Source organism: Blautia hansenii, from assembly GCF_013304445.1.
Classification (GTDB): Bacteria; Bacillota; Clostridia; order Lachnospirales; family Lachnospiraceae; genus Blautia.
In genome coordinates this window covers 57,672-114,068 of record NZ_JAAITA010000009.1, presented here as the reverse complement: position 1 = coordinate 114,068, position 56,397 = coordinate 57,672, and the positions used below count along the sequence as shown (strand labels likewise).

General features: G+C 42.5%; 55 protein-coding genes, 1 tRNA gene, 4 pseudogenes and 1 CRISPR repeat array (1 of these 61 cut by a window edge). Of the genes and pseudogenes, 5 read left to right on the top strand and 55 right to left on the bottom strand.

Going from position 1 to position 56,397, the window contains the following annotated elements; translation table 11 throughout:
* Positions 1-52: 52 nt before the first annotated feature.
* A CRISPR array of direct repeats spans positions 53-347; the repeat unit is 30 nt; unit sequence ATTTAAATACATCTCATGTTCTTATTAATC.
* Between the two features lie 101 nt (positions 348-448).
* The 43 genes and pseudogenes from G5A70_RS08860 to G5A70_RS08660 form a co-directional block, all read right to left on the bottom strand.
* Positions 449-1,819 carry an MATE family efflux transporter gene (locus G5A70_RS08860; protein WP_173749283.1) on the bottom strand — a complete coding sequence of 457 codons (1,371 nt, stop codon included), beginning with the start codon at positions 1,817-1,819 and terminating at the stop codon, positions 449-451.
* 75 nt (positions 1,820-1,894) lie between these two features.
* On the bottom strand, positions 1,895-3,112 hold the full coding sequence (locus G5A70_RS08855; RefSeq protein ID WP_173749282.1) for an ABC transporter permease: 1,218 nt from the start codon (positions 3,110-3,112) through the stop codon (positions 1,895-1,897).
* 1 nt (position 3,113) lies between these two features.
* On the bottom strand, positions 3,114-5,513 hold the full coding sequence (locus tag G5A70_RS08850) for a biotin/lipoyl-binding protein (protein WP_173749281.1): 2,400 nt from the start codon (positions 5,511-5,513) through the stop codon (positions 3,114-3,116).
* Between the two features lie 12 nt (positions 5,514-5,525).
* Complete coding sequence (locus G5A70_RS08845; RefSeq protein WP_173749280.1) at positions 5,526-7,520, bottom strand: hypothetical protein; 1,995 nt, start codon at positions 7,518-7,520, stop codon at positions 5,526-5,528.
* Between the two features lie 173 nt (positions 7,521-7,693).
* A complete protein-coding gene (locus tag G5A70_RS08840) occupies positions 7,694-10,156 on the bottom strand; it encodes a glycogen/starch/alpha-glucan phosphorylase (protein WP_173749279.1) in 2,463 nt (820 codons plus the stop codon).
* 23 nt (positions 10,157-10,179) lie between these two features.
* Positions 10,180-13,323, bottom strand: coding sequence for an isoleucine--tRNA ligase (gene ileS / locus G5A70_RS08835; protein WP_173749278.1), 3,144 nt, complete (start codon positions 13,321-13,323; stop codon positions 10,180-10,182).
* A gap of 465 nt (positions 13,324-13,788) precedes the next feature.
* Positions 13,789-13,956: a hypothetical protein gene (locus G5A70_RS16010; RefSeq protein ID WP_330489637.1), complete on the bottom strand. Its 168-nt coding sequence runs from the start codon at positions 13,954-13,956 to the stop codon at positions 13,789-13,791.
* Positions 13,953-14,339, bottom strand: coding sequence for a BRO family protein (locus G5A70_RS08830; protein WP_330489638.1), 387 nt, complete (start codon positions 14,337-14,339; stop codon positions 13,953-13,955). The genes G5A70_RS16010 and G5A70_RS08830 overlap by 4 nt, the downstream gene beginning before the upstream one ends.
* 25 nt (positions 14,340-14,364) lie before the next feature.
* Positions 14,365-14,517 carry a helix-turn-helix domain-containing protein gene (locus tag G5A70_RS08825; protein WP_180211128.1) on the bottom strand — a complete coding sequence of 51 codons (153 nt, stop codon included), beginning with the start codon at positions 14,515-14,517 and terminating at the stop codon, positions 14,365-14,367.
* Between the two features lie 291 nt (positions 14,518-14,808).
* Positions 14,809-15,144 carry a hypothetical protein gene (locus tag G5A70_RS08820; protein WP_330605589.1) on the bottom strand — a complete coding sequence of 112 codons (336 nt, stop codon included), beginning with the start codon at positions 15,142-15,144 and terminating at the stop codon, positions 14,809-14,811.
* A 6-nt stretch (positions 15,145-15,150) separates the two neighbouring features.
* A pseudogene (locus tag G5A70_RS16220) lies at positions 15,151-15,213 on the bottom strand (hypothetical protein); the annotation flags it as partial.
* Between the two features lie 92 nt (positions 15,214-15,305).
* Positions 15,306-15,593 (bottom strand): annotated as a pseudogene (locus G5A70_RS16125) (IS110 family transposase); the annotation flags it as partial.
* Positions 15,594-15,796: 203 nt separating this feature from the next.
* Positions 15,797-16,294: pseudogene (locus G5A70_RS08810) on the bottom strand (lysine--tRNA ligase); the annotation flags it as partial.
* A gap of 170 nt (positions 16,295-16,464) precedes the next feature.
* Positions 16,465-17,700, bottom strand: a complete 1,236-nt coding sequence (locus G5A70_RS08805; protein ID WP_173749275.1) for a tyrosine-type recombinase/integrase — start codon at positions 17,698-17,700, stop codon at positions 16,465-16,467.
* Positions 17,701-17,736: 36 nt separating this feature from the next.
* A complete protein-coding gene (locus G5A70_RS08800) occupies positions 17,737-17,907 on the bottom strand; it encodes a hypothetical protein (RefSeq protein WP_165853800.1) in 171 nt (56 codons plus the stop codon).
* 93 nt (positions 17,908-18,000) lie between these two features.
* Positions 18,001-18,210 carry a DUF6462 family protein gene (locus G5A70_RS08795; RefSeq protein ID WP_118640798.1) on the bottom strand — a complete coding sequence of 70 codons (210 nt, stop codon included), beginning with the start codon at positions 18,208-18,210 and terminating at the stop codon, positions 18,001-18,003.
* Positions 18,211-18,360: 150 nt separating this feature from the next.
* Positions 18,361-20,445, bottom strand: coding sequence for an ATP-binding protein (locus G5A70_RS08790; protein WP_226853579.1), 2,085 nt, complete (start codon positions 20,443-20,445; stop codon positions 18,361-18,363).
* 132 nt (positions 20,446-20,577) lie between these two features.
* Positions 20,578-22,452 (bottom strand): AAA family ATPase, encoded by a 1,875-nt coding sequence (locus tag G5A70_RS08785; RefSeq protein WP_173749289.1) that lies wholly within the window; start codon positions 22,450-22,452, stop codon positions 20,578-20,580.
* A 38-nt stretch (positions 22,453-22,490) separates the two neighbouring features.
* On the bottom strand, positions 22,491-24,218 hold the full coding sequence (gene mobQ, locus G5A70_RS08780) for a MobQ family relaxase (protein ID WP_173749274.1): 1,728 nt from the start codon (positions 24,216-24,218) through the stop codon (positions 22,491-22,493).
* Positions 24,218-24,583 carry a DUF3847 domain-containing protein gene (locus G5A70_RS08775; protein ID WP_173749273.1) on the bottom strand — a complete coding sequence of 122 codons (366 nt, stop codon included), beginning with the start codon at positions 24,581-24,583 and terminating at the stop codon, positions 24,218-24,220. The genes mobQ and G5A70_RS08775 overlap by 1 nt, the downstream gene beginning before the upstream one ends.
* A gap of 336 nt (positions 24,584-24,919) precedes the next feature.
* Positions 24,920-25,120, bottom strand: coding sequence for a helix-turn-helix domain-containing protein (locus G5A70_RS08770; protein WP_173749272.1), 201 nt, complete (start codon positions 25,118-25,120; stop codon positions 24,920-24,922).
* 42 nt (positions 25,121-25,162) lie between these two features.
* The gene (locus G5A70_RS08765) at positions 25,163-25,573 is read right to left on the bottom strand and encodes a single-stranded DNA-binding protein (protein WP_173749271.1); all 411 of its coding nucleotides are present in this window, start codon (positions 25,571-25,573) and stop codon (positions 25,163-25,165) included.
* Between the two features lie 841 nt (positions 25,574-26,414).
* Positions 26,415-27,146 carry a hypothetical protein gene (locus tag G5A70_RS08760; RefSeq protein WP_173749270.1) on the bottom strand — a complete coding sequence of 244 codons (732 nt, stop codon included), beginning with the start codon at positions 27,144-27,146 and terminating at the stop codon, positions 26,415-26,417.
* Positions 27,128-27,616, bottom strand: a complete 489-nt coding sequence (locus tag G5A70_RS08755; RefSeq protein WP_117557467.1) for a very short patch repair endonuclease — start codon at positions 27,614-27,616, stop codon at positions 27,128-27,130. Before G5A70_RS08755 ends, G5A70_RS08760 begins: the two co-directional genes overlap by 19 nt.
* Before the next feature lie 15 nt (positions 27,617-27,631).
* Entirely contained in the window at positions 27,632-28,606 is a 975-nt protein-coding gene (locus G5A70_RS08750; protein WP_117557469.1) for a DNA cytosine methyltransferase, read from the bottom strand.
* A gap of 105 nt (positions 28,607-28,711) precedes the next feature.
* On the bottom strand, positions 28,712-29,281 hold the full coding sequence (locus tag G5A70_RS08745; RefSeq protein ID WP_117557471.1) for a Bsp6I family type II restriction endonuclease: 570 nt from the start codon (positions 29,279-29,281) through the stop codon (positions 28,712-28,714).
* 78 nt (positions 29,282-29,359) lie between these two features.
* The gene (locus G5A70_RS08740; protein WP_226853577.1) at positions 29,360-29,659 is read right to left on the bottom strand and encodes a hypothetical protein; all 300 of its coding nucleotides are present in this window, start codon (positions 29,657-29,659) and stop codon (positions 29,360-29,362) included.
* Positions 29,660-29,688: 29 nt separating this feature from the next.
* Positions 29,689-29,988: a hypothetical protein gene (locus G5A70_RS08735; protein WP_117557473.1), complete on the bottom strand. Its 300-nt coding sequence runs from the start codon at positions 29,986-29,988 to the stop codon at positions 29,689-29,691.
* Positions 29,951-30,283, bottom strand: coding sequence for a hypothetical protein (locus G5A70_RS08730; RefSeq protein WP_117557474.1), 333 nt, complete (start codon positions 30,281-30,283; stop codon positions 29,951-29,953). The genes G5A70_RS08735 and G5A70_RS08730 overlap by 38 nt, the downstream gene beginning before the upstream one ends.
* 15 nt (positions 30,284-30,298) lie before the next feature.
* Entirely contained in the window at positions 30,299-30,478 is a 180-nt protein-coding gene (locus G5A70_RS08725) for a hypothetical protein (RefSeq protein ID WP_138376715.1), read from the bottom strand.
* A 9-nt stretch (positions 30,479-30,487) separates the two neighbouring features.
* On the bottom strand, positions 30,488-30,871 hold the full coding sequence (locus tag G5A70_RS08720; RefSeq protein ID WP_173749269.1) for a TnpV protein: 384 nt from the start codon (positions 30,869-30,871) through the stop codon (positions 30,488-30,490).
* A gap of 14 nt (positions 30,872-30,885) precedes the next feature.
* Entirely contained in the window at positions 30,886-31,113 is a 228-nt protein-coding gene (locus G5A70_RS08715) for an excisionase (protein WP_117557480.1), read from the bottom strand.
* Positions 31,103-31,372, bottom strand: coding sequence for a DUF6462 family protein (locus G5A70_RS08710; RefSeq protein WP_173749268.1), 270 nt, complete (start codon positions 31,370-31,372; stop codon positions 31,103-31,105). The genes G5A70_RS08715 and G5A70_RS08710 overlap by 11 nt, the downstream gene beginning before the upstream one ends.
* A 248-nt stretch (positions 31,373-31,620) precedes the next feature.
* Positions 31,621-33,540, bottom strand: a complete 1,920-nt coding sequence (gene lysS, locus G5A70_RS08705; protein ID WP_173749267.1) for a lysine--tRNA ligase — start codon at positions 33,538-33,540, stop codon at positions 31,621-31,623.
* Positions 33,541-33,577: 37 nt separating this feature from the next.
* On the bottom strand, positions 33,578-34,060 hold the full coding sequence (greA, locus tag G5A70_RS08700) for a transcription elongation factor GreA (RefSeq protein WP_173749266.1): 483 nt from the start codon (positions 34,058-34,060) through the stop codon (positions 33,578-33,580).
* A 192-nt stretch (positions 34,061-34,252) separates the two neighbouring features.
* Positions 34,253-35,209 (bottom strand): tRNA dihydrouridine synthase DusB, encoded by a 957-nt coding sequence (gene dusB / locus G5A70_RS08695; protein WP_173749265.1) that lies wholly within the window; start codon positions 35,207-35,209, stop codon positions 34,253-34,255.
* A 1-nt stretch (position 35,210) separates the two neighbouring features.
* Positions 35,211-35,990, bottom strand: a complete 780-nt coding sequence (locus tag G5A70_RS08690) for a type III pantothenate kinase (RefSeq protein WP_173749264.1) — start codon at positions 35,988-35,990, stop codon at positions 35,211-35,213.
* A gap of 3 nt (positions 35,991-35,993) precedes the next feature.
* A complete protein-coding gene (locus G5A70_RS08685) occupies positions 35,994-36,329 on the bottom strand; it encodes a DUF6145 family protein (protein WP_173749263.1) in 336 nt (111 codons plus the stop codon).
* Positions 36,330-36,341: 12 nt separating this feature from the next.
* A complete protein-coding gene (locus G5A70_RS08680; protein WP_226853575.1) occupies positions 36,342-37,148 on the bottom strand; it encodes a biotin--[acetyl-CoA-carboxylase] ligase in 807 nt (268 codons plus the stop codon).
* 5 nt (positions 37,149-37,153) lie between these two features.
* A complete protein-coding gene (gene argF, locus G5A70_RS08675) occupies positions 37,154-38,143 on the bottom strand; it encodes an ornithine carbamoyltransferase (RefSeq protein WP_173749262.1) in 990 nt (329 codons plus the stop codon).
* A 43-nt stretch (positions 38,144-38,186) separates the two neighbouring features.
* A complete protein-coding gene (locus G5A70_RS08670; RefSeq protein WP_173749261.1) occupies positions 38,187-39,359 on the bottom strand; it encodes a patatin-like phospholipase family protein in 1,173 nt (390 codons plus the stop codon).
* 76 nt (positions 39,360-39,435) lie between these two features.
* On the bottom strand, positions 39,436-40,371 hold the full coding sequence (locus G5A70_RS08665) for an SPFH domain-containing protein (RefSeq protein WP_173749260.1): 936 nt from the start codon (positions 40,369-40,371) through the stop codon (positions 39,436-39,438).
* Position 40,372: 1 nt separating this feature from the next.
* Positions 40,373-40,813: an NfeD family protein gene (locus G5A70_RS08660; RefSeq protein ID WP_173749259.1), complete on the bottom strand. Its 441-nt coding sequence runs from the start codon at positions 40,811-40,813 to the stop codon at positions 40,373-40,375.
* Between the two features lie 369 nt (positions 40,814-41,182).
* On the opposite strand from G5A70_RS08660, the gene G5A70_RS08655 reads away from it, so the two are divergent.
* Entirely contained in the window at positions 41,183-41,563 is a 381-nt protein-coding gene (locus tag G5A70_RS08655; protein ID WP_173749258.1) for a helix-turn-helix domain-containing protein, read from the top strand.
* Between the two features lie 23 nt (positions 41,564-41,586).
* Here G5A70_RS08655 and G5A70_RS08650 read toward each other — a convergent pair whose 3' ends face one another.
* The 8 genes from G5A70_RS08650 to G5A70_RS08615 all read right to left on the bottom strand — a co-directional run bounded on the left by G5A70_RS08650 (position 41,587) and on the right by G5A70_RS08615 (position 50,380).
* Complete coding sequence (locus G5A70_RS08650) at positions 41,587-42,321, bottom strand: cell wall hydrolase (protein ID WP_173749257.1); 735 nt, start codon at positions 42,319-42,321, stop codon at positions 41,587-41,589.
* Positions 42,322-42,517: 196 nt separating this feature from the next.
* Entirely contained in the window at positions 42,518-43,330 is an 813-nt protein-coding gene (locus tag G5A70_RS08645; protein ID WP_173749256.1) for a TrmH family RNA methyltransferase, read from the bottom strand.
* A gap of 61 nt (positions 43,331-43,391) precedes the next feature.
* On the bottom strand, positions 43,392-44,393 hold the full coding sequence (pfkA, locus tag G5A70_RS08640; RefSeq protein ID WP_173749255.1) for a 6-phosphofructokinase: 1,002 nt from the start codon (positions 44,391-44,393) through the stop codon (positions 43,392-43,394).
* Between the two features lie 63 nt (positions 44,394-44,456).
* Positions 44,457-47,939: a DNA polymerase III subunit alpha gene (locus G5A70_RS08635; protein ID WP_173749254.1), complete on the bottom strand. Its 3,483-nt coding sequence runs from the start codon at positions 47,937-47,939 to the stop codon at positions 44,457-44,459.
* Positions 47,940-47,955: 16 nt separating this feature from the next.
* Positions 47,956-48,546 carry a class I SAM-dependent methyltransferase gene (locus G5A70_RS08630; RefSeq protein WP_173749253.1) on the bottom strand — a complete coding sequence of 197 codons (591 nt, stop codon included), beginning with the start codon at positions 48,544-48,546 and terminating at the stop codon, positions 47,956-47,958.
* An 82-nt stretch (positions 48,547-48,628) separates the two neighbouring features.
* Positions 48,629-49,468: a S1 RNA-binding domain-containing protein gene (locus tag G5A70_RS08625; RefSeq protein ID WP_173749252.1), complete on the bottom strand. Its 840-nt coding sequence runs from the start codon at positions 49,466-49,468 to the stop codon at positions 48,629-48,631.
* A gap of 11 nt (positions 49,469-49,479) precedes the next feature.
* Positions 49,480-50,184, bottom strand: a complete 705-nt coding sequence (locus G5A70_RS08620; RefSeq protein WP_173749251.1) for an acyl-[acyl-carrier-protein] thioesterase — start codon at positions 50,182-50,184, stop codon at positions 49,480-49,482.
* 124 nt (positions 50,185-50,308) lie between these two features.
* A tRNA-Gln gene (locus G5A70_RS08615) sits at positions 50,309-50,380 on the bottom strand.
* Between the two features lie 284 nt (positions 50,381-50,664).
* Here G5A70_RS08615 and G5A70_RS08610 point away from each other — a divergent pair.
* Positions 50,665-51,117: a M15 family metallopeptidase gene (locus G5A70_RS08610; protein WP_226853573.1), complete on the top strand. Its 453-nt coding sequence runs from the start codon at positions 50,665-50,667 to the stop codon at positions 51,115-51,117.
* A 90-nt stretch (positions 51,118-51,207) separates the two neighbouring features.
* Entirely contained in the window at positions 51,208-52,674 is a 1,467-nt protein-coding gene (locus G5A70_RS08605; RefSeq protein ID WP_173749250.1) for a nicotinate phosphoribosyltransferase, read from the top strand.
* Positions 52,675-52,720: 46 nt separating this feature from the next.
* Here G5A70_RS08605 and spoVT read toward each other — a convergent pair whose 3' ends face one another.
* The 3 genes and pseudogenes from spoVT to G5A70_RS08590 all read right to left on the bottom strand — a co-directional run bounded on the left by spoVT (position 52,721) and on the right by G5A70_RS08590 (position 54,429).
* Positions 52,721-53,263 carry a stage V sporulation protein T gene (spoVT, locus tag G5A70_RS08600; RefSeq protein WP_173749249.1) on the bottom strand — a complete coding sequence of 181 codons (543 nt, stop codon included), beginning with the start codon at positions 53,261-53,263 and terminating at the stop codon, positions 52,721-52,723.
* Positions 53,264-53,385: 122 nt separating this feature from the next.
* Positions 53,386-54,230, bottom strand: a pseudogene (locus G5A70_RS16120) (KilA-N domain-containing protein).
* Positions 54,208-54,429, bottom strand: coding sequence for a helix-turn-helix domain-containing protein (locus G5A70_RS08590; protein ID WP_173749248.1), 222 nt, complete (start codon positions 54,427-54,429; stop codon positions 54,208-54,210). Before G5A70_RS08590 ends, G5A70_RS16120 begins: the two are co-directional and overlap by 23 nt.
* Before the next feature lie 207 nt (positions 54,430-54,636).
* On the opposite strand from G5A70_RS08590, the gene G5A70_RS08585 reads away from it, so the two are divergent.
* Positions 54,637-55,056, top strand: coding sequence for an ATP-binding cassette domain-containing protein (locus tag G5A70_RS08585; protein ID WP_173749247.1), 420 nt, complete (start codon positions 54,637-54,639; stop codon positions 55,054-55,056).
* Positions 55,034-55,486, top strand: a complete 453-nt coding sequence (locus G5A70_RS15990) for a hypothetical protein (RefSeq protein WP_302229413.1) — start codon at positions 55,034-55,036, stop codon at positions 55,484-55,486. The genes G5A70_RS08585 and G5A70_RS15990 overlap by 23 nt, the downstream gene beginning before the upstream one ends.
* 414 nt (positions 55,487-55,900) lie before the next feature.
* On the opposite strand, the gene G5A70_RS08575 is transcribed toward G5A70_RS15990, so the two are convergent.
* A protein-coding gene (locus G5A70_RS08575; protein WP_173749246.1) for an HAD family hydrolase crosses the window boundary here: on the bottom strand, positions 55,901-56,397 show its 3' portion. The gene runs 349 nt beyond the window's last position; only the last 497 of its 846 coding nucleotides appear in the window; its start codon lies beyond the right edge, outside the window; the stop codon is at positions 55,901-55,903.

The following is a 56,397-nucleotide window of genomic DNA, read 5'->3' as shown; positions in this document are numbered from 1 at the left end:
CCGTTTCCACTTACACTATTCGCCCCAGCATAGCTGGGGGATTAGACTTTTCATTTAAATACATCTCATGTTCTTATTAATCAAGAGTGGGAAAGTGGATATTCCATGGAGAATACATATTTAAATACATCTCATGTTCTTATTAATCTTATGTTAGTGTTGCAAAATTACAAACCTATGGACTATTTAAATACATCTCATGTTCTTATTAATCGTGGATATTTCATAAAGTGCCACGCCTGCTTCTGTCATTTAAATACATCTCATGTTCTTATTAATCCGTGCAGGGCTGGAGTGCAGAGTATATCCGCATAAAAATTTAAATACATCTCATGTTCCTATCTATCATACTCTTTATGTTATTTACTATATTTAAATACGCTCAGCGTTGTTATTTATGCATGAAGTTATTATGATATGAAATAACCCTAAAAGTCAAGACAAATTCTTAGGAAATAGTATTTTCCTTACTAATCCTCTTAAACAACCGCGCCAATACCAACACGGCCGCCACAGCCAGTACCACCTCTGCAGTAAGCTGCGCATAAGCAAGTCCGTAAAGCGGAAACAGGAAGTTCAAGATATAAAGCGCCGGAATTTCCAGAACAATCTTTCTCATAATGGCAAAAAGCAAGGCTTCTCTGCCCATTCCCACTGCCTGGAATACACCTACAGCAATAAAATCCATACACAAAAACGGCAGTCCCAGACAAAATCCCCGAAGGAATTTTGTTCCGTAAGCCACAATCGTCTCATTATCCATGAAAAGCTGAGTCAACTGCGCGGCACCCACAAAATAGCCCACAGCCACTATGGCAATAAATCCCAGGCTGGCTTTTACCGCAAATACCAGAGTGCCTTTCATACGCTTATGATTTCTGCTGGAATAGTTATAACTGATAAGCGGCATAATTCCCTGGGAAAGCCCCATGGCAACATTCATGGGAACCATATTGATTTTCTGCGTAATTCCCATAGCCGCCACTGCGTCAGCGCCAAAAGAAGAGGTAAAATTATTTAAAATAGTCATACCCGTCACATTCAGCAGATTCTGAATAGACGCCGGAATTCCCACATTGCAAATACCCCAGACAATTCTTTTTTCCAGAGAAAACTTCCGGGGATGAATACACACAAAGGTACGCCCTCTCTTCTTCCAGAGCAGCACAAAAAAGTACAGACAGGCCACACAATTTGACAAAAAAGTAGCAAGACCCGCTCCCTCTGCCCCCATATCCAGACCCCAGGGCAAAATAAACACCGGGTCCAGCAAAATATTGAGGAAACAACCGCTCATGGTCCCCAGACTGGCATGAAGCGCCGAGCCCTCTGCCCGTACCATATAAGCCATCACCACATTTAAAATAGCGGGAACCGCACCGAATAGCACCGTCCATTTTACATATCCTGCTGTGGCTGCCATAGTGTTGGTATCCGCTCCCAAAAGCCGCAGAAGAGGATTCTGAAAAATCCCGCAAAGAGCAGCAAACAAAACTCCGCTAAAAAGCGCACAGTAAAAACCAAAGGCCGAACTCTTGTATACGGTTTCATAGTCTTTGGTTCCCATTGCACGGCTCATCATGCTGGAACTTCCTACTCCAAATAAATTGTTGACCGCATTAAATGCCAGCAGAACCGGAGCCGCCAGAGTAACTGCAGCATTTTCTATGGCGTCATTGCACATACCTACGAAATATGTATCGGCCAGATTATAAATAACCATAACCAGAGAGCTTAAAATGGTGGGAAAAGCCAGTTTTGCCACAGCTCTTGGTATGGGGGTCTGCTCAAACAAAATCACTTTATCATCGTTTTGCATAACCTTCTCCTTCTATATTAATATAGTTTCATTGTAACATAGAAGGAGAAAGATTTCCTGCTGATTTTCACTTTCTTATCCGGAATACCGCAAAGCCTCAATGGGCTTTTTCCTCGCTGCTTTATTTGCCGGATACAGACCAAAAACAATCCCGATGAATCCGGAAAACGCAACGGCAATCCACACAACCTGCACATTCATGGTAAAGGTCATATTTCCATTCATAAATTTTCCGATAATTTTCAGCAGAATCCAGGAAAATCCAATGCCTGCAAAGCAGCCCGCCATGCTGACAATGACTGACTCCATGAGGAACTGCAGCATAATACTGCTTCTGCCTGCGCCAATAGCCTTACGGATTCCGATTTCCCGGGTCCGTTCCGTGACCGAAACCAACATAATGTTCATAATGCCGATTCCGCCTACCAGAAGAGAAATTGCTGCGATTCCTCCCATCATCAGAGACATGGTATTGTCCACCTCCTGCATGGTTTCCATTACTTCAAACTGGCTCTGTATAGAAAAAGCGTCTTCATCATTGTCCAGCCTGCTCAGCATAATCTGTTCCACTGCCCGTTCCGTTCTGTCCATGGTATCCTCATCCGGAGATGAAACATAAAACTGGGTAATATCCAGAATATTGTCCGCAATTCTGGTCAAAGTAGAATACGGAATATAGCCTTCCAATACCGTAGTCTGCGCAGAATCTTCGTCTTCCGAAGAAACCGCAGCAGCAGAGTTCTCCAGACTGCTGCTGTCAGAAAGTACTCCCACCACCTGAAAGCGGTTCCCATTCAAACTAATGGTTTCGCCCTCCACGTCCGTATGACCGAAAAATTCAATGGCTGTGTCTTCTGTAATCACCATAACATAAGAATGGTTATCCACATCCGTCTGTTTTAATGCTCTCCCGGTTTTCAGTTCCATATCCATAATACGGAAATAACTTCCTGTTGTACCGTACAAAGTCACCGTTCCCTCCGTATAGCCGGATTTTCCTGTAACGCTGGTTTGTGCAAAAGGTGCCGCGTCTTCTATGGCTTCGTCCTCCAATAGCTGGCTGAATTCTGAAAGCCGCAGGGGATTTTCCTTGTCATCACTGATTTGTACGGTCAGATAATCCGAACCCATGGAGGAAATCTGCCCGGCCACAGAAGATGAAGCCCCGTCCGCAATGGATACCAGAACAATCAGCGAGGAAACACCTATAATAATTCCCAGCATTGTGAGAAAAGTCCGCATTTTATTGGCGTTTACCGCACTCCACGCCATTTTCCAGGTTTGTATTCCCATCTTAATTTCCTCCCGGAGCAGGTCCGCCTCCAGATGGCATTTCACCCATACCGCCCCCGGAAGGCTGCTCCATATTGCCGGGTCCGCCGCCCTGCTGGGGTGTCTGTCCGGAATCTGTACCCTGGGTATTGCCTGTCTTCTGATAATAAACCGTATCGCCCTCCGACAGTCCGTCTGTGATTTCTACCTTATCTCCGTCAGAAAGTCCTGTGGATACCTCCTGTTCCCCCGACAGATTGCCCTCATCGTCCTTCTTGGTATATACAAAGGTTTTATCGCCTTTTTCCTGTAGAGCATTAACCGGTATGGTCACCACGTCTTTCTTTTCCTCTACTGTAATGACGGCTGAAGCATTCATTCCTTCTTTCATCTGCGCATCCTTTGGAATGGTAATTTCCACTGTATATTTTGCGACTCCGTTTCCGGAACTCTGGGAACTGCCGCCTACCTTTGTAACCGTTCCTGTAAAAGAAGAGTCCTCCAATGCATCCAGCGTCACTTCGGCTTCCTGGTCTTTTGACACAGAATTAATATCCAGCTCATCCACGCTGACAGAAAGAATCATACTGTCATTGGAGGCCAGGGTAAAAGCGGTTACATCTGTGCTGTAAGACGACGTATCTTCTGTACTGTCTGAAGAACTGGTCTGCTGGGCAGTGGTTTCCGTATCTGCAGCGGCTGCCGTACCGGTACTTGTGCCTGTCACAGCTGCTGCTTTGGCACTTGCCTCAACAGTTTCCCCGTCACTGCCTGATACCTGCTTCTTGTTTTCATCCTGTCCGCTTTCATTTTGTTCTTTCTGAGTTTCCTGCGGTGTTGTTTCCGCAGTAACCGGGAAGGTAACACAAAATTCCAGCGTCTTTGCATCCTCTGATACAGTCAGACCTGACAAAATTCCAACTTGCAGTTTTGACACACTGTCCGCACCGAAGCAGTATCCCTCCCCTGCTGTAAGCGTTATCTGTGCCTGATATTCCGTACCGCCCTCAAAGGTATCTGCCTGGGGATTCCACACAATGCTTCCCGTATATGCGCCATCCGAAGAATTTGCCTCTGTCTGAGGAACTCCGTCTGTCTGGGGTGTGGCTAAGGCCAACAGTCCTGCTGTGCTTTCCGTTCCCTCTCCGATTGCAAACTGCAGGCAGATATCCGTCTGCTGCTCCTGATTCTCTGTGTCTGACTGCGTATCCTCCTGCTGCTCTGCATCGTTGTCCAACGCAGTTTCTTTTCCCGCTGCTGTCTCAGACGCCGAAGACAACAGCAGAAAAGAAGCCCCTGAGGCAGAAGAAGTATAAGACATATTGCTGGCTTTTGCAGCGGAAGAACCCGAAGAAGTAGTTCCCGATGACACGGCGGAACTGCTCTGCACCGCGCTTCCAGCAGAAACATTCACACTTCCTACTGTACCGTCTATGTCCGCAGTAATCGTTCCGGTCTGGGAAATGATCACCAGCTTCTGAAGACTCTGGGTAAGTGCCTCTCTTTTTGCCGCCAACTGGCGGTATTTTACAGATTTTTCTCCGGTATTTACCGTCAGAAGCGTATCTCCCGCAGATACTTCCTGGTTTTCCGCTGCTGAAACACTGCTGACCGTACCGCCTGTACCTGTAATTTCCAGCTGCTCATGAATGTACGCCTTTCCCGTTCCTATTTTTGTCCCGTCCGCTTTCGCCGCCGTGACGGTGTCATCTACTGCCACACCATCATCTGAAAAAGTCACTGTGCAATCTGCTCCGCTGACACTCTCCACGCTGCCCTCTTTCACCGTACCGTCCGACAAGGTAACGGTCACCGTATCTCCTGCTGCCACACCGGATACGCCTGTAAAATCTGCTGCCATTTTACCATCCAGTGAAAGCAGCATCAAGGCCCCGTTGTCCACCATACTCTGCGCCACATCACTGCTCTCCTGCACATAAATTTTCTTTATCCGTCCGCTGACCTTTGCCGTCACCTCCTGGGTTTCCGTATCGGATTTACATTCGTTCATATCTTCTTCCGTCTCTTCTATCTGCTCCTGTACCTCCTCCATGGCTCCCAGTACCGAGGTTTCCTCTACCACAGCCAGCACATCCCCTTTGGATACCGCATCGCCGCTTTCTACTTTCACCTCCTTTATCGTAATGCCGGAAGGAATTTTCACAGTGTCAGAATCGTCCGCCTCCAGGCTGCCTGTTCCTGTAATGGTATTGGCTATATCACCGGAAGCTGCCGACGCCTCCTGCACCGAAGCATTCCCCACAGGCTGCCCCTTAGACATTTTATTTCTCGCCCAAAACACGCCTGTCCCAAGGATACATATGCCTGCCAGCGACACAATCGCCACCGCTGTTTTCTTTTTTCCGGACATGCCTTTCCACACAGACATGCCCTTTTTCATATAAAACCCTGCTTTTTTCACTATTTTTCCCTCTTACGATAACTGCTCCGGTTTTTCTGTTTCATAGTCACTCCACTGAGTTGCCTGGGAGCAGCCTGACAGATCTGCCGTTTTTTCGTATTTATCTACAGTAATGGTATACTCACTGGTACCTTCTGCATATACGGTTCCGTCACTTCCTTTTATGGTAACGGAATTTCCATCTTCGTCGGTGATAGTTCCTGCACAATACAGATTTGTAAGTTCGCTGTCTCCGGTCACTACCCAAGAGGAACCTTCCTCTATATAAAAGCTGGCATATCCGCTTCCGCCATCTCCGGCACAGCTCTCATCATCCTTTACTGCACCTTTTAATGTACTTCCATCTGTCATATAGAAATCCAGTTTGCTGATACTGTCCCAGATAATATCACCCTCCATTTTTTGTGTAATGGCGGTAAACAGGCAGTCTGCACCGTTTGAACCGGACTGACCCCATCCTCTCTGATTCTGATTTCCTGTGCATTTCAGAAAGAAATCGTTGTCCTCTGCATAGGTAATGTCCACATCTGACAATACAAAGGTAGATTCTGTATTTGTGGTATAAAACATACCTCCGTTTTTCGCTGTAAGACTGCCTCCGTCCATTTCAAACGTACTGTTTCCTAGTTCTGAGTCCCCGGACATACTCTGGTAGAGAATTACATTCCAGGTACAGTCGTTCTGCTCATTATCACTCATATTTCCGGTCAGATTGGAATTATACAAATGGAGTGAATTCAACCCCTCAATGCAGACCGCTTCTGAACCGTTTGCCGTCAGATTCGCATTATTTACGGCAATATTGGCTGTGCTGTAAATTGCCGGAGAACCTGTGCCGTTAGAGGTATAAGTTCCTCCGTCCACAACCATGGTTCCGCCGCCTCTGTCGCTTCGGATTGCCGCAGAGGATTCTCCGTTGGTCTCCACATCTAAATCCCATGCATAAAGCGTTCCGCCGCCTGCTGCATGAATACCGCCTGAAGTATCCTGCTGTGTCTTAATGGTGGTATCCGAAACATAGGTCACACCGTCACCGTAAGAGAAAATTCCTGCGCCTCCTGCCGCGTCTGTATCAACGGTACTTCCGCTGATATAGGCCTTACCATCTGTATTCAGAATGGCTGCTCCCACACCGTAAAAGCTGGAATTGTCTCCTCCCTTACTGTCAGAAGAGGTTCTGTCAGCAGTCACGTTCTTTAATGTAACCTGTGCACCGTCCAAAATATGCACCGCATTCTCGTCTGTCCCTGTAGATGTAAAGGTTTCTCCGTCTGCTTCGGTGTCTGAAGTATATTCTGTCGCAGCCGCATAACTGTCTACCCCTCCTGCATCAGGAGACTGTCCCATACCGCCGCCCATGGACATAACCGTAATTGTTTCTGCATTTCCATCTTCATCCAGGGTAATGGATACGGTATCACCTTCAGAAATATCGTCTAGAGTGATAGTCTCTGTTTGCTGTTCAGGCGGATTTTCACCCGGCTCTTCCCCGTCTTTACTATCACTTCCGGTACTGCTCTCTGTGCTGTTGTCGGTACTGCTCTCTGTTGTTCCGGTAGTATCTTCTGGTTTTTCCGGTGCCTCTCCATCGGCAGACGGAGCTTCTCCACCCTGTCCCGGACCGCCGCCCATGCTCTGACGCTGGATTACCGTATCATCTGTAATTTTGATTTCCTTTTCCTCTCCGGTCAGATCCAGCATGGACGGCTGCTCTCCACCCTGAGGCGGCTGATTTTCGCCCTCTCTATCCGTCTGCGCAGAATCTGTATTTTCCTCTTTGCCGGCACCCGATGGATTTTCTCCATCTTTCTCCATTTCTTTCATGGTTCCTACTTCAATGGTGACAGAAGACTCTCCTACGGATTTCACTTCTCCATATACGGTATTTTCCTCACTTTCCTTTTCTTTGGAAATACTGGTATCATTTGTACTTGATTTTGTACAGCCGGTAAGAGCCGACACGCCTAAGATAATGCCTAATGTGATTGCAAGATGGTTTCGTTTCATATGTCCTGTATCCTTTCCTAAAACAAGTTTGTGTGCTTTAAAAGGGAGTATACGAGGGGAACTTTAAATAAACCTTAAAATGGCAGAGAAAATTTTTAATTTGCCAACCGGACGTGCAAAAACCCCTGAGGAGGCCGCCTCTGGGGTTTTCTATCTTTTAAAATATATACTTTTTACTTCCCAATCACAACTTTATCCAGATGCCAAATTTCATCTACATACTGCTGAATGGTTCTGTCTGAGGTAAATTTACCGGAGCAAGCCGTATTCAGAAGCGCCATTTTCGCCCATCCTGCTTCATCTCTATACGCTGCCTCCACTTTCTCCTGCGCTGCCGCATAAGATTTGAAATCAGCCAGAATGAAGTACGTATCTGCTCTGTCACTGCTGTTTGTGTTCAGCAAAGAGTCATAGATTTCACGGAACATATTGAAGTCTCCCCCTGAATAGGTACCGTTAATCAGCTGCATCAGCACGTTTCGGATATCCGGGTCATTATTGAAATACTGCATAGGGTCATAGCCGCCATTGTTTTCATAGTTGATAACCTCATCCGAGGACAGACCGAAGATAAATGCATTTTCTGCGCCTACTTCTTCCACGATTTCCACGTTTGCACCGTCCATGGTCCCCAGCGTTGGCGCACCGTTTAACATAAACTTCATGTTTCCGGTTCCGGATGCCTCTTTACTTGCTGTAGATATCTGCTCGGAAACATCTGCTGCCGCAAAAATCATTTCCGCATTGGACACACGATAGTTTTCAATAAATACCACTTTAATCTTTCCGTCAATAGAACGGTCGTTGTTCACCACATCTGCCACAGCGTTAATCAGCTTAATGGTCTGCTTTGCGCGTCTGTAGCCTGCCGCTGCCTTTGCACCGAAAATAAAGGTTCTCGGATAGAACGGCATTTCCGGATGTTCCTTAATCTTATTGTACAGGTACATTACATGCAGAATATTCATCAGCTGGCGTTTGTACTCATGAAGTCTCTTCACCTGCACATCAAAAATAGAATTTGGATTCACTTCAATGCCATTGTGCTCCAGAATATATTTTGCCAGCCGCACCTTGTTCTGGTGCTTGATGTTCATAAATTCCTGCTGCGCCTTCTTGTCGTCTGCATAAACCTTTAATTTTTCCAGTTCCGGAAGGCTGGTAATCCATCCATCCCCAATGTGGTCCGTAATCCAGTCTGCCAGCAGAGGATTTCCGTGAAGCAGGAAACGTCTCTGGGTAATACCGTTTGTCTTATTATTGAATTTTTCCGGATACATCTCATAGAAATCTCTCAATTCCTGTTTTTCCAGAATTTCCGTATGCAGCTTTGCCACACCGTTTACAGAATATCCGCCTGCAATGGCAAGATGTGCCATTTTCACCTGACCATCATAAATGATTGCCATTTTACGGATTTTTTCCTGGTCACCCGGATATTTTGCCTGGATTTCCAGAAGGAATCTGCGGTTAATCTCCTCAATAATCTGATATACACGAGGAAGCAGCTTAGAAAACAGCTCGATAGGCCATTTTTCCAGCGCTTCTGCCATAATGGTATGGTTTGTATAAGCGCAGGTATGGGTGGTAATGTCCCACGCGTCTTCCCAGGACATGCCCTCCTCGTCCACCAGAATACGCATTAATTCTGCAACAGTCATAGTCGGATGCGTATCGTTTAACTGGAAAGTTACCTTTTTCGGCAAATCGTGCAGGTCGCTGTGCGATTTCTTAAACTTCTCAATGGCAGCCTGAATACTTGCGGAAATGAAGAAATACTGCTGTTTTAAACGCAGCTCTTTTCCTGCATAATGGTTATCATTTGGATACAGCACTTCCACAATATTCTTTGCCAGGTTTTCCTGCTCTACTGCTTTATGATATTCTCCCTTGTCAAACAGGTCTAACTGGAAGTCATTGACCGCTTCTGCGTCCCAGATACGAAGGGTGTTCACAATCTGATTGTTGTATCCCACGATTGGCATATCGTAAGGAATGGCTCTTACAGACTGGTATCCCTCCTGAATAAAGTGATTCTTGCCCGTAGCCGGGTCATATTCCACTCTTACATAGCCGCCGAATTTCACTTCTTTGGCATATTCCGGACGGCGCAGTTCAAATGGGTAACCGTCTTTTAACCAGTTATCCGGCACCTCTACCTGATAACCATTTTCGATTTTCTGTTTGAACAGACCATAGTGGTAACGGATACCACAGCCATACGCACAATATCCCAGCGTGGCCAGAGAATCCAGGAAACAGGCAGCCAGTCTTCCCAGACCGCCGTTTCCAAGAGCCGGATCCGGCTCCTGGTCTTCAATTACATTTAAGTCAAATCCAAGCTCATCTAAAGCTTCTTTTACTTCCTTATACGCACACAGGTTAATCAGGTTGTTGCCCAGCGCGCGTCCCATCAAAAATTCCATGGACAGATAATAAACGATTTTCGGGTCATCTTTTTCATACTGTTTCTGCGTGAGAAGCCAGTTGTCAATAATTACGTCTTTAACAGCAAGAGAGACTGCCTGAAAAACCTGTTCCTGAGTAGCCTCATCAATGGTTTTTCTATAAAGCATTTTTACATTTTCTTTAACGCTTTTTTTGAATTTCTCTTTCTTGAAATGATTATCCAACATCACTATTTTCCTCCTAGCGAAAGTTATGAAATTTTTTCCACCCCTAATTTTACACCTTCTGCGTTAATTTTCCAATCCTTTGTATAACCTTTTACTTCGTTATATACAACTTCCTCAGCCAGAACTTCTGCTTTGATTTGTTTTTCATGTACACGGAAGATTCCCTCAATTACCTGGTTATCCGCAAGTGATACCCGGATTTTATCCATAACTTCAAAACCTGCTTCCTTACGCATAGTCTGAATTTTGCTGATGATTTCTCTTACAAAACCTTCTTCAATCAGTTCCGGGGTCAGGTTTGTATCCAGTACAACCGTAATATCGTTGTCATTTTCGGAAACATAGCCTTCCATCTGCGCCATATCAATGAGCAAATCACTTTCCAGAAGCACGATTTCCTCACCATCTACATGCAGCTTCAATTCGCCCTGAGCTTTCAGTTCATCCATAGCCTTGTTGCCGTCCAGGTCCGCCAATGCTGTTTTGATACCGCCCAGGAACTTGCCGTATTTCGGGCCCACGGTCTTTAACTGCGGTTTGAATGTATAGGAAGTAAAGCTTCTCACATCATCTGTGAATTCCATTTCTTTTACATTCAATTCGTCTGTAATAATATCTTTATAGAAGTCAGAAAGCACAAACGGCGCTTTTACAAACATCTTTCCGATTGGCTGACGGTTCTTAATGTTTGCCGCATTTCTGCAGGCGCGTCCCATAACAACCACTTTCAGCAAATCGTCCATGTTTTCTTCCAGCTCTTTATCAATCCATTCTTCCTTCACTTCCGGGAAGTCACACAGATGAATACTTTCCGGTGCATTTTTATCCAGACTTCTCACCAGGTTCTGGTAAATATCTTCTGTCATAAACGGAACCATAGGCGCAGCCGCTTTGGAAATGGTTACAAGGGCGGTGTACAGAGTCATATAAGCGTTAATCTTATCCTGTTCCATACCTTTGGCCCAGAAACGTTCACGGCTTCTTCTGACATACCAGTTACTCATATCATCTACAAATTCCTGCAGCGCTCTGGCCGTTTCCGGAATCTTGTAACCAGCCAGGTTTTCATCAACCGCTTTTACTACTGTATTTAGCTTGGACAGCAGCCATTTGTCCATAACCGGAAGCTTCTCGTATTCCAGTGTATATTTGGTTGCGTCAAATTCGTCAATATTGGCATACAGAACAAAGAATGCGTAAGTATTCCAAAGTGTGCCCATAAATTTACGCTGTCCTTCCTGCACAGCTTTTCCATGGAAACGGTTTGGAAGCCATGGCGCGCTGTTCACATAGAAGTACCAGCGGATTGCATCAGCGCCGTATTTTTCCAGTGCGTCAAAGGGGTCTACGGCATTTCCCTTGGATTTACTCATTTTCTGTCCGTTTTCGTCCTGTACATGACCCAGCACAATAACATTTTTGTAAGGTGCTTTGTTAAACAGCAGCGTAGATTCTGCCAGCAGAGAGTAGAACCAGCCTCTTGTCTGGTCTACAGCTTCAGAAATAAAATCTGCCGGGAACTGCTGCTCAAACAATTCTTTGTTTTCAAATGGATAGTGGTGCTGTGCAAACGGCATAGCGCCGGAGTCAAACCAGCAGTCAATCACTTCCGGTACACGGTGCATGGTCTTGCCGCATTTCGGACAAGGCATGGTAATTTCGTCAATGTACGGTCTGTGCAGCTCTACGGTTTTTGCTGCTTCGTTTCCGCTCATTTCAAAGAGTTCCTGTCTGCTGCCGATGGCATGCATATGTCCGCATTCACATTCCCATACGTTCAGCGGCGTTCCCCAGTAACGGTTACGGCTGATACCCCAGTCCTGTACGTTTTCCAGCCAGTCGCCGAAACGGCCTTTTCCAATACTTTCCGGAATCCAGTTAATGGTGTTGTTGTTGCGGATTAAGTCGTCTTTTACCGCCGTCATCTTGATAAACCAGGATTCTCTTGCATAATAAATCAGCGGAGTATCACATCTCCAGCAGTGGGGATAGCTGTGTTCAAATTTCGGTGCGGAGAAAAGCAGTCCTCTCTCGTCCAAATCTTTCAAAACTTCCGGGTCCGCTTTCTTACAGAACGTACCTGCCCATTTGGTTTCTTTTGTCATTTCACCTTTTTCGTCAACCAACTGCAGGAACGGAAGGTCGTATTTTCTTCCCACCTTGCTGTCATCTTCACCGAATGCAGGCGCAATATGAACCACACCGGTACCGTCTGTCAGGGTTACATAGGTATCGCAGACAACGTAATGCGCTTTCTTATCCAGCTTCTTGAAATTATATAATGGTTCGTATTCTTTATATTCCAAATCTTTTCCCGCATAAGTTTCCAGAACTTCGTACGCCGGTGTTCCTTCTTCTCTTTCCAGAGAACCAAGAACCGTATCCAGAAGGGCTTCTGCCATGTAATAGGTATATCCGTCTGCTGCTTTTACCTTTACATACTGTTCTTCCGGGTTTACGCAGAGCGCCACGTTAGAAGGCAGTGTCCACGGGGTTGTAGTCCATGCCAGAATGTACGCGTCTTCGTCTTTTACTTTAAAACGGGCAATAGCGGAACGTTCTTTTACATCTTTATAGCCCTGTGCCACCTCCTGGGCAGACAGCGGAGTTCCGCAGCGCGGACAATAAGGTACGATTTTAAATCCTTTGTACAGCAGGTTTTTGTTCCAGATTTCTTTTAAAGCCCACCATTCGGATTCAATATAATCATCATGGTAAGTAACGTACGGATTGTCCATATCTGCCCAGAAACCAACGGTAGAGGAAAAATCTTCCCACATCCCTTTGTATTTCCATACGCTTTCCTTACATTTATCAATAAACGGAATCAGACCGTATTCTTCAATCTGCTCTTTTCCGTCCAGACCCAGCAGTTTCTCTACTTCCAGTTCTACCGGAAGTCCGTGGGTATCCCATCCTGCTTTTCTCGGAACCATTTTGCCCTTCATAGTGCGGTATCTGGGAATCATATCCTTGATAACACGGGTAAGCACATGACCGATATGCGGTTTTCCGTTTGCAGTCGGCGGTCCATCATAGAAGGTATACGTTTCTCCTTCTTTTCTCTGCTCCATACTTTTTTTGAAAATGTCATTGTCCTTCCAGAATTTTTCAACATTCTTTTCGCGCTCTACAAAATTCAGGTCTGTAGTAACTTTCTGATACATGATTTTTCTCCTCTCTTGATTGACTGAAAACAAAAAACTCCCGTCCTGTAACAGGACGAGAGCAAATACGCTGTCGTTATACCACCTCTTACAACATACACAACATTTCTGTCTTAATATGCGTTCCCTTTAACGGAGGAAGCCCGGCATCTCCTACTGGATTCAGATAGCAACTCAGGAGTGATTTTCTTTCACTGCTACTGGTACCGGATTTCCACCATCTCCGGCTCTCTATAACGTTTGCATGCAGAAACCATATCTGGTAAAACAAGAGATTGTGCGGCTTCTGTCAGTGAAATACTGTCTCCGTCTTGGTTTTTCAGTATAGTTCTTATTATACTGAGTGTGTTTGGGGGTTGTCAAGAGGGATTGGAGGGAAAGATATAAGTATTCATATCAACTTGAAAAAGGTCACATACAAATCCCCTTAAACAGATAAGATAATATCTCATTTCGCAGGAGTGTTTACTCTGTTTTCTCTATTCTTTTCGCCTCTTCCCTTTCAATCTGCTTAATACCTTTCTGTGGCGTGGGCAGATTTTCAGGCATTGTCCCTCCTAATTCAGCTATTGTCTGGCGTACCTTTTGGCCGACTTGAAAATGAACATCTCCGGCCTCTTTCTTTCCTGTCACCTGGTCCCGCCTGAGTTTTCCTGCTGTCTGGTCTTCACGGCGAAATATGTCTGCCCTAATGCAATCACTTCTTTACGGGAATCTCCATTCATCACGATTAGATAACATGCATAACGTGTAAGCATATAATCTTCAACTTCTCGTACCGCCCCTTTAGCTAAATTTATCATTTTGCCAACGCCGGCAAAATGATCATTTACTTCATTTCCACTTTTTTTACATGCTTCTTTCGCTCTATCAATTGTTTCTTTAAATCGTCTCCATTGTGTATAGTTTAATACTTCTCGGAGTTCCCTTGCATACCAGAATTCCTGCCCGTACTCGTTTATATGTTTTATATTTTCAAATATTTCTTCGCTGTAATTTTCCATATCTTTTCCCATGAATCCTACCCTCCATAAAATCATCCTATTCCCTATGTACTATTTTTTCTCTTTCAGCACGATACTTTAACAATCGTAATACATAATCTGGCAATTCTCTTTTCTCCGCTTCCCAATCCTGCACAGTACGATATGGAATTCCAAAATAATCGCAAAACTCTCTGCGATTCATTCCCATCTGCTCTCTTAACTCTTTTACTTCTTTTCCTCGACTCACACTATTCCTCCTTTTATACGCATTGCGTTATTTTATGATAGTAAAAAAACACAATACTGTCAAGCTTTTTTATCAAAAAATCCCCTTAAACGGATAAGACAATATCTCATTCCGCTTAAGGGGATTTGCTTTTTATCCGCCTAAATCAACTTAAATTTTTTAATATGCCGTTAAGATTTCCAGCAGTACTCCCATAATATCCCTGTCTATCTCCATCGCATTTAACTGAGAAATCAGAATCGGCAGTTCTCTCTATTTTAAAACCTCATTGTAAATACGTTCTTTTTCTTCATAAGACATCTCTGCTTGGTCCAGGAATTCAAAGATTTCCTTTTCAACCTGATTTTTTATCTGGTCTGTCATCGGCAGAATCGTACCCGCTTTTGCCAAAACCGGCAGTGTTTCTTTGTCTCTGTACACTGTAATATTTCCAAAGTAATATTCATTTCCATGGATATACGCCTGTTCTTCTTCCGGATATTCATAGTATAAAGGAAGTATCAAAGGTATATCTTCTTCATAGCTTCTATGATTCATGGTATACAAATAGGGAAGCATACGGTGCCGAAGCTGCAGGAATGTGGTCATAATGCGTTCCGTTTCCCTGCCAAATCTCCATGGTTCTTTGCTGTTAAAGGAACAATTGGTACTGTGCAGACGTATAACAGGGATAAATACGCCAAATTGTATTCAAAGGGTATAAGTTCCTCATCTTTATATCCAAACATATGGCCGTCAATATCATGAACGATATCTTGTGTCCGTGGTGCCACCTTCAATACCATGAGACCACTCACAGAATCCTGCTTTTTATAAACGTCTTTTATTTCCGAAAAATAGACACTAAACCATCTTGCAATACGGTTCTTGATTCGTGTGATTTCTTCCTGGGTTTGAAGCCGGGGATTAAAAAGACTTTGAATTTCCGCACAAATACCTGTTGGTATATATGGATATAAAAATCCGCCTTCATTTACCAGGGCCGCAATTGTTTTTGAATCCTTACGTCCATTTTTATTCGGATTGTTATCGTCCACAATGCTGAAAATGTTAAATTAATCATTTTCAGGATACAGCAAATCGAGGTAAGGTGTCTTTCTTTTATGCAAAATCACGAAATTGCTCATTTATAGTTTCTAAAATATAACATCATTAAAAGGGCACTTTTTGAAAGATTTCTCTCTCGAAAAGCGCCCTCAGCAATCCATTTTGTTGTCAAAATTAAAAGTTTTTTAATCTCTTAGTACAACTTTGCTCCTGCCGGAATCTTATCATCCACAATCAGAACATTCAGTCCTTCTCTTCCCTCTACCAGGTGAGTTGCAGAAATAATCATACCACAGGAATCGATACCCATCATCTTACGCGGCGGAAGGTTTGTAATAGCAATCAGCGTTTTGCCTACCAGTTCTTCCGGTTCATAATAATCATGGATACCTGACAGAATCACACGGTCTTCGCCGCTTCCGTCATCCAACACAAATTTCAGCAGTTTCTTGCTCTTCGGCACTGCCTCACATTCTTTTACTTTCACAGCTCTGAAATCAGATTTGCTGAAAGTTTCAAAATCCACCATATCCTCAAACAACGGCTCTACTTCTACGTTGGAAAAGTCAATCTCAACCTTAACCGGTGCAGCTTCTGCTACTGTTTCTGCAACCGCTTTTGCTGCAGGTGCAGTCTGTGCCGCATTGTTCGCCTCGTTCTTGGAAGCGCCCTGGGACTTCATTGTCGGGAATTTTTTTGATTTTTCTTCATTACCCTTCGTGATGCTTCGCTGTACTATTTCTATTAAATTGTCTTCTCTTCATCACCATTCATGATGAATCATTGTCAAATCATATCTGTTGTCAATTTGATGTCATTTGGTTATTTCTGTTGTCAGATGAAAGGGTTCATAAGCCCTTCTTAAAATACATCCATTGTTGCAGCCAAATGTTCAAATGTTTCCTGTTTTTTCTCCTCTGTCGCCTCTGCATAGATATCCATAGTAGTCTGAATATCCTTATGCCCCATGATCGACTGGATAACCTTCAGGTTGGTTTCTCTTTCACAAAGCCTTGTACAGAATGTGTGTCTTAAACTGTGCGCTGAAAAGTTCGGCAACAGCACCGGCTCCCGATGCTCTTTCTTTGCTTCTACTTCTTCCGTTGCATTATAGGCAGAAGATATTCTTTTGATTGCCCGATTGACTGACTGAGCATTCATTACATTTCCATAACGGTTACAGAAAACAAAGCCTGTCATCCCGTCAATCTCTGCATCTGTCCAGCCATTTTCTTTCTGCTCTTCCCAGATCATTTCAAAAGCATCCTTCACTGTGTCCAACATGGGAATTGTACGCATACCGGCTTCTGTTTTCGGCGTTGAAATGTGATTTTCTGATGCCCTGTCTTCTCCTACCGGATAATACGTCAGATTATGATTAATGCTGATAATCCGCTTTTCATAATTGATGTCTTCCCATCTCAGTCCCAACACTTCACCGATACGACACCCCGTTCCAAGAAAAACGGTAAAAATCGGCCACCAGTGATAGTAAATCGGGTGTGTGGCAATATATTCCATAAATGCTCTCTGCTGTGGAATTGTCAGTGCATGTCTCACACCGGTTTTCATGCCTAAATTTTTCTTTAATTCTGCCATGACTCCATCCGTAGGATTTTTTCTGATAATGTCATCCCTCACAGCCAGTTGGAAAGTTGGATGTAATAACGTATGAACTGTTTCCAGTGTGTTAATCTGCAATTCCTGTTTCTCAATCAAGTGATTGTAGAACTGCACTACGTCAGAATACTTAATCTCCGCTATATTCCGTTTTCCAAATGTGTCCCGGATAAATCGGTCATACATATAAAGATAATTACTTTTGGTTGTCGGTTTCAGATTGCCTTTGAGACTCATATAACGGTCAAATACAAAATTTACAGTCGCCTTCCCTGCAACGTAAATATCCAGACCGTCCATCTGATCTTTCATAAGCTGTGTTTCTTTTTCCCGAAGCGTTACAAGGTCTTGTGCATAAACATACTTACGCCTTCCGAGTGGATCTGTATAAGTATATACATACCTCTCATCGGAACGTCTCTGTGATTCACCTTTCCGCAAGACTCTGCCTCGCAGATCTTTTCTTGTCTGTGCCATATAAAATCCTCCTTCAAATAAAGGAAGGACTACATATTATTCAGGTCTGTTCAATACTTTTTCCAGTCCCTGCAAGACAACTTCTGTCACAGTCATTTTGTGTTTCCTGGCATAATCACAGATACACTTATACATAGAATCTTCCACCCGGATACTCAACACTTTCTTTTTTACATTTTCCGACTTTGGTCTTCCTATTTTCGCCATATCTGTTCTTATTCCTCCACATTCACATTATAATTTTCGTATGACAAGAAGTCAATCCCTATTTTTCGTCCTTCCACGATTTTCTTCTGTTCCCTACGCAATCCGAAATGTCTCCAGATACTTTTCAAAAATCTCACAGTTTACAAGAGCAACCTTGTCAATCTTATACACTGCTTTGGCTTCTTTCGCCAGTTCCTGAAACTTTGTCAGTCCAATGCTATAAAGCTCTGCTCCTTCTTGATAGCGTACAAATTTCTTTGCTATTTTCTTTGTTTTCTCTACATCTCTACGTGCATACCCCATACACGGCACCTCCTTTTTTGCATGAAAAAAGCAGCTAACCTATTTTTCATAGACTAACTGCTCGTGTTTTAGTTCCATATTCTGTTTTAATTTACTGAAACGTCTTCTGTTTGACTTAACTGTTTATGAACATCATATCTACCCTTCGTGTTAAATACCAAGTTTTTCAAATAGTATTCTATTCCTTTTTCCTGCATCATCAATAATTTTGTCAAACGACAAGATTTCAATATATGCTCGCTTTTTGTCGTGATATTTATACATTCCACGCTTATCTGGCGTTTCAATAAAATCAAAATCTTCTGCAATTTTTCTCAACTTAGATGTAATATCACATACCGCATATAAATAAAATTGGGTATTGGTTCCTGTTTTTATAAGTCTCCCATTTTTATCTTTCATTTCATTAGAACTAATCTTGTCAACATATCCCAGCATTTGTATAATTGGATTTTCCGCTTGCGTATAATCATTTCTCATAGGCTTCTTCAATTCCAAAATTACAATTGTTTCATATTCTCGCCCTGTATTAGGTTCATCTGAAACAGCAACCGGTTTATCTAATATCATTACATCTGTTCTATCTTCTCTTGGATTATTATCAAATGGAATATCCGATGACACATACTCACAATAAGCTAACCTCTCATCTATAAGCCACAAGTTATGAGCCTGATATTCAATTTCATCTGACGTTCTTCGCATAGGATATATAAGGTTATGAATGTATGCCTCTTTACTATATTTTCCAAAATCATCCGACTGAATACCCTTTTTCAACAATTCCAGAATAACTTTCCTATGCGCCACATATTCTGCTAAAGATGCTTTATTCGCTTCGCTAATTTTAGCAAATTGTTTTTGGAATTTTTCCTGATAAGAGTCTAAACTTGTTGCTCCAACCTCTAGTGTTTTAATAATGTCCTGATTGTCTTTTTTTAGTTGATTATCAAACTTTCTCTTAATCTTATACAATTCATCATCCAATTTACAATCTGGAAGATATGGTTTGATTGCTTCAACATCTTCTCGCATATATTTTAAAAGATGACCATACTGTGGTGCTTCATCTTTTATATACGACCGAACTCTTTCTTCTTTCTTCCCTTTTACTTCAGATAAATAATCAGCCAAATATATCTGAACATTTTCTGCAACATTTGAAATGATATCATCCATACTTATCTCTGATCCATCTTCCGCTGTATCTGAAATCTCAAAAGAAGTCCTGTTTGTTCCTACATTTTCATCTAAAAACTTCCCCGACAAAATTCCTGCATAATAATACCCTTTTGCAGAAAACAGATTCTTATCCAAATCTACAATCTCTTTTTCAAGATTTACTTCTTGAACCATTCTATCATTAGCATATAAATACAGTTTGCTTGCCCCAAATGCCGCATCTTCAATCTGTGTATGCAATAATGAAAAGTTTTCATTTCCAATCTTAAATTCGATTTTTTCAGACTCCTTTTTAATGCGTTCATCAAACATTTCATTAATATTATACGTTTGATCCTCGTCCGCCACTTTTATTACAGGACACTTTGCAGACATTAAATAAATAAAACAATGCTGCATTATTTTAGTAGCAATAACTTCTCCTTTTTTAGGAAGATTTTTCTTATATGGAGCCAAACATTCTTTCAAAGCTACTATTGTTTTATTGTCTGTTAGTGGATCAATATCTTCCAATGAATCATTAATTTCATTTTGCTCCAATGTAAAACAAAATTTTCTTCTAACCCATTCACCTGCATCAATAAACGAACTTTCTATGTCTGCTTCTTTAAATGCTTTTAACCAAGCGAATCTTCCAACACCTTTGCCACCCTTTTCAGCTCTATACGTAGAATCAGACTGAAGAAATGATTTCATATTATTCTCATCAAATCCAATTCCATTATCTGTTACTACAAATCCTGTAATATCATTTATGCTACTGTCTATTCCCTCTGTCTGAACCCTCATTTGCGGTTCACGTATTATTTCAATATTAATATAGCCATTTACCTTGTCATCATTTTGCTGTCTTTCCTCAATTGCGTAAATCGAATTAACTATCGTTTCAAATAATGGCATCAATGGTTTTGTTCTTGGCAGTTCAAAATTTTTCACACGTCCTGGTAAATCAATTGAAAAAACAGCCATTAATTTCGCCCCTTCCAAACTCCATTTTTTTAACTTTAACATACTGATAATTTTCATTTTACCAGAGTTTTTTATTATTCTCAATTTAATTTTTCACCTCTTGAAACTCTTCCTACTTCTTCCTGTACACTTCAGAATATTCATGCCCCGGCAGACGGCAGGTGGCAGATAAGGTATCTATAAAAATCGGGACTTGCTCCAATGATTCTGCCACCATTACTCTTTTAATCGAATACTATTCTCCTGCATTTCATTTACCCGATATTCCAGCTCATTTTTCATCCGGCTTCTCACATCACGCATTGTTCGCCCGGATATTCCCTGCTCCTTTGCCTTTTCGTCTAGTTCCCTTATTGAAATTTCTTTTTTATCAGCAAGCAGTTCCCTGATTAGCTTTCTACCTCGCTCCAGCTTTGTTTCTGTTGCTTTTCCTTCTTTTCCATCTAACAATTCATCTGCAGAAATCTCATAGGCTCCCACCCATTGAAAACCTTCTTCGTCTCCCAGTTTAAATGCCATTGTCTCCCCCGGTGGTGCAAGAGAACTTTTTTCATGAATCAATACCCTTGTGGTTGGATCTTTTCTTACTTTTCCAATGAAAATCAAGCTTCGCACTGCTGCCATAATATCAATAGAACCAAGTCCTCGATACGTGCTCTGCGTCCCGGAAGATTTATTCAGATGTCCGATCAGCACAATGGCACATCCGGTCTTCTCCGCAATCATTCCCAGTTTTCGGAAAACCGGACGCACTTCATTTGCACGGTTCATATCCACATCTGCTCCAATAAACGCCTGTACCGGATCAATGATTACAAGCCTCACATGATTCTGCCTGACTGCCTTTTCAATTCGATCATCGGATAAAGTCAACGCTTCTTCCGAATCATCAATCACCATAACCCTGCTTAGATCAGCACCTGCTTCCACCAATCTTGGCTTAATGGTATCGCCCATGCCATCCTCCGCAGTCTGATAGATTACATTGAATGGTTCGATATCTTCCATATTCGGAAACAATTTTCTGTTGGTACAGGCTGCCGTCAGCATCATGGCAAAATATGTTTTTCCTTCTCCCGGATTTCCCTGAATGATTGTCAGTTTTCCAAATGGAATATAAGGAAACCACAGCCATTCCACACTGGTCTGTTCAATGTCTTCATAACACAACATCGGCACCAGCTCTTCTGTTTCTGGTACTTTAATTGTGATTGTTTCTGCAATTGCTTTCTTTCTGTCGGCGTTTTTATCACAGAGAATTTCATTCCAGTCTTTTTTAGATGGTTTCAGGCGAATTACACTGTATCCTTCTGAAATTTCTCCTGCCAGTTTTTCACAGGCCTCATTCCCTGCCTGATCATTATCCAGACACAGGAAAACAGAAGTAATCTGAGGGCGTTCAGAAAGAAAAGTCATCAGTGCCACGCTGGAGACTCCACCCAGACTCAGGTAACTGCGTTTCTTCCAGTCTTTGGGAAATAACTGGATAAACGAAAGCAGATCAATGGCTGCTTCAAATACAAACAACTGATTATCCGTTCCTCTGTAACTGAATCCATAAGATTTATCAGAACCTGTTATATCTCCTCGATATTTTATTTCACCAGTTCCCCGGCAGTGTGCATACCTCGGAATACCATCTGCATCTCTGCCGACAAATATAACATTATGATGCTTCTTTTCTTCGTAAATATCACCTCTGTCAATCCAATCTTCCACCAGTGTTTTCTCAATCTCTCTTTTTTCTGTCAGATACTTCATGATTTTTTCATTATCCTCATTTTTCTCCGGTAATCGGAAGTCTTTAGACGGGGCGGGGCAGGACTTCTGCCTGCCTTTGCCTTCTTCCCCAATCAGAATTTTCACTGCTTCCGGGAATGTTGCATAATAAAATTCCATCACAAAGTCTACCGGATAACCGCCCTTACTCTGACTATGCCGATACCATTGGTTTCCGGATATCGTTACACTGTCATGCTTTTTCCAACGGTATTCTCTGCCACTTTTCATCAACTGTTCCCCTTGTGCGTTCAGAAAAGACACAAGGTCGGTCTGGTTTGCTCTTGCAATCTGTTCTTCTGTATACTGCATTTTCATCATCCTTTCCTGCCTGTCCTGCTGACAGACTTCTATAAACTCATATCATAGTTCCGTTTTTTCCTCACTGTCTGTTGTTTTGCATCACGTTCTTCACACTCTTTCTTCTTTTCAGCCAGTTGTTTCCGAATAGAAGTCTTCTTTTCTGATTTCTGCTCCGTTTCATTCACCGACTGTTGCTCTACTTCACTTTTTTCTTCAAGAATTTCTTCTGTCTGAACTGCGTGAAATGCCGGGAACTTCACCTGCTCCTCCCTTTTTTCTTCTGAACGCCCGGAGGTATCTGTTTCTGCCATTTCCCGGTCACGTCTGGCAATGTCTGCACAACTCTGTACCTTTTTTACAAATGCAAGTTCGTCCTGATAAGGCTTATTATCTGCTTTCAGTTCTTCGATCACAGATCGGAGTTCTTCTTTCTCGCGTTTCCATCTGGCTGTTGGCACCTTTCCATTTTTATCCAAGTGCTGTTTCAGTTCCCGTTCACATTTGCGATAATATTTGATTTCTTTCTTATGCTGCTGATAGTATTTCTCTCGTTTCTTCGGGAAAAAGAAATGGTTGTACTCGTCTATCAATGGCCGGTTTGTCTTTATTACTTCTGCCATCTTTTGCAGATTTTCTAGTTTCTTTAACTGTTCTCGTTTTTCGGAAATTTCTTTTTTACTGACTGATACAACGCCATTCAGTTCATCAATCCTTTCCTGCAGATCTTCCATTGTCTCTATCTTATGAGTCTGGAGATAATTGATGGATTTTGCAAACTCCTGTAAGTTGGAGAGATTCTTCCCTCTCCGTTTCATCTCCGCATAGAAATTTGGGAGCGATGGTCTGCCCTGCGTTTTCTTATCATAATAATCTTGCAAGCTTTCCAGAAGTGTCGGATTCTGCCTGCGATCCAGTTCGGCTTTCATTTCCTCATACGCTGTCTTCATCCACTGAATAGATTCTTTCAGAGAAATAAACATCTGGTTGAACTGCCGGATAGCTCGGTTCAGTTCCCCAATCACTGTTTTAATTCCCTTTTTCTCCATTGCCCGGACTTCATACCCTTCATGGATCGTCGGAATCAAATCAATTCCCTGCTCTTTGTAAGAGCGGTGATCAATTCTTGCTGCCATGTGACATTCCCGGAATTTTTCGTTCACCTTCTCTGTCCACGCTCTTCTCCATTCCTTTAAAAGCTCCGGATCATTCCATCCGGTAGTAGAAACAGCATTGAATATATCCTTTCCTTTGGCATCTTTAATCCGATTTCCGTCTTCATCCAAAACATATTCCCGTTTCTGCTTGTTTCCCCAGCTTCCTTCTTCTGTAAAAGGTCGGATAGGAGAAAGTACATGAAAATGTGGATTATCTGGTTCATTCTCATTCTTTGATTTTCCTTCATGAACTGCCAGATCTACAATCATGCCACGTGCTACGAACTGCTCCCGGCAGAATTCTCTCGCCAGTTCTATATTTTCATCCAGGGTCAGTTCATTTTGCAACGCTATATCGAATGAATAGGCTAACTGCGCCTTCTTCCCTTTCTCTATCTTCTCCACCTCGTTCCAGAGTGTCTCCCGATCAGTCAGACGCTCCGGCACATACTCTGGTGTCAAAATTTCTGTAAAAACTACACCAGACTTTTTTGTATAATCATGTGTCTGTCCATAGTAATCGTTATAAAGTTTCTGCCCCGAAATATAAGCTGCAGAATTAACCACTGTCTGACCTTTTCCTCTGGACACCTGCTTTACTGAAAAATGATACAGTGCCATTAGCTGTCATCTCCTTTTTCTGTTTTTTCAACTGCTTCTGAAATCTGCTGTCTGCCAATTTTTTCAGCAGCATTACTTACATTCCTGACAACACCACGATTATAGACAGAGATTTTTAACTGGCTCATTACTTTCTGAACATCTTCCTGTTCCAAATCTTTGGATAATGGAAATGCTTTTTCAAACTCTGCACCTTTAACAATTAAACGATGCGAACGTTCTTTTCGCTCCACCAGCTTTTTTCTCTGCTCTAGAAGATTTTTATTATGAATCGCATGTTCCAATTGCTTTCTGCTTTTTTCCATGTTGGCTTTCAATTCTTCCAGTGACATGGATTCATATTTCGGATTTTTTGCTCTGCTCACTTTCCTGTCCTCCTTTTTCTGTAAACAAAAAGAACCGGTCTTCTCATAAATGCCGATTCCTGGATATAAAAAACGGAGGTCGTTGTTTCACAATAAGGAAATACTGACCTCTGTAATCTAAAAAATCTTTAATTGTTACAACAAGATAGGCCTTGTGCCGCAAGGGGAAATTATCCCCTTGTCCGAAATCTGTGATTTCGCTATATTCCCGGATTGAAATCCTTCAAAATCGGGAAACGCACCGCAGGTCGCACGATACAGGCAGATGTAATTGCCTGTATAGAAGTGCGCTCTTAGCTTTGCTAAGAGAATTATGCCGTATCCGGCTTGCTATCTTTAATCTGTAAATTCCATCATCTCGTCAATAGTACAATCCATTTTCTTACAAATTTTCTCGACTGTTTCCATTGATACATATTGATTTTTTCCCATCCGGGCAAGGATATTTGCACTAATCCCGGTGATGTGTTGCATTTCTATTCGCTTCATATTTTTATCAATGAGCTGTTTCCATAATCTGTTATAACTTACACCCATTAGCTACCTCCACATTTTTAATAGATAAATTTTTATTCTGGATTAGTCAAACGGAATTTCTCCGTCCTTCGCTTCCATAAAACCATCTTTATCTGTTTTCGGGATTTCTGATGAATCTGCTCCAGCACCGCTGTCCTTGTTCTGAGCAAATTCATGTTCTTCCACAATCACATCTGTGGTATAAATCGTCTTTCCATCCTTATCCTTATAACTGCCAGTGCTGATGCGTCCACCGATCACAATCCGCATTCCCTTGTAAAGATATTTCTGTGCAAACTCTGCATTCTTGCCAAATGTTACGCAGGAAATAAAATCTGCTTCCTGTTCTCCGTCACGTTTATATCTTCTGTTCACTGCCAGAGTATATCTGGCTACTGCCATATCATTATCTTTCCCGGCATACTTGATCTCCGGATTCTTTGTCAGTCTTCCCATTAAAATCACTTTATTCATAGTCGTTACATCCTTTCCGGGCATTTTGCCCTGTAAACATTTTTCAGTTACTTTTTTGCAGTGGTCTGTCGTGCGTTTCCCTGTCACCTGCAGTCGTCTCAGACTGCCTCTGCCTGTATAAACAGGTCACTGACCATAAGGCTCTGGTCAGCCGCCCATCATCGGGAGTGTCATTATGATTCCGCTTGCTTCCAGAAAAAGAAAGGTCATGGCAGAACTCCTGGTAGGCTTTCAGGGTGCACTTATCGGTTGTCAAGGTTCAACGAAGGAACATTCCCAAACGTCCTCTAATTACTAAAGTCAAATGACTTGGCAGAATGCAAAAAATTCGTGATATTTTTTTGCATTTTTATCATTTTTTCTTTTATTTTCATTAGTCCCTTCACATACTCTGTACTGGGACAGGCAAAAGCGGACATGCTTTTGGGGATTTTTAAAAAATAATTATTCCTCCACCTATAAAGCGTTGGAAATGGTATTTACCAACCCCTTTTTGCAAGTTTTTTATGCGTAAATGAAATTTTTCTTCACTAATTGCAAGTTTCAGATGGCATTTGGACGGTGCTTTTCTAAAAAAATTTATTTTTCCACTAATCACATGTGGCAGAGTGTACAATGTCAGATGCTTTTTGAAAAAAGGCAAAAAAAAGCACTAACCGTTATAGTCAGTGCTTGTCGCTCAATTATATTAATTCAAAACTTTCTATGGACACCCTGTTTCATCAAAAAATTTTTATTCGGTAATCAATCGTTATTTTCTCGACCACATCATACAATCTATCTTTTTATCTGATTAAAAAGGCACTAACTTTTTTACGGTTAATGCCCTTTTGGTTAATCATCATTTCATTCTGCAATTTTCATCACGTCCCAGTAAATTTTCATCAGGGCGTTCTATGTTATTTACAGCATCTTTTATGTCCTGATACAAATTTCTCTGAGGTTGCAAATTCATTTCGTCCATTGTCAGCAACCAATTTCCGCTAAAATAATTTGCCATGCGATTATTTGAATTTGATATTTCTTTCAAGGTTTTATCTATTTTGTCTAAACTCATTTCAACAAATTCATTACTATCTATCGTCCCCGTAAAATAAATCCACCTTGAATATTCCGTTTTCTTTTGGGTATTTCCTTTAATATAAGCTACTTCAAGTTGAATTGCTGGAGCAGTTTCCGTCGCAATGTTTGCTCCAGATCTTGCTATACTGCCAGTTATTTTCTCATTCGGATATAAAGTAAAATCAGATTCAAAAATCTTATCAATATCAAATTCTGTCTCTTCCCCATTATTATTTATGGATTTAAAGGACAGATTGATTTTTTCTGCATATGATTGTCCAGCATTTAAAACAGTTAAAAATAAAATACCTTTTATTTCGCTTAGTTCAAATGAAAGCATCGGACTTAAACTTTCTATATATTGAACTCTTGTCTGGTGACTGAAATATATACTGCTTAATACGGCAATTCCAGACACTATCATTGAAATTGCAGCAATTTTATTTGCTGTTGAACTGTCAGCAATTATTTTTAATAATCTCAAAATTTCATTCACTTGTTCTGTATCCATTCATTCTCCTCACTTAATTCACATAACTGATCTTCTGCATCTCCAATCTTCAAATCAAAGATTGTTTCTTCTACAACTCTCACACACTCATCTGTCTTTTTTATAATGTCTTTCCCCCAAAATCTAATAACTGTCCAACCCTCAAACAATAACTGTTTATCTATTTCTGCATCTCTTTCTCTATTTCTTGATATTTTATTTACCCAATAATCACTATTTTTTGTCTTTTGCAATCTAGGCTTCAATATTTCCCAATCTTTTCCATGAAAAAATTCACTATCACAAAATATTGCTATTTTATATTTGGTTAATACAATATCTGGTTTTCCCGGCAACAAACAATAATTTTTCCTATATCTATATCCTTTATTCCATAATGCCTTTCTTAAAGCAATTTCAATTTTAGTGTCCTTGCTTTTTATATGTTGCATATTCTTTTTTCTTTGTTCTACCGTCAGATTATCTGCCATATTGCCGACCTCTACTTATTTGATAGCTTCTAAAATATTTTCTGCTATTCGATTTATAACAGGCACACATACTGAATTACCTGCTTGCTTATACAATCGAGCATCACTTTGTTTTTTAGGTAATTTATAATTCTTTGGAAATCCCTGCGTATTAAAACATTCTCTAGGAGTCATCTTTCTTAATCCTTGCTTTGTTTTTACAATGCAAACATTGTGTCCCCCTTCTCCTTGATTCGCTGTTAGTGTTGGCACTACACCGCTTTTATTTTGTCGAACATACTTTCTTCTCCACTGATATATTGCCGGGTGATTGATATCATCATCTTTTGTTGCTTCTACCAATAACTTGTATATATCTCCCTTATACTTTCCTTCTGTATAATAATACTTATCGTCAACTTTTGTGTCAAAATCTATAATGTCTTTTACAGTTGTTGTTAATGGAATAGACAGTGGCCAATGAAATTTATTAAAATCTTTTTCATCTCTGAAAGCAACAATATAAATACGTTCTCTATTTTGCGCCATATTCCCATAATTCATTGCATTTAGTACTTGATATGTATAATGATATCCAAGCAGTTCTAACTGTTCACATATTACTCTAAAGGTATTTCCATTATCATGTCCGACTAGATTTTTTACATTTTCAAATAATGCCACTCTAGGTTTCTTAGCTTCTACCATTCGCATTAATTCAAAAAACAGTTCTCCACGTCCTTTTTTATCTTCAAAGCCCTGTCTATATCCTGCAATAGAAAATGCCTGACAAGGAAATCCACCGATAATAACATCTGTTTTGGGAACATCTTCAACAGGGACTAAATGAATATCTCTCTGATCAACTTTAACGGTTGGATAATTCATTTCAAACGTTTCGCTGGCGTATGAATCAAATTCATTCGCATATACTGTTTTAAATTCTCCTGTTTCTTCAAATCCTAAATCTATTCCACCTACACCTGCAAAAAATGAAGCTACACTAAACATTATCTTTCTCCTGTTCTTTCGTAATGTGTACATATTATCATAAATCGCGGCGCGCCGCAATATTACATTTTGAAAAGGCAGAGATAAAACACTCTGCCTTTCGTATTATTTACCGATTAATCTTTGGTAGTATTCTGATACTCTGTTATAAGCCTTACATCTTCGAATATCAAAAATAATGTCTGGCTCTAAATTATTTGCATCCACAAATAATGTCTGAAGACTTACATGTGGGCGTCTTCCCTGATTTTTTTGTTCTTGGATTGTCTGAGTTTTATTTGCTGGATATTTTCCAAATTCTTCTGAATTTATATTCAAGTCATAAATATATAGCAAGTTTTCATCTAGCTTAAATCTCAGAAACACCAAATCATCAAATACACATTTCGGTCCAAATGAAGACAAATCTCCTTCAAATCGGGAAGTGGCTTTAAATTCAATTTTTCTTCCTGTATTTGGATCAGTAGCATCTCCTACTTCATCACCACGATTCCACAAATATCCCAAGCAATAACACCCCATTGGTTCACTAATCGCATCAGGCATATTTATGCCCCGATGGCTGTTATTAGAAATATACGTGTTCAAATCTTTCCATTTGAAGTAGGCATTGCAAGTTTCATCAATTCTGGCATCATCTATTGTGATATAGCCAAATTCATTATATATTGCCATATTACCTGTGTTAGAGTGTTCTATCTCTGCACATAGGAATTATAGCATATTTGAACCATTTTTTCTTCAATTACTTGATTACGATAATGATCGAATTACTTTCTTTACCACAGTTTTTAAATGCAATCCGTCTTTTAATCCCAACCGATAAAAAAATTCCTCTGTCTCTGCTCCGCTGTTAAATATCTGGTCGCAATATTTTGTAATGACTTCTTCCTGCTCCGGCGAAAGTGTAGCAATCACTTTTTTGTACGCTTCTTCAACCTCATCTGGTTCTGTCACAGATGACTGGCTCAACTTCCAATCTGCATATGATTTTCCCATATGTTCCGTTATTGTCAAATTGATAAATTCTTCAATCTCTTTTGTCATTTTCATTTGTGAATCCCTTTCCTTTCTCCGGTACCCTACTCCATCAATGTATCCAGTATAGTTTTGATAGTTTCTTTCAGCTTTAGCCCATCTCTCAATCCCATACGATAATAGAACTCATTCAGGTCACTGTTATTATTTGAGGTTTCTGTCATATAGTCAAAAATAACTTTTCTCTGTTTTTGCGGTAACTTCCGAATTACCTTTTGCACTTTCAGTTCCAGTTCTTCATTGAATGGATCATACTGCTCTCCATCATTTTCCTGATAAACCTGTTCCATTCTTTTTCCGATCAGATCATTCAGGAACTCCTCCATATTTTCCGTTAATTCCATCTTTTTTATCTCCCATCAATCTGATTTTGATTGTTTCCAGCCACATCACCGCCCAGCCAGAAAGTACAGGCAGGATATAAAGTATAAAACCTGCCAAAAGCATTCTTCCCACTTCTGTGCCTGTTTCCTGCCCGAATCCATATCCTAAGACTGCTGTAATGCAGATAATTCCAGACAGGACATGAAATGCAGTTGCAGACAGCCATGTGCTGAACATAAGCATCAGTTGTATCAACGTCAGGCATATCCGCACTGGCAATAACAAAATCCTTATAATAATTTTTACAACTACCATGACTGCCTACCCCTTTCACTGTTTTAAATATCTTCGGTAACTATCCAGAACTGAATCTGTAACACCGCTTTTATAGATTTTACGAATATCAACAATCTGTTCATCTTTCAGCAATTTCAACCAATCCAGTAAATCTTTTCTGCTGTTTGCGAAATTGCAACATCTTCCATCTGCATATTCAATCCTGTATCTCATACGCTCCTCCTATACATATACCAATTCACTCAACACAATTTCCTGCACACGATTCCTGATGTTATTACACTGTCGCACCCACTCCATAGGATTCCGTGCCTTTAATTTCTCTGTTACGCCTTCAGCACTTCTCATTTGTGCTTCAATCAGCTCAGACCGTTCCTGTGCCTGTTCGTTAAGATCCGCCAGATAACTGTCCAGTTTTCCAGTCAACAGAAGATAAGAATACATCCCCGATTTATGTTTTTCCAGATATTCTTTCCGAAGCATTCCCCAGTAACCAATCGGTCTGTTTTCCTCCGGCAAGGTTAACATCGGTATGTAATAATCTCCCACCAGCATATAATCTAATCCATTGTTATCATCATGTATTATTTTTCTCTGTTCACTCATGTTCTTCTCCTCTATCAAATCTTCCTCTGCTCTCGCAGATACGCTTCAAATATACTTCTACGAATTAATACTTTCTTTCCAATCTTATAGACTGCCCCGGCTTCATGTGCCATACGGACAACGGGTTTAATTCCCAGCCTGTAATATTCACATGCCATATTGTAGGTCACATAGGCATGGCTCATAAATTCCAGATCTTCATCATCAATCTCATCTGAGAACATCCATACATTACCGCTCATCTGTCATTTCCTCCCTGCCTTTTCCTTTCGCCGGTTCATGAAATCGTTCCAGATAAGTATCAAAAATATCCCTGTTAATCAGTACTGTTCCATCTATTCTGTAAATCGCACCTGCATCACTGGCAAGCTCCAAAAGCTTCTTATGAGAGATGCTGTAAATAATTTCTGCCTGTTGATAGCGCAGATATTGTCGGCGCAATTTTCTAAGCTGCTCTGGTACTTCCTTCATACTTGTAATTGGTTTATAACTTTTACCCATGATGTTTTCCTCCAAAATTAGATTTACTGTTTTACAGAAGCTGACTGCCGGGATATCACTTTCCAGGGACGAAAAAAAGCACCTCTTAGATTAACTCTAAGAAGTGCTCTTACTTCATTGTCAAACCTGTGTCCTTTCACCTGAAATTCGTCATGCTTCATAACGATTCGTCATTATCCCAAATTTTGTTGTCAAATTGTTGTCAAATGCGGTCTGACATCATGATTTTAGACATTTAATATTTAATTTTAGTACAGCTTTGCACCAGCCGGGATATGGTTATCAACCATCAGAAGATGAAGTTTTTCTTCGCCCTCTTCCTCATGGATTGCACTAAGTAACATTCCACAAGAATCAATTCCCATCATAGCTCTTGGTGGCAGGTTTGTGATAGCGATCAGTGTTTTTCCAACCAGTTCTTCTGGCTCATAATAAGCGTGAATACCGCTTAAAATGGTACGATCTGTGCCTGTTCCATCGTCCAGAGTGAACTGTAACAGCTTCTTGGATTTCTTAACTGCTTCACATGCTTTTACCTTTACAGCTCTGAAATCTGACTTGCTGAAAGTATCAAAATCAACCATTTCTTCGAATAATGGCTCTACTTTTACTTTGGAAAAATCAATCTTCTCAACTGGCTTTGTTTCCTGTGCTGCATTGTTTGCTTCGTTCTTCGCAGCCCCCTGTGACTTCATTGTCGGGAAGGCCAGAACATCACGAATTGCTGCAGAATCTGTCAGTAACATAACCATTCTGTCGATACCGAAGCCGATACCGCCTGTAGGTGGCATACCGATTTCCAGTGCATGCAGAAAGTCTTCATCTGTGGTATTGGCTTCTTCATCACCCTGAGCCAACAGTTCTTCCTGTGCTTTAAATCTCTCTCTCTGGTCAATAGGGTCATTGAGTTCAGAGTAAGCGTTTGCCATTTCCCAGCCGTTCATAAAGAACTCAAATCTCTCTGTATATTCCGGATTTTCCGGTTTCTTCTTAGTCAGCGGAGAAATCTCGATTGGGTGGTCCATAACAAAGGTTGGCTGAATCAAATGCTCTTCTGCAAACTCTTCAAAGAACAGAGACAGAATATCGCCCTTTTTATGGCGTTCTTCGTACTCTACATGATGTTCCTTTGCCACAGCTCTGGCTTCTTTCAGTGTATGAATCTCGTTAAAGTCCACACCTGCATATTTCTTAACCGCGTCTACCATAGTGATACGTTCAAATGGCTTTCCTAAATCCATTTCCACGCCATTGTAGCTGATTTTTGTTGTGCCCAGAACTTCCTGCGCCACATGACGGTACAGATTTTCCGTCAAGTCCATCATGCCGTGGTAATCCGTGTAAGCCTGATATAATTCCATTAAAGTAAATTCCGGATTGTGTCTGGTGTCCAGACCTTCGTTACGGAATACACGTCCGATTTCGTATACTCGCTCCATACCGCCTACAATCAGTCTCTTCAGATACAGTTCCAGAGAAATACGCAGCTTAAAGTCCTCATCCAACGCATTGAAATGTGTTTCAAAAGGACGCGCTGCCGCACCGCCGGCATTGGCTACCAGCATAGGAGTTTCCACTTCCAGGAATCCCTGTCCGTTTAAATAGTGACGAATACTTGCAATGATTTTAGAACGCTTGATAAAAGTTTCCTTTACATCTTCGTTCATAATCAAATCCACATATCTCTGACGGTAACGCAGGTCTGTGTTTGTCAGGCCGTGGAATTTTTCCGGAAGAGGATTTAAACTCTTGGAAAGCAGTGTCACTTCTGTGGCATGGATGGAAATTTCACCGGTTTTTGTCTTAAACACCTCACCCTTAATGCCTACAATGTCACCAATATCCATTTTTTTGAAGTCTTTATAGGAATCTTCCCCTATATTATCTCTTGCTACATAAGACTGAATTGCACCCTGTAAATCCTGAATACTGCAAAAAGAAGCTTTTCCCATAACACGCTTGGACATCATACGTCCTGCCAGGGAAACGCTCTTGCCTTCTAATTCTTCAAAGGCATTTTTCACTTCCATACTGTGATGAGTCACATCATACTTGGTAATCTGGAACGGGTCTCTTCCTTCCTCCTGAAGCTGGGACAGCTTCTCACGGCGTACCTTTAATAACTGGTTCAAGTCCTGTTCCTGTGCTTTCTTCTGCTGTTCTGCCACTTTGTACACACTCCTTACGTTTATTTGTCTGGTATCCTTAAATATTTCTTTCGATTTCAAGAACCTTGTATTCCATAGTGCCTGCCGGCATTTCTACGGAAACGGTTTCACCTTTCCTTGCACCGATAAGCGCCTTTCCAACCGGTGATTCATTGGAAATTTTACCCTCCAGGCTGTTGGCCTCTGTAGAGCCTACGATTTTAAACTCAATTTCTTCCTCAAATTCCACATCATAAACCTTTACTTTACAGCCAACACTGATTTTGTCCAGGTCTACTTCATCTTCTACTACAACTTCGGCATTTTTCAGAATTTTTTCGATTTCTTCAATTCTGGCCTCAATATCTCTCTGCTCATCTTTTGCTGCATCGTATTCTGCATTTTCAGATAAGTCACCCTGTTCTCTTGCCTCTTTGATTTTTTCTGCTACTTCTTTTCTCCGAACGACTTTTAAGTCATGTAATTCTTCTTCCAGTTTTGTCAGTCCCGCATACGTCAGTATTGTTTTCTTTTCTTCCATTTTAATTCTACACCCTTTCTCATATATTCATAATGGAATCCAGGGATTAAAAAAAGCCCTGTCCACATAAATACCGCTACTTAACAGTCATAATATTATAAATAATAGATATGCAGATGTCAAGCCAAATAGCCCTTTCTTCCTAAAATCAGGGGCAAAATTGGCAAAATCCCCATTTTTGAAAGTATTCTTCTACATCCGGCTCACCAGTTCCTCCAGCTGTGCATAGCTTTCCACTTCATTTACCTGCCTGCGCACAGAGGCAGAATGCGGCATTCCCGAAGTGTACCAGGCCACATGCTTGCGCATTTCCCGCATACCGGTATAAACGCCTTTATATTCCAGCTGCATTTTTGCATGACGCAGCATCATATCCTTTACCTCTTCCATGGATGGCGGCGGCAGAAGCTCTCCCGTCTCCTGATAATGGAGAATTCGGGAAAACAGCCAGGGGTTTCCCTGTACAGCCCTTCCTATCATAATACCGTCGCATCCTGTCTCCCTCACCAGAGCCTCCGCTTTTTGGGGAGAATCCACATCTCCGTTTCCAATGACCGGAATGGACACTGCTTCCTTCACCTGGCGGATAATATCCCAGTCCGCCTGCCCTGCATAGTACTGCTCCCTGGTTCTGCCGTGTACTGCAACAGCGGCTGCTCCCGCCTCTTCTGCAATTTTCGCAATTTCCACTGCATTGACAGCATCCTCTGTAAAACCTTTTCTTATCTTTACAGTTACAGGCTTCTCAATGGCGTGGGATACCTTGTATACAATTTCATGAACCAACTCCGGTTTTTTCATCAGAGCTGACCCCTCTCCGTTGTTTACTACCTTGGGCACCGGGCAGCCCATGTTAATGTCCAGAATATCAAAATTCCGGTGCTCAATCCGCTTGGCTATCTCTGCCATCAAATCCGGCTCTGAACCGAAAATCTGCAAAGACACCGGCCTTTCTCTCTCCTCAATCTCCATAAGGCTTTCTGTATTTTTATTCTGAAAGTGTATGGCTTTTGCACTGACCATTTCCGTACAGATAAGCCCCGCACCCTGTTCCTTGCACAGCAAACGAAATGGCAGGTCCGTTACTCCTGCCATGGGCGCCAGTATCAGATTATTCTCAAGAGTTACCTTTCCTATCCTAAGTTTCATCTTAACCTCTGCTTTTCTTCGTTTTTTCGTAAATAATCCGCAGCCCTTCCAGAGTAAGCTGAGAATCATACACATCAATGCAGTCTGTCTCATCTGCAATAATTTTTCCCAAACCGCCTGTGGCTACTACCTTCATATTTTCAAGCCCGGATTCTTCCTTTACCTTTTTTACAATATATTCCACCTGTCCAATATAGCCATACACCAGACCTGCCTGCATACTGCTGATTGTTTCCTTTGCCAGAATGGATTTCGGCTTTTCAATGGCAATCTTAGGAAGCTTGGCCGCATCCTGCCATAAAGCTTTTGCACTGATTTCAATACCCGGAGACGTAATGCCCGCCTCAAAGCTGCCGTCCTCACCAATCAAATCATAGGTTGTGGCCGTTCCGAAATCCAGCACCAACACCGGACCGCCGTATCTTTCATACGCCGCCACTGCATCCACAATCCGGTCTGCCCCTACTTCCTTGGGATTCACGGCCGTAATGCGGATTCCCGTCTTACATCCCGGCCCTACATTTAAAGGTTTCCGGTCAAAGTATTTAATCACACTGCTGGTCAGGGAATGCATGACATCCGGCACTACAGAACTGATAATTACGTCCTCAATCTTGTCCTTTGCAATCCCTCTGTATTCCAGCATATTGCACATGAGAATTCCGTATTCATCAGAAGTCCGGCTCTGCCTGGTAGTCATACGGAAGGTTCCCAGCAATTCTTTTTTATCAAACACACCCAGCGTAATATGCGTATTTCCCACATCAATTACTAACAGCATATCCTATTCCTCAACCTCCTCTCCCAGGAAAAATACCCTGTAGTATAATTCCAGAGACTCCAGCAGTTCTTTCTTCTTATTCTGTAAATCCTTAATTTTCAGCACACTGCCGATTTCATCAAACATGGCGTCTGCTTCCAGGGACTCCACCTGAAACTGCAGATTTCCCTCCTCGTCAAACTCCAAAGTCAGAATCCCCCCGATTTCCTCTGTATACAGTACACACATAATATGCAGTTCGTCCTGTATGGACTGGGGAAGTGAGGCAAAATCCTCATTAAAATAATACTTCTGTTCATAGGCGCTTGCGCCGCACAGCACTACCTTATCCTTGTACATCTCATTCTCCCTTTACACATAGCTGTACAGCCCTCTCACGGAAACTTCTCCTGAGAGTACCTGCCGCACTGCTCCATTTTCGTCCTCCACCAGAAGTTCTCCCGCAGGCGTAATACCTCTGGCAATTCCTATGCTCTCTTTCTCTTTTTCCAGTATCCGCACCTGCCGGTCTTTATTCAGCAGAAGCCTTTCATATTCTTCCCTTAAAGACTGCAAATCCTGCTTTTCCAGAAAAAGTTCATAGTTTTTTTCAAATCTTTCCACGACTCCGGCCGTAATTTCTTCCCGGACAACCTCACATCCCAACTCAAGAGCCAGCGATGTGGCCTTATCCTGCAATTCTTCCGGAAATTCCCTCTGGTTCATATTTATACCCACACCAATGCTGACATATTCCGCTTTCTCTCCCCGAATTTTCATCTCTGTGAGAATCCCGCAGATTTTCTTTCCCGCTGCTACAACATCATTGGGCCATTTAATCCCCGCCGAAATCCCGGTTATATCCCGGACCGCCTGGGCTACAGAAAGTCCCATAACCAGAGTCAGGGACGAGGCTTTCACAGGTTCTACCGGCGGCTTCAAAAGCAAAAGCGTCATATAGACATTTTCACCTGCCGGAGAATTCCACACCCGCCCAAGGCGTCCTTTTCCTGCTGTCTGTTTATCGGCAAGGAAAAGGGCGCTCTTCAAATTTTCTCCAAGACAGAAATCCGCCTCTTCCTTTGCCCAGGTAAGCGTAGAATCCACACTGTTCCTCCAGAAAATTTTCTCTGCCATCCACTCTGTGTGAAGCACCCGTTCCATGCTTTCCTGTGTCATGACATTCACGCTCCTAAAGTGGCTGCCATAACAGCCTTAATGGTATGCATTCTGTTTTCCGCCTCATCAAAGACCACAGACTGGGGAGATTCAAACACTTCATCCGTAACTTCCATGTCGGTAATTCCAAACCGCTCTCCCATTTCTTTTCCGATAACGGTTTCCAAATCATGAAAAGCAGGCAGACAGTGAAGGAAAATCGCCTGTTCCCCTGCATTTTCCATAACCTGTTTTGTCACCTTATAAGGAGTCAGCTCCCGAATACGCTCTTCCCACACTTCATCCGGTTCTCCCATGGAAACCCATACGTCTGTGCAGATAACGTCTGCGTCCTTAGTCCCTGCCTCCACATCTTCGGTAAGCGTAATCGTCCCGCCGGATTTCTCTGCAAATCCTCTGCATTCCTGTACCAGTTTTTCATTAGGGAAATATTTTTTCGGCGCACAGGCTACAAAGTGCATGCCCATTTTGGAACAAAGTACCATCAGCGAATTTCCCATATTATAGCGGGCATCTCCCATATACACCAGCTTCACACCTTCCACTCGGCCCAAGTGCTCTTTAATGGTCAAAAGGTCTGCCAGCATCTGTGTAGGGTGGTATTCATTCGTCAGCCCATTCCATACCGGAACACCTGCATATTTTGCCAGTTCCTCCACGATTTCCTGTCCAAAGCCTCTGTACTCAATTCCATCGTAAATCCTGCCCAGAACTCTGGCAGTATCTTTAATGCTCTCCTTTTTTCCAATCTGGGAACTTTTAGGGTCCAAATATGTAGTGCCCATTCCCAAATCATGGGCTGCCGTCTCAAAAGAACAGCGTGTTCTTGTACTGTTTTTCTCAAAAATCAAAGCAATGTTCTTGCCTTTCAGCGTATCTGTAAGAACACCTTCTTTTTTCTTTTTCTTCAAATCCGCGGACAAATCCAGTAAATACTCAATTTCTTCCTTTGTAAAATCCTTCAGTGTCAAAAAGTTGCGTCCTTTTAAATCCATTTTAGGTCCCTCCCTGTATTTCTCTCTTTATAACATAAACCTTTTACAACAGTGTATCTCCGGATACAATCTGCATAAAAGGCGCTGCTCCCTGTCCTTTCAGCTTCTGCAGTTTCTCTTTTACCCTGTCCTGCAGTTCTTTTAAGGTGTAAATCTTATATTTGCGGATTCTGCACAGCCTGGCCGCCGCTTCCAGCATGGAAAGATATAATTCCTTGTAACTCCAGTCCTTGGGAAGCTTCAACTCCTCTGCAATTACCGGCAGAATAATCTCTGTCAGATTCCGTAGTCTCCTCTTTTCTCCCGTATCCAGCTTAAATTCCTCTGCCAGATACAGATAAATGTCACCGCTCAACTCTGTCAGTTGCTTTAAATAATAACACTCTTCTTCCTGTTCATCAATATAATATATTTTTCCTGCCAGTCCGTAAAGCATACGCATGGTGTCATAATACCCGCGCTCCATATTTCGTTTACTCATCTTTGGATTAAAATCCAGAATATTTCCCAGATTTACCCCCGGCGCTACCGTGTACACCGTGGTATCTTCCGGAATTTTCACCTTTTTCTCTCTCCCGATTCCAAAAATCCGTATGACAATGATATCCTTATATTCCCGCTGAATCAGAGAGCCCAGAGGCACATTGTTAATAGCGCCCCCGTCTATATAAGTCTTTCCGTGCAGCTTTTCGTTCTTAAAAATAGGAAACACATAGGCACTGGCCAGAAGATAATCTTTAATCAGCTCCGGCTCCGCCTCTTTGATATCAATGTCCAACTCCCGGAACTCATCCACGCTGAAGGTAAGCACATATAAATCTATGGGAGAATTCTGTATTTTTTCTTCATCTATACTCTGCGCTATAAGTTCTTTTAAAGGCGTAACGTCCAGTCCGCCTCCTGCAAGGCGCTCTGTCATGCCCCGCAGTTCCTCTCTGCTGATTTTCTTATGCTGAAAAACCTTCTCCACAACCTCATCGTCTACAGACATGATTTTGGAATAAGAAATGTTTTTCCACAGATTTTCCGCTGTCTCTATGTCTCCCATGCAGATAAGCGCACCATTAAGAGCCCCTACGCTGGTTCCCGCAATTCCCTTAATCTTTACTCCTGCCTCTTTTAAGGCTTTCCAGGCGCCGATCTGATAAGCACCCTTGGCGCCTCCGCCCTCCAGCACCAATCCATATTCTTTTGTAAGGTCTATTCTGGCTTCCATATCCTCACCTCACCGTTTTCATAAATACAGAAAAAGGCTGTTGCATCTCTGCAGCAGCCCCCTCGCTGATTTTATATTATTCCTTTTTTGCGTCCTTGGCAACTTCCACTAAAGAAGTAGCAAGCCCTGCAATTCCCTGAATATCCGAAGGAATGATAATCTTTGTTGCCTTGCCGTCTGCGGCCTGCGCAAAGGCTTCCAGGCTTTTCAGCGTCAATACGCTCTGGTCTGCTCCCGCCTCTTTAATAAAGCGGATACCATCTGCCTTGGCCTGCTGCACCTTCAAAATCGCTTCTGCCTGACCTTCTGCCTCTTTAATCATCTTCTCTTTTTCTGCTTCAGCACGAAGAATCGCAGCCTGTTTTTCTGCTTCTGCGTCCAGAATTGCAGATTCTTTCTTACCTTCGGCCACAAGAATGGTGGATTTCTTCTCACCTTCTGCTTTCAGAATGGCTTCACGGCGTTCACGCTCCGCCTTCATCTGTTTCTCCATGGCTTCCTGGATTGCAGCCGGAGGAATAATATTCTTTAATTCCACACGGTTTACCTTAATACCCCATGGGTCTGTAGCCACATCCAGAGACGCGCGCATTTTGGTATTGATAATTTCTCTGGATGTAAGAGTTGCATCCAGTTCCATATCACCGATGATATTACGCAGAGTAGTTGCTGTCAAATTCTCGATTGCCATAATAGGATTTTCCACACCGTAAGTAAACAGTCTTGGGTCTGTAATCTGGAAAAACACTACCGTGTCAATTCGCATGGTAACATTATCCTTTGTAATCACCGGCTGTGGCGCAAAATCCACAACCTGTTCCTTTAAATTCACCCGTTTTGCAATACGGTCTACAAAAGGCATTTTAATGTGAAGTCCCGTACCCCAGGTGTCCTTATACATTCCAAGACGTTCCACAATCAGCGCATGCGCCTGAGGAACAATACGGATACAGGATGCTGCAATCATCAATACAATGACAATAAAAATCACAAATACTACGATACCAAACATACTATTTATCCTCCTCTACAATAAGTTTTACACCTTCCACACCATAAACCCGGACAACCTTTCCTTCTTCAATCAGGCTGCCGTCCTTGGACCTTGCCGTCCATTCCATACCGTTTACGGTCACCCTTCCCATGGCTTTTAAATTGTCAATGCCCTGGGTTACAATGCCGCTTTTCCCCGGTATGCTGTCCACGTTTGTCTTTTCCACCCCTTTATTCATGTACTTGAGTGCCAGTGGCCTTGTAAACAACAGCAATACCACTGATACTATCAGAAAAAGAGTAATCTGCAGCCACAGCGGTCCTCCTGCCAGGGAAACCAGAAAAGCAATCAGTGCACCTCCGGCAAACCAGATAGTCGTCAGACCCAGTGTGGCGATTTCAATTACAAGAAGCACCGCCAGAACTGCAAGCCACAAAACCGATATTGGTATTCCTGCCATTCTCTCACCTTCTCCTTTATCAGTTCTCTACACCAGTAAAGTTTCTACTGATTTGTTACCTTATTATATCCTAATATTCTGAAAATAACAACGTTTTTTTTCGTTATCCAGGCAAAATTATTCCGGCTAAAAAATGATAAATAATTTCCAATATCCTGTCAGACTTCACTTTATCTAAAAGAAGAAGAATTTCTTCTTCGTAATTACATTCCAAGTTTCTGTCCTCCCCAAAACTCATTTTTGTATATTTTATACAATGCGCAATAAGTAAGATAGTATATGAATTTCCATTTTTTGTCAATAGTCTTCGTTGACATACAACATTTTTCGTACTATACTTATAAAAAATACGAGAAAGCAGGACATATTATGGGATTTGGCAAAAGAATCAAAGACAGGCGTGCAGAACTCCGCATGTCCAGCACCCAGCTGGCTGAAAAAATCGGCGTATCCAAGCAGACCATCAGCGGCTACGAACTGGAACGGACCTATCCGAATCCGGAAAAACTAAGCCGCATCATCACTGCACTGGACTGTGACGCAAATTATCTGTATCAGGATTTTATCAATATCGAAACACTCAGAAAAAACAGAAACGGTCTTACGGAAGAAGAATTTGAACTTATCCGCAAATACCGCCTCTTAAATGACCACGGCAAATTTGTGGTATCCCAACTGGCTGCCATTGAATATGACCGTATGTTAGACGGTCTGGAGCGTCGAAAAAAATCAGAGGAGCCGCTGTATTAACCAGCAGCTCCTCTTTCTGAATTTTAGTAAAATGTCTGATTTCCAATGGTAAGACCATTTCCGCTTCCCGCATGGAAGAAGAGGCGGTCTCCGATGGTATTGGCGCCTGCAAACACATCTCTTGCTGCATCATAGCAGTCCTGTCTGGCTCCCCGGCTTAAAACGGACGCCAGCTTTCCGGTGGATGCCGGTGTAAACTGTCCGCTCTGATAAATAACCTCGGACAGTGTATTGGGGAACTGGCTGCTGCGGATACGATTCATAATGACTGCTCCCACACCGATTTTTCCCTCGTAAGACTCTCCCCCAGCCTCACATTCAATAATGGCTGCCATTAAATCCAGATCTGCATCGGATACGGATACCGCCTGCTGACTGACAGGCGCTGCCGTCTCTGCTGCTGCCAGAGGCTCTGCCCCTACCAGTTCGCTGTCTCCGTATACAGATTCAAAAAGCTGCTGTGCCTCTTCCCCTGACACCAGCAAGTCCTCACGGATATATCCTGAAATCTCCCCTGATTCCACCTGAATCCATCCATTTTCTTCTCCCACAACAGAAACAACCGCTCCTGCCGGAAGCATTCCTACCCTTTCGGAATTTATATCAGCACTTTTACGGATATTGGCATATGTATTCACATCTGCCGCCGCTTTATCATTCCAGTCTATGGTTGCCGCCATGGCCGGAATAGTTGTCATAATTGTCATAACTCCCACTGTACCTGCACATGCCAAAAGTTTCTTTGTTCTTTCTTTCATTGAACTATAACCTCCTGATAAGTCTGTCGTTTCATATTTGTTACAGATTTATTAAGTTTTGTTACGAACTTATTCTACCAAGGTTACATTTATTTGTCAACCCGGTATTTTTTGTAACATTTTACAGGATTTGGTGGGACGAGGCATAAAAAATAGCGAATATGTCAAAATATTCGCTATTTTTTATATTTTATATTCAATTTATGTTTCTACGCTGTCTGCTGGCCTCATACATCAAAATTCCGGAAGCCATGGCAGCATTTAAAGATTCCACACTTCCCTCCATGGGAATACGGATAAGCGTATCTGCCTGAGCTGTCAGTTCATCGGTAAGTCCATTTCCTTCATTCCCTATAAAAAATGCCGTTCCTTTTTCATAGTTTTCTCTGTCATAGGTATGTTTGCCTTTTAAATGCGCCGCATAAGTTCTGATTTCTCGTTCCTTTAACAGAGGAAGTACCTCTTCTGCAATGGAATCCACATATAAAACCGGCATCCGATATATGGAACCCATAGTAGAACGAATCACCTTGGGATTATACACATCTACCGACGTCCTGCTGAGAATTACCCCGGTCACCCCTGCCCCCTCTCCGGTACGAATGATGGTCCCCAGATTTCCCGGGTCCTGCAAATCCTCCAGTATCATGAGAAGAGGAGTTCCTTTTGTCTTAAGAAGTCCTTCCAGCCTCCGGTTCTGCATACGGATCAGACATAAGACTCCCTGGGGTGTGACAGTGTCAGACAAGCTCTTAAATACTCTGTCTTCCACAATTTCTACCTTCTGTCCTCCGGGGCCGTCCAGACCCTTTTCGGCCAGCACTTCCCCACATTCTTCTTTTGCCGAAAAGGATTCTGATACATACACTTTCTCAATCCGCTCTGCCGGCGCTTCCCGAAACATCTTCACACCTTCTACGGCAAAAAGTCCTTCTTCCCGTCTGGTTTTTGCCTTCTTTAATATCTGCTGCACCTTTTTTATCTGTGCATTGGAACTGCTTGTAATCATATACTCTTCCTCTCCTGAAAGAAAAAGGGCGCACATCTGCACGCCCTTTTCCTTTTTATATTTACTGATTATTTTTGCTGTAGTTGTGGGACAGAGAATAACTCACCTCATACTGGTACTCGGAAATAGATTTCTTCATTGCCAGAGCTTCATTAATGTCCATATCAATGTACTCTCCGTCTCTATAGCAGATAACTCTCTTTGTCTTGCCTTCCAGAAGGATGTCCACAGCCTTTGCTCCCATGATAGATGCATATACACGGTCTTTGCAGGTAGGAGTTCCACCGCGCTGCATATGTCCCAGAATGGTTGCTCTTGTCTCAATACCGGTTGCAGCCTCAATACGCTTTGCCATGGCCTGAGAATGTCCAATACCTTCTGCATTGATAATAATATGATGTTTTTTACCTTTTTTACGGTTATCAATAATATTGTTGATGATTCTCTGCTCATCATAATCGTATTTTTCAGGAAGCAGGATATCCTCTGCACCATTGGCAATACCGCACCACAAGGCCAGGTATCCGGCATTTCTTCCCATAACTTCGATAATACTTACACGCTCATGAGAAGTGGAAGTATCACGAACCTTGTCAATAGCTTCCATTGCTGTATTTACAGCTGTATCAAATCCGATTGTATATTCTGTACAGGCAATATCCAGGTCAATGGTTCCCGGCACACCTACGGCATTAATTCCCAGATTTGCCAGTTTCTGAGCACCTGCAAAGGAACCGTCACCGCCGATAACAACAAGTCCGTCAATCCCGTGCTTTCTGCAAACCTCTGCTGCTCTTTTCTGACCTTCTTCTGTACGCATTTCTGCACAGCGGGCTGTATAGAGAACGGTACCGCCCCTCTGAATGGTATCGGAAACATCCACAGCCGTCATATCAATAATTTCTTCGTTAATGAGACCGCTGTATCCTTTTAAAATTCCTTTCATATTGATGCCGCGGCTCAAACCTCTTCTGACAACCGCACGGATTGCCGCATTCATTCCCGGCGCATCTCCACCACTTGTTAAAACACCTATTGTCTTTATTTCTTTATTCGCAGTCATCTTTCTCCTCCATCTCGCTGGCAGTTTTCTTATTTTCGTTTATTCGTTCAATCGAATCTTATTTTAATTCATTTTTCCCAGTTTTTCAATACTCTTTTCTACAACTTTTACATTGTCTTTCCCGTATTTTTCATACAGTCTGTCCAACAGTTCTTCGTTGATTTTTACCGTCTTAGAGGCCCCCAGACGTTTCACGGCTTTCGGTGATTTGATATACACCACCACCTGATCCTGACCGTCTGAATCACGAAGCAGTCTGTAAATCTCCTGCTCTTTTGCAAGAAATTCCTCCTTGCTGGCAAACTGCAGCCACAATTCTCTCGGTACTTCCTCAAAGGAAAAAATTTTTTCACAGATAAGTTTGCTTGCCTTATCGTCTTCTGCAGACACCCGGCCTTGAATAAACACCTTGTCATCTACATTCATAAACTGCACATTCTTCTCATAATCCCGTGGAAATACCACTACTTCCACGGTTCCCACCAGGTCTTCCAAGGTAAGGAATGCCATAACTTTGTTTGTCTTTGTATATTTAATGGTCTTGGCTATAATCATTCCGCCCACAATGGCTTTTGCCCCGTCTGTCACCCTGGGGGTCCCTGTCTCTTCATCCGGCTGAAAATCTGCAGTTACCGCAGAGATATTCTTTCTCCATTTTTCCTCATATTCTTCCAGAGGATGTCCGCTTACATAGATGCCCAGGACTTCTTTTTCAAAAGCCAGCTTTGCCTCCTTGGGATATTCCTCCACATCCGGCATGCGTATCTCATAGGCAACTTTCTCCTCTTCAGAAACCAGGTCGAACAGACTCATCTGCCCCGCCATAACATTTTTCTTTTCCTGTACCACAGCATCCAGAATCTGCACATAAACCATCATCTTCTGCCGTCTGTTTCCCGGAAGTTCATCAAAAGCTCCCGCCTTAATAAAGTTTTCAATTACCTTTTTGTTGACTTCCTTTCCCGCCATCCGTTCGATGAAATCCCGCAGGTTTTTAAAAACCCCTCTCTCCCTGCGCTCTTCTACAATAGACTCAATCACCTGACGGCCTACTCCTTTAATGGCAGACAGCCCATAGCGGATTCCACCGTTATCTACGGAAAATTCGCTGACTCCTTTATTGATGTCCGGAGGCAGAATGTCAATCTCCATTTTCCGGCTGGATAATATATATTCTGCCACTTTAGAAGGGTTATCAATCACGGAAGTCATAATTGCCGCCATAAATTCCACCGGAAAGTAATATTTCAGGTATGCCGTCTGGTAAGAAACCACTGCGTAGGCTGCTGCGTGGGATTTGTTAAAGGCATATTTGGCAAAATCAATCATTTCATCATAAATTTTGTTTCCGATTTCCTCGGAAATTCCCTTTTTGATACAACCCGGAACTCCTTCTTCCTCGTTTCCGTACACAAAGCTCTGCCGTTCTTTTTCCATAACTGCAGCTTTCTTCTTGCTCATAGCACGGCGCAAAAGGTCGCTTCGTCCCAAAGTATAGCCCCCCAGAGACTGCACAATCTGCATAACCTGTTCCTGGTACACAATACAGCCATAGGTAGCCTTTAAAATCGGTTCCAGTTCCGGACAGTCATAGGTGATACTTTCCGCATTGTTCTTTCCTTTGATATACTGAGGAATAAAATCCATGGGACCCGGACGGTACAGAGCAATCCCCGCAATAATATCTTCCAGATTCTGCGGCTTTAGTTCCTTCATGAAGTTTGTCATGCCGCTGCTTTCCACCTGGAACACACCATCCGTCTTTCCGGCGCCCAACATGGCGAATACTTTTTTATCGTCATAGTCTATATGGTCAATATCCAGTCTGATTCCCTTGTTTTTCTCTGCCAGTTTCACCGCATTCTGGATAACAGTCAGAGTCCGAAGGCCCAGGAAATCCATTTTCAGAAGTCCCAGTTCTTCCAACGTTGTCATGGTAAACTGTGTAACCAGGGAACCGTCGGAGGCTCTGGAAAGAGGCACATACTCATCCACAGACTTCTGGCTGATAACCACGCCTGCAGCATGCATAGAGGTGTGTCTGGGCAGTCCTTCCAGACGCCTGCTCATATCGATAAGCTTCCGCACCGTATCATCCGTATCATACAGTTCTTTTAATTCCGGATTCATTTTCAGCGCAAGGTCAATGGTGATATTCAGTTCCTTTGGTATCATTTTCGCAATGGAATCACACTGGTTGTAAGGCAAATCCATAACGCGTCCCACATCCCGGATAACACCTCTGGCCGCCATGGTACCGAAGGTTACAATCTGCACCACCCGGTCTTTTCCGTACTTTTGCACCACATAATCAATAACTTCCTGCCGTCTTTCAAAACAAAAATCCACATCTATATCCGGCATGGATACTCGCTCCGGATTCAGGAATCGTTCAAAGAGCAAATCATACTTAATCGGATCCAGTTTGGTGATACCCAGAGTATAGGAAACCAGACTTCCCGCAGCAGAACCACGCCCCGGTCCTACCATAATGTCATGGTCCCTGGCAAACTTAATAAAATCCCACACGATCAGAAAATAGTCCACATACCCCATTTTCTGAATAACGCCCAGTTCATAATTCAAACGTTCTTTTAAAGGTTCCAAATCCCCATCATATCTCTCTTCCAGTCCCTCAAAGCACAGCTTATTCAGGTATTCCCAGGAAGTATAAGATTCAGGCACATCAAATTTCGGCAGTTTCGTCACCCCAAATTCAATTTCCACCTGACACCGGTCTGCAATTTTCTGGGTATTTTCCAGCGCTTCCGGAATATAGGGAAACAGCTTTGCCATCTCTTCCGGAGATTTCACATAATACTGACCCCCCTCATATCGCATACGATCCTCGTCCTGCAGTCGTTTTCCCGTCTGCACACAGAGCAGAATGTCATGGGCCTCCACGTCTGTATCGTAGGTGTAGTGCACATCATTCGTTACAACTAAATCAATCCCCGTCTCCTGATGCATACGCAAAAGCTGCTGATTCACCGTCTGCTGCTGGGGAATCCCATGGTCCTGCATTTCCAGAAAGAAGTTCCCCTTTCCAAAAATATCCTGATACCGAAGCGCCGCCTTTTTCGCTTCCTCATATAATCCTCTGGCGAGATTTTTTGCAACTTCTCCTGCAAGACATGCACTTAATGCAATAATTCCTTCATGGTATTCCTCCAGAAGTTCTATATCTACCCTGGGCTTATAATAAAATCCATCTATAAATGCCTTTGACACTATTTTCATCAAATTTTGATAACCCTGGTTGTTCTCCGCCAGAAGCACCAGATGATAATAGCGGTCTTCCGAATGACCTGCCTCTCTGTCAAAGCGGGAACCCGGAGCAACATACACCTCGCAGCCCAGAATGGGCTTAATCCCTGCGGCTTTTGCTGCCTTATAAAAATCAATGCAGCCAAACATGACTCCATGGTCTGTTATGGCCGCACTGTTCATTCCCAGTTCCTTCACTCTGGCTACATATTCATTTATCTTATTGGAACCGTCCAGAAGACTGTATTCCGTATGTACATGCAAATGAGCAAATTCCACTGTATCTCTCCTTTGATTAATCCTGCTTTTCCTTGCGAAGAAGAACATTAAACCAACGATTACTCTTGTCTGCCCTTACATCGCTTGTCTTCCAAATATCCAAAACTTTTATATTAGAAAAAGAATCCAAAAGGTCATTGAGTGCCTCTCTGTCATAATCATAGAAATACCTTCCGTTGTATCTGCCGTTTCTATCACCCTTGCGGACAGAAAAATACAGAATTCCATCTTCTTTCAGTGCTTTGAGAATCTTTTCCATGGCAGACTTTACTTCCTGCGGCGAAAAATGTCCCAAAATGGCACATGCCCAGATTCCATCAAACACATCATCAAATTCCATATCCTCCACTCTCAGATGAAGAACTTCCTTTCCTGTATGGATGCTGGCCAGTTCACACATTTTTTCTGATCCATCCATAGCAGTTACAACACAGCCTTCTTCCTCCAGACTTACTGTATCTCTTCCTGACCCGCAGCCTAAATCAAGGACATCGGCACTTTCCGGCAAAAACTCAACAAAACGGGCAATCTGCTCCTCCATGCCAAAATCCACGGTTTCTTCATAATAAGGTACTGCGTACCGGTCATAATAATCTATCGAGTCCACTTATTTTCCTCCTTCTGGACATAAAATGAGCAATTTTCAAATACGCTCTCAGTATAGCATATTCTTTCCTTTTGGAAAAGCCTTACAGGGCATAAATTTTTCCGTTTTTTATTTCTATTTTTTTCTCTTTCAGAAGATGTCCCACGGCCCTTTTAAATGCATTTTTACTGAGCCCGAACTCCCTTTGAATGACTTCCGGTGACGCCTTATCATCAAAAGGCAGTTCTCCTTCAAACTCCTGAATGATTTCATACACACTTTCTGCATCTTCATGAAGCTGGATATATGCTTTTTGCTTTGCACTCAGTGTCAGCTTTCCGTCTTCTCTTACTGCGGTGACTCTACAGGTCAGCTCGTCTCCTACCTTATAATTCCCCTGCGCTTCCTGCTTTGGAATCAATGCGGAATATTTATAGTCCACTGCCACAAACACACCGAAATTATCACTGATTTCATATACCACACCAGTCACCGTATCTCCCTGTGCATAAGGCGAATCCGTCTGCAGATAATGGTAGACTTTCATCGTAGCGCACAGACGACTGCTCTTATCAATGTAAAGGGCCACAAGCACCTCTTCTCCCTCGTGCAGCTTCTTGGTCTGCTCTTTATATGGAAGAAACAGGTCCTTTTCCAGTCCCCAGTCCAGAAATGCACCGATACGGCTGGTCTGCGCCACTTTTAAGACTCCAATCTGTCCCAACAGAATTTTCGGCTCTCTTACAGTAGCAATCAGACGGTCAGAAGAATCCCTGTATATAAATACAGAAATCTTCTCTCCTTTCCTGGTGCCTTCGGGCACTTGTTTTTTAGGAAGAAGCACCGTATCTTTATCCTCTGCCTGCTCCCTTTCCCCCAGATACACACCAAAATCCACAATTTTCACAACTATCAGTTCCTGCTTTTTTCCTAATTCTATCATCTCAATCTCCTCTATTTTAACTCAACCACTGCATAGGCCTCCCCTGCAGTATTGTCCAGAACCACCGTATAAACACCATTTTCCTCATGCACACTGGGTACAATGATATCTCCCAGCTTTGCCTGGTTTTTATATTCCGCCCGCATTTGTTTCACCGCAAAATCTGCCGGAAGGTATTCCTGTGCCATAAGCACATACTGTCCGTTATTCACATGATGATTGGTATCCAGATGATGAGGCCTTACAGCAAAAGACGGGTATTCTTTACCGTTTATAGGCTTTTTTATCTTTCTCGGCGCATAGTCCATATCCAGCTTTTCTTCCAATCCGTATGCCTGCAGCTGTTTTTCGTCTATGGAAACCGGACGGCCTGTCTGCATATTAAGAAGGGTCCAATATGTATTGGCACAGGCAATCAGATTCCCTTCTGTATCTTCCATGGTAAAATTCCTGCTTCCCAAAAAATGCCGGAAATTATAAGCCCAGGTGGATACCTTTATATTTTCGCACAGTACAGGATAACGTTCAACCACAATCTGCCAGGCAGAAAGTACCCAGGCCTGGCTTTTAGCTCCCAAAAAGTCCATGCCTACCCCTGCCGCTTCTGACTGAAAAGTACTGCAGTCCTGAAAATAATTAATCATACCATTTAAAGTCAGATGTCTGTCTTCTCCGATTTCACTATACCGGACTCTGCTGTCAAAAGAATATTTCATTTTTCCAATCTCCCTTGATACAAAAACTGTTTTCCTGCATCTCTGCTTTGCTATACCGGGTATCTCTAAGCAGTTTTCCATATAACAAAAAATATCCCAGACATTTTGTCTGAGATATTCAAAGCTGGGCTACAAGGATTCGAACCTTGAAATGACGGAGTCAGAGTCCGTTGCCTTACCGTTTGGCGATAGCCCATTGTCTTGTGTTGTGCCTCACAACAAAATGTATTATATACGATTCTTTTTTAAAATGCAAGCCTTTTTTTCAAATTTTTTTTATTTTTTTATATACCCTCTTTTTCCAGTTCTATTTTCCTTTTCTCCTGCATAAAATATAGCCATTATGAAAGGCAGGTGTTCCGAATATCTTATACATTACTTGTAAATAAATCCCATACGCTCTCCTCCTCGTATGTCCCGCCGTATCTTACAGAAGCCCGCATCCCTTTTCATGATCCTGCACACCATGAGAAAACCCTCATGGAAAAAGCTGCTGCAAAATCCGCTGCAAAGCTTTTCCATCGGGCTGCCGCTGAAAACGTTACGCTCATGGGCATTTCCGGTTACCGCTCTTATAGACGACAGGAAGCCTTATACCGGAATGCCCTGCAAAGAGGCAGTACTGCTGTAGCGCCTCCCGGCACCAGCGAACACCAGACCGGACTGGCCCTGGACATCTCCTGCGCTTCTTTGAATTTTGAACTGGAAGAATCTTTTGCTGCCACAAAAGAAGGAAAATGGTTAAAATCCAACGCACCTTTATACGGTTTCATTCTCCGTTATCCCCGGCGGAAAGAACACATTACAGGATATCCCTGGGAACCCTGGCACATACGCTTTGTAGGGAAGACGCTTTCTCTTTATCTTTCCCTCACCGGGCTGACTTTGGAAGAATACCACGATATGCTCCCCGATTCTTCCCAAATCCGATAGAAAACTTTTTGTATTTGCCGGGAAACGTGGTATAATGGTTGCACAACGTGCAATCCAAGCCGATATTTCTATTACAAAGGAGTGCTGTCTATGAGAGCCTTAAATTTAACACTATTGACTGATTTATATGAACTTACCATGATGCAGGGATATTTCAAAAATCCCACAGACCAGATTGTGGTGTTCGACGCCTTTTACAGAAAGAATCCCTGCGGCGGCGGATATGCCATTGCTGCAGGATTGGAACAGATTATTGAATATATCCGCGACCTACACTTTTCCCCTGATGATATTGACTATTTGAAAGGACTGAACATCTTTGATTCCGATTTTTTGGAATATTTAAGAGGTTTTCATTTTACCGGAGACATTTATGCCATTCCTGAAGGAACGGTGGTCTTCCCAAGAGAGCCTCTCTTAAAAGTCGTTGCCCCCGTTATGGAAGCACAGCTGATAGAAACAGCTATCCTGAATCTGTTGAACCATCAGAGTTTAATTGCCACCAAGGCTTCCCGTGTTGTATATGCTGCAAAGGGTGACGGTGTAATGGAATTTGGTCTGCGCAGAGCCCAGGGACCAGATGCAGGACTGTACGGAGCCAGAGCAGCAGTTATCGGCGGCTGTGTGGGAACCTCCAACGTACTGACCGGACAGATGTTCCATGTACCTGTAAAGGGAACTCATGCGCACAGTTGGATTATGAGTTTCTCTGATGAATACACCGCATTTAAAGCCTATGCCAAATTATATCCCAATGCCTGTATTTTGCTGGTGGATACTTACGATGTTCTGAATTCCGGTGTGCCAAATGCCATCCGCGTATTTAAAGAAATGAAAGAAGCCGGCCTTCCCATGAAGGGATATGGAATCCGCATTGACAGTGGTGATTTGGCTTATCTTTCCAAACAGGCTTATAAAATGCTTTCTGAAGCCGGTTTTGGTGACGCCATTATTTCCGCTTCCAGTGATTTGGACGAATATCTCATTGAAAGTCTGAAAGCCCAGGGTGCAAAAATCAACTCCTGGGGTGTAGGCACTAATCTGATTACCTGTAACGACAACCCTGCATTCGGTGGTGTGTACAAACTGGCAGCTATTAAAAATAAAGAGGATGCAGATTTTGTTCCCAAAATCAAGCTGTCTGAAAACGTAGAAAAAGTGACCAATCCTGGAAATAAGACTATCATGCGTATCTATGACAAAACCACAGGAAAAATCCGTGCAGATTTAATCTGTCTGGAAGATGAGATTTTCAATCCGGATGAAGATATGATTCTATTTGACCCTATGGCCACCTGGAAAAAGACAAAACTCACCGGCGGCTCTTATATATTAAGAGAACTTCTGGTTCCCGTATTCAAGAAAGGAGAATGTGTCTACACATCCCCGTCTGTTATGGAAATCAAAGATATCTGTCAGAAAGAGCTGAACACTCTCTGGGACGAAACAAGACGTTTCACCAATCCTCAGGAAGTTTTCGTTGATTTGTCAGACAAACTCTATAAAATCAAATCCGAACTTTTAGAGGAAATGGGACAGGCATCCATTGAATCTTAAAAAGAAGCAGCAGACTTACGGGGCTTCCCAAAAGTCTGCTGTTTCTTTACTGCTCCATCTGTCTCCCCAGAAATCCCGCTGCTGCCTGCGCCAGTTTTTCTTCCGTCTCCGAAAATTTCCGTCCCCCTGCTTTTTCCAGTATCAACACCGCCCCTACGGCATCTCCGGCACAGGTAATGGTATAAATAACTTGGGCGCCGTATTCTCCTCTGTCATCTTCTACAATTTTCACAAAATCTTTCTCCGTAACACACAAATTTTTCCGGTCTGCAATGACTTCCTCCAGTTCCCTGTGCACCCTTTTCTCTGCAAATTCTCTGGCGCCGCTGCCAGCCGCCGCAATTACCTGGTCCCGGTCTGTAATGCAGGCCATACAACCTGCCGCCTGAGCCAGCGCTTCTGCATACTCTTTTGCAAAAGTTCCCAATTCACCAATAGGAGAATATTTTTTCAGAATAATTTCTCCCTCTCTGTCAGTAAAAATCTCTAACGGGTCGCTTTCCCGGATTCTCAGTGTTCTCCTGATTTCCTTGGGAATCACCACTCTTCCCAAATCATCTATGCGCCTTACAATTCCCGTTGCCTTCACATTCCTGTCCTCCAATTCCACATTTTATAAAGATTCCTATTCTGGTAAATCTAATCTTTGGAGTTATTATGTGGAAATATTCGGGAAATATGCAAAAAATTCACCTCATATCACCCTTGTTTCTATTCCACTTCCGGAAGCTGGGGCAGTTTCAAATTCCCCAGCACTGTCATCTGCTGTATGGTCAGTTCACGAAGCAGAGGCATGCGTTCTGCCTGGGATTTTCCCTGCTGAATCAAAATGGCATTATAACTTTCGGTATTAGTTAAAATTAATAACTGGTGTATAGTTGCTTTATCCCGAATATTGGTCTTATCTTTGGGATGCTCTTCTCTCCATTGCTTTGCCGTCTTACCAAATAAGATGACATTCAGCAGGTCAGCTTCACTGGCATAGGTATAAGATATCTGAGCCGGGGTCAGCCTGAGAGCAATAAATTTTCCCTAATAGCCTCTGTATGAACTTTGTAATTCAGTTTTGCAAGTTCTCTGTTGAGATTCCAGTTTAATGAGAGACGGTTGTTTTCAGCATTCTTTAATCTTTGGTACTCTTCAATAATATAAAGTTTAAACTCCGGTGATATCCATGAAGCAAATTCAAACGCAATATCTCTGTGAGCATACGTTGCAGCATATCTTCCCGCCTTACTTACAATTCCTACTGCATTTGTAGTTCCTATCCACCTTTTTGGTGTAAGAACAAATCCATTAGAACCCGCCTCATTTTTAATCGCCTCGAATTCGAGGCAATTAAACTTAGGATTGTGCAACTTTTCCCATAAACCCAAAAAAGCAACTGTATTTTTTCCTCTGAGCCAATTTTGAATCACATATCCCGGATATTCGCCTTCTCTTTTCCTCGCTATATCCGTCAATGATATATAATCATTTTCAAAATCAAGTGTATAAATATTAATGTCAATCCCATTTGCATGAATCATCTCTTTAACGGTGTTCGTCTTCGCCATCTCCATGCTCCCTCCCTTTTACAAGCTCATCATACTTCAACTGATACGCCAATAATCTGGGAATATATTCTGGCGGAGTCCGTCTGGCCGCCTCCCAGTCTTCTAACGTTCTCACCGGAATCCCCGTATACTCCGAAAACTCCCTGCGATTCATTCCTGTTTGTTCTCTTAAACTCCTGATGGTTTTTGCTGTATCCATAGTTCATCTCCTCGCATTGCGTTTTTCTAAGTATAACACACTTCTCGCACATACGCAATGCGTGTTTAGCGAAATAATATAACACATTGCAATTTCCAATATGGAAATCTCTGATAACTATAAAGATACACTTGATATTTTCGGGCAAACAGGTATATTTATGGTATACACATAGCAGGCGCCATCTGCACAAAGGGAGACGTTTTTATGAATACAATAAGCATTGAACACCTCGGCCGCGATTACGGAGAGGGAAAGGGAATCTTCGACATATCTTTTCATGTAAAGCAGGGTGAAGTCTTTGGTTTTCTGGGGCCCAACGGTGCGGGCAAAACCATTTTAATGTCCAGCCATATATTTGAAGAAGTAGAGCGGACATGTGACCGTATCGGTATTATCCGGAAGGGAAAAATGGTTGCCGTGGATTCTGCTTCCGCGCTGCGGGAGCGACATATCTGCACCTATACTGTAACACTGGAAAGCGAAGCCGCAGCCCAGGCCTTTGCCGGGGATTTTAGCGGTATGCAAAACGGACGGCAAGTTACCGTAAAGCCCAGACAAAGTCTGGAAGAAATTTTTATGAATTACTATGGAGATGAGAAAAATGATGAATCTGACCTTATATAGACGGGAAATGAAAGGAAGTATCCGGCTGCTTCTGATTTTTGGCGCAGTGATGACTCTGTATATTTCCATTATCATCAGCATGTATGACCCTGAAATGATGAAAACCCTAGATAATTTTGCGGAAGTCATGCCGGATTTGATGGCCTCTGTAGGCATGAAAGCCCACGCTTCAAATCTGCTGGGTTTTATGGTGTCTTATCTCTATGGCTTTATTCTGCTGATTTTCCCAATGGTGTTCAGCATACTGCGGGGAAACGCCTTAATTGCCAGATATGTTGACAAAGGCTCTATGCTGTCCCTGATTGCGGCACCGGTAAAGCGGTGCACCATTGCCTTTACACAAATGTCCGTACTCATAAGCGGTATTGTACTTCTTATTTTCTACAGTACCATTCTGGAACTGACTTGTGCTGCAAAGGGCTTTCCGTGAGAACTGGACATTCCCAAACTCCTCGCGCTCAATGGCGGGCTGCTCTGTCTGCATTTATTTATTGGCAGTATTTGTTTTCTTGCCTCCTGCCTTTTTTCCGACACCAAATACAGCCTTGCTTTAGGGGCTGGTGTCCCCGCATTGATGTATGTGCTGCAAATGCTTGCCAATGTAGGAGGGACCGCAGAAAAAGCCAAATATTTCACCTTCTTTACTTTATTCAATGCTGACGGCTTAATCGCAGGAAAAAGCAGCGCCGTCCTTGGAGTCGTAATACTATTGGCAGGAGCTGTACTGCTTTACACTCTTGGGATTCTTGCATTTAACAAAAAAGACCTGTATCTCTAAAGCCAAAGAGGAGACTGCTCCATGAAATGGCAGGCAGCCTCCTCTTCGATTTTCCTCCGTATTCCTTTATTGCACACCAAGATTTTTCTGAAATTCTTGAATTTGTCTGGCTTCTTCCTCACTGCTGTAGGTTCCCTTCAGAAATTGCTTCAATATTTCCGGAAATGCTTCCCAGGATTCTCTCTCCTGATACACCAGCACAGGATAAAAAAGCGCTCCGGCTTCTTTTGCAGCCTTCAAATCTGCCGGTGAGTCGCCTATCATCAGCACATGTCCCGGCTCATATCCTTTCTGCACCAGTTTCTTTAAACACTCTGCTTTTCTTCCGGTTTCCTGGGATACCAATAAGTCTGTATACTGAATCAGCGACTGAGCCTCCCATTCTTTTCGGATTTCTGCCCCATTGGCAGCCGTCACGACCACTACGTCCACATAACTTCTGATGGATTCCAGTGCTTCCCTCGCACCGTCAAAAGGCTGTTTCTTTTTATCGGAAATCATGGCCATGGACTGATTAACAAGATTCGACCACTCCATAGCTTTTCTGATGCAACTGCTTCCCG

Coding starts and splice junctions, on each gene's coding strand:
- G5A70_RS08750 (WP_117557469.1), bottom strand. CDS start 28,606: ATGTTTAGTGTAGCTTCATTTTTTGCAGGTGTAGGTGGAATAGATTTA.
- mobQ (WP_173749274.1), bottom strand. CDS start 24,218: ATGGCACTGTATCATTTTTCAGTAAAGCAGGTGTCCAGAGGAAAAGGT.
- G5A70_RS08805 (WP_173749275.1), bottom strand. CDS start 17,700: ATGGCACAGACAAGAAAAGATCTGCGAGGCAGAGTCTTGCGGAAAGGT.
- G5A70_RS08710 (WP_173749268.1), bottom strand. CDS start 31,372: ATGGGTAAAAGTTATAAACCAATTACAAGTATGAAGGAAGTACCAGAG.
- pfkA (WP_173749255.1), bottom strand. CDS start 44,393: ATGACTGCGAATAAAGAAATAAAGACAATAGGTGTTTTAACAAGTGGT.
- argF (WP_173749262.1), bottom strand. CDS start 38,143: ATGGATTTAAAAGGACGCAACTTTTTGACACTGAAGGATTTTACAAAG.
- greA (WP_173749266.1), bottom strand. CDS start 34,060: ATGGAAGAAAAGAAAACAATACTGACGTATGCGGGACTGACAAAACTG.
- G5A70_RS08735 (WP_117557473.1), bottom strand. CDS start 29,988: ATGGAATTAACGGAAAATATGGAGGAGTTCCTGAATGATCTGATCGGA.
- G5A70_RS08730 (WP_117557474.1), bottom strand. CDS start 30,283: ATGGTAGTTGTAAAAATTATTATAAGGATTTTGTTATTGCCAGTGCGG.
- G5A70_RS08665 (WP_173749260.1), bottom strand. CDS start 40,371: ATGTTTGGTATCGTAGTATTTGTGATTTTTATTGTCATTGTATTGATG.
- G5A70_RS08660 (WP_173749259.1), bottom strand. CDS start 40,813: ATGGCAGGAATACCAATATCGGTTTTGTGGCTTGCAGTTCTGGCGGTG.
- dusB (WP_173749265.1), bottom strand. CDS start 35,209: ATGAAACTTAGGATAGGAAAGGTAACTCTTGAGAATAATCTGATACTG.
- G5A70_RS08845 (WP_173749280.1), bottom strand. CDS start 7,520: ATGAAACGAAACCATCTTGCAATCACATTAGGCATTATCTTAGGCGTG.
- G5A70_RS08610 (WP_226853573.1), top strand. CDS start 50,665: ATGGAAAAAGCTGCTGCAAAATCCGCTGCAAAGCTTTTCCATCGGGCT.
- G5A70_RS08820 (WP_330605589.1), bottom strand. CDS start 15,144: ATGACCACATTCCTGCAGCTTCGGCACCGTATGCTTCCCTATTTGTAT.
- G5A70_RS08755 (WP_117557467.1), bottom strand. CDS start 27,616: ATGGCAGATAATCTGACGGTAGAACAAAGAAAAAAGAATATGCAACAT.
- G5A70_RS08725 (WP_138376715.1), bottom strand. CDS start 30,478: ATGAGATACAGGATTGAATATGCAGATGGAAGATGTTGCAATTTCGCA.
- G5A70_RS08860 (WP_173749283.1), bottom strand. CDS start 1,819: ATGCAAAACGATGATAAAGTGATTTTGTTTGAGCAGACCCCCATACCA.
- G5A70_RS08840 (WP_173749279.1), bottom strand. CDS start 10,156: ATGTTGGATAATCATTTCAAGAAAGAGAAATTCAAAAAAAGCGTTAAA.
- G5A70_RS08680 (WP_226853575.1), bottom strand. CDS start 37,148: ATGACACAGGAAAGCATGGAACGGGTGCTTCACACAGAGTGGATGGCA.
- G5A70_RS08795 (WP_118640798.1), bottom strand. CDS start 18,210: ATGGGGTATGCACGTAGAGATGTAGAGAAAACAAAGAAAATAGCAAAG.
- G5A70_RS08740 (WP_226853577.1), bottom strand. CDS start 29,659: ATGAAAATGACAAAAGAGATTGAAGAATTTATCAATTTGACAATAACG.
- G5A70_RS08800 (WP_165853800.1), bottom strand. CDS start 17,907: ATGGCGAAAATAGGAAGACCAAAGTCGGAAAATGTAAAAAAGAAAGTG.
- G5A70_RS08720 (WP_173749269.1), bottom strand. CDS start 30,871: ATGAGTGAACAGAGAAAAATAATACATGATGATAACAATGGATTAGAT.
- G5A70_RS08620 (WP_173749251.1), bottom strand. CDS start 50,184: ATGAAATATTCTTTTGACAGCAGAGTCCGGTATAGTGAAATCGGAGAA.
- G5A70_RS08785 (WP_173749289.1), bottom strand. CDS start 22,452: ATGCAGTATACAGAAGAACAGATTGCAAGAGCAAACCAGACCGACCTT.
- G5A70_RS08590 (WP_173749248.1), bottom strand. CDS start 54,429: ATGGATACAGCAAAAACCATCAGGAGTTTAAGAGAACAAACAGGAATG.
- G5A70_RS08855 (WP_173749282.1), bottom strand. CDS start 3,112: ATGGGAATACAAACCTGGAAAATGGCGTGGAGTGCGGTAAACGCCAAT.
- G5A70_RS08645 (WP_173749256.1), bottom strand. CDS start 43,330: ATGATTACAAGCAGTTCCAATGCACAGATAAAAAAGGTGCAGCAGATA.
- ileS (WP_173749278.1), bottom strand. CDS start 13,323: ATGTATCAGAAAGTTACTACAGACCTGAATTTTGTAGAGCGCGAAAAG.
- G5A70_RS08745 (WP_117557471.1), bottom strand. CDS start 29,281: ATGGCAATATATAATGAATTTGGCTATATCACAATAGATGATGCCAGA.
- G5A70_RS08585 (WP_173749247.1), top strand. CDS start 54,637: ATGAATACAATAAGCATTGAACACCTCGGCCGCGATTACGGAGAGGGA.
- G5A70_RS08770 (WP_173749272.1), bottom strand. CDS start 25,120: ATGGGTGTAAGTTATAACAGATTATGGAAACAGCTCATTGATAAAAAT.
- G5A70_RS08825 (WP_180211128.1), bottom strand. CDS start 14,517: ATGGGAATGAATCGCAGAGAGTTTTGCGATTATTTTGGAATTCCATAT.
- G5A70_RS08625 (WP_173749252.1), bottom strand. CDS start 49,468: ATGATAGAATTAGGAAAAAAGCAGGAACTGATAGTTGTGAAAATTGTG.
- G5A70_RS08605 (WP_173749250.1), top strand. CDS start 51,208: ATGAGAGCCTTAAATTTAACACTATTGACTGATTTATATGAACTTACC.
- G5A70_RS08655 (WP_173749258.1), top strand. CDS start 41,183: ATGGGATTTGGCAAAAGAATCAAAGACAGGCGTGCAGAACTCCGCATG.
- G5A70_RS08650 (WP_173749257.1), bottom strand. CDS start 42,321: ATGAAAGAAAGAACAAAGAAACTTTTGGCATGTGCAGGTACAGTGGGA.
- G5A70_RS08830 (WP_330489638.1), bottom strand. CDS start 14,339: ATGGGAAAAGATATGGAAAATTACAGCGAAGAAATATTTGAAAATATA.
- G5A70_RS08760 (WP_173749270.1), bottom strand. CDS start 27,146: ATGGATACAGAACAAGTGAATGAAATTTTGAGATTATTAAAAATAATT.
- G5A70_RS08765 (WP_173749271.1), bottom strand. CDS start 25,573: ATGAATAAAGTGATTTTAATGGGAAGACTGACAAAGAATCCGGAGATC.
- G5A70_RS08685 (WP_173749263.1), bottom strand. CDS start 36,329: ATGTACAAGGATAAGGTAGTGCTGTGCGGCGCAAGCGCCTATGAACAG.
- G5A70_RS15990 (WP_302229413.1), top strand. CDS start 55,034: ATGATGAATCTGACCTTATATAGACGGGAAATGAAAGGAAGTATCCGG.
- G5A70_RS08690 (WP_173749264.1), bottom strand. CDS start 35,990: ATGCTGTTAGTAATTGATGTGGGAAATACGCATATTACGCTGGGTGTG.
- G5A70_RS08715 (WP_117557480.1), bottom strand. CDS start 31,113: ATGAGCGGTAATGTATGGATGTTCTCAGATGAGATTGATGATGAAGAT.
- G5A70_RS08670 (WP_173749261.1), bottom strand. CDS start 39,359: ATGGAAGCCAGAATAGACCTTACAAAAGAATATGGATTGGTGCTGGAG.